At 63.2% G+C, this 56,428-nt stretch carries 50 protein-coding genes (1 of these 50 only partly in view); 21 read left to right on the top strand and 29 right to left on the bottom strand.

Annotated elements, in window-relative coordinates; translation table 11 throughout:
- Positions 1–477 carry the 5' portion of a YqgE/AlgH family protein gene (locus HWE17_RS00725; protein ID WP_035822086.1) on the bottom strand. 126 nt of this gene lie to the left of the window's left edge, so only the first 477 of its 603 coding nucleotides appear in the window; it begins with the start codon at positions 475–477; the stop codon falls past the left edge of the window.
- Positions 478–863: 386 nt separating this feature from the next.
- On the opposite strand from HWE17_RS00725, the gene HWE17_RS00720 reads away from it, so the two are divergent.
- Positions 864–2,327, top strand: a complete 1,464-nt coding sequence (locus tag HWE17_RS00720; protein ID WP_176387416.1) for a deoxyribodipyrimidine photo-lyase — start codon at positions 864–866, stop codon at positions 2,325–2,327.
- Here HWE17_RS00720 and HWE17_RS00715 read toward each other — a convergent pair.
- The 7 genes from HWE17_RS00715 to HWE17_RS00685 form a co-directional block, all read right to left on the bottom strand.
- Entirely contained in the window at positions 2,320–2,949 is a 630-nt protein-coding gene (locus tag HWE17_RS00715) for a hypothetical protein (RefSeq protein ID WP_176387415.1), read from the bottom strand. The genes HWE17_RS00720 and HWE17_RS00715 overlap by 8 nt on opposite strands.
- 29 nt (positions 2,950–2,978) lie before the next feature.
- Positions 2,979–8,270: an Hpt domain-containing protein gene (locus tag HWE17_RS00710; protein ID WP_176387414.1), complete on the bottom strand. Its 5,292-nt coding sequence runs from the start codon at positions 8,268–8,270 to the stop codon at positions 2,979–2,981.
- Positions 8,271–8,310: 40 nt separating this feature from the next.
- The gene (locus HWE17_RS00705; protein WP_176387413.1) at positions 8,311–10,548 is read right to left on the bottom strand and encodes a methyl-accepting chemotaxis protein; all 2,238 of its coding nucleotides are present in this window, start codon (positions 10,546–10,548) and stop codon (positions 8,311–8,313) included.
- Positions 10,548–11,189, bottom strand: a complete 642-nt coding sequence (locus tag HWE17_RS00700) for a chemotaxis protein CheW (RefSeq protein WP_176387412.1) — start codon at positions 11,187–11,189, stop codon at positions 10,548–10,550. Before HWE17_RS00700 ends, HWE17_RS00705 begins: the two co-directional genes overlap by 1 nt.
- A 2-nt stretch (positions 11,190–11,191) precedes the next feature.
- Complete coding sequence (locus HWE17_RS00695; RefSeq protein ID WP_035822096.1) at positions 11,192–11,557, bottom strand: PleD family two-component system response regulator; 366 nt, start codon at positions 11,555–11,557, stop codon at positions 11,192–11,194.
- A 34-nt stretch (positions 11,558–11,591) separates the two neighbouring features.
- Entirely contained in the window at positions 11,592–12,014 is a 423-nt protein-coding gene (locus tag HWE17_RS00690) for a response regulator (RefSeq protein WP_099401580.1), read from the bottom strand.
- 84 nt (positions 12,015–12,098) lie between these two features.
- Positions 12,099–12,251: a rubredoxin gene (locus HWE17_RS00685; RefSeq protein WP_010401308.1), complete on the bottom strand. Its 153-nt coding sequence runs from the start codon at positions 12,249–12,251 to the stop codon at positions 12,099–12,101.
- 96 nt (positions 12,252–12,347) lie between these two features.
- Between HWE17_RS00685 and HWE17_RS00680 the strand changes: the two genes are divergently transcribed.
- Positions 12,348–13,205: a hydroxymethylpyrimidine/phosphomethylpyrimidine kinase gene (locus tag HWE17_RS00680; RefSeq protein ID WP_035822099.1), complete on the top strand. Its 858-nt coding sequence runs from the start codon at positions 12,348–12,350 to the stop codon at positions 13,203–13,205.
- A 59-nt stretch (positions 13,206–13,264) separates the two neighbouring features.
- A complete protein-coding gene (gene hemL, locus HWE17_RS00675; protein ID WP_176387411.1) occupies positions 13,265–14,554 on the top strand; it encodes a glutamate-1-semialdehyde 2,1-aminomutase in 1,290 nt (429 codons plus the stop codon).
- Between the two features lie 5 nt (positions 14,555–14,559).
- On the opposite strand, the gene HWE17_RS00670 is transcribed toward hemL, so the two are convergent.
- The gene (locus HWE17_RS00670) at positions 14,560–15,252 is read right to left on the bottom strand and encodes an HAD family phosphatase (protein ID WP_176387410.1); all 693 of its coding nucleotides are present in this window, start codon (positions 15,250–15,252) and stop codon (positions 14,560–14,562) included.
- Positions 15,253–15,716: 464 nt separating this feature from the next.
- On the opposite strand from HWE17_RS00670, the gene HWE17_RS00665 reads away from it, so the two are divergent.
- From HWE17_RS00665 to HWE17_RS00635, 7 genes are all read left to right on the top strand, one after another.
- On the top strand, positions 15,717–16,595 hold the full coding sequence (locus tag HWE17_RS00665) for an AraC family transcriptional regulator (protein ID WP_176387409.1): 879 nt from the start codon (positions 15,717–15,719) through the stop codon (positions 16,593–16,595).
- A gap of 85 nt (positions 16,596–16,680) precedes the next feature.
- On the top strand, positions 16,681–17,598 hold the full coding sequence (locus tag HWE17_RS00660) for an ABC transporter substrate-binding protein (RefSeq protein WP_176387408.1): 918 nt from the start codon (positions 16,681–16,683) through the stop codon (positions 17,596–17,598).
- A 73-nt stretch (positions 17,599–17,671) separates the two neighbouring features.
- Positions 17,672–19,168 carry a sugar ABC transporter ATP-binding protein gene (locus tag HWE17_RS00655; protein ID WP_176387407.1) on the top strand — a complete coding sequence of 499 codons (1,497 nt, stop codon included), beginning with the start codon at positions 17,672–17,674 and terminating at the stop codon, positions 19,166–19,168.
- 58 nt (positions 19,169–19,226) lie between these two features.
- Positions 19,227–20,153, top strand: a complete 927-nt coding sequence (locus HWE17_RS00650; RefSeq protein ID WP_255206078.1) for an ABC transporter permease — start codon at positions 19,227–19,229, stop codon at positions 20,151–20,153.
- 36 nt (positions 20,154–20,189) lie between these two features.
- Positions 20,190–21,281 carry an alcohol dehydrogenase catalytic domain-containing protein gene (locus tag HWE17_RS00645; protein WP_176387405.1) on the top strand — a complete coding sequence of 364 codons (1,092 nt, stop codon included), beginning with the start codon at positions 20,190–20,192 and terminating at the stop codon, positions 21,279–21,281.
- A gap of 13 nt (positions 21,282–21,294) precedes the next feature.
- Positions 21,295–22,845, top strand: coding sequence for an FGGY-family carbohydrate kinase (locus HWE17_RS00640; RefSeq protein WP_176387404.1), 1,551 nt, complete (start codon positions 21,295–21,297; stop codon positions 22,843–22,845).
- Between the two features lie 2 nt (positions 22,846–22,847).
- Positions 22,848–23,585, top strand: coding sequence for an SDR family oxidoreductase (locus tag HWE17_RS00635; protein ID WP_176387403.1), 738 nt, complete (start codon positions 22,848–22,850; stop codon positions 23,583–23,585).
- 11 nt (positions 23,586–23,596) lie between these two features.
- On the opposite strand, the gene HWE17_RS00630 is transcribed toward HWE17_RS00635, so the two are convergent.
- Positions 23,597–24,325 carry an HAD family phosphatase gene (locus HWE17_RS00630; protein ID WP_176387402.1) on the bottom strand — a complete coding sequence of 243 codons (729 nt, stop codon included), beginning with the start codon at positions 24,323–24,325 and terminating at the stop codon, positions 23,597–23,599.
- Between HWE17_RS00630 and HWE17_RS00625 the strand changes: the two genes are divergently transcribed.
- The gene (locus HWE17_RS00625; protein ID WP_176387401.1) at positions 24,324–24,542 is read left to right on the top strand and encodes a hypothetical protein; all 219 of its coding nucleotides are present in this window, start codon (positions 24,324–24,326) and stop codon (positions 24,540–24,542) included. The two genes, HWE17_RS00630 and HWE17_RS00625, sit on opposite strands and share 2 nt — an antisense overlap.
- A 70-nt stretch (positions 24,543–24,612) precedes the next feature.
- Here HWE17_RS00625 and corA read toward each other — a convergent pair whose 3' ends face one another.
- The 8 genes from corA to mpl form a co-directional block, all read right to left on the bottom strand.
- Positions 24,613–25,578 carry a magnesium/cobalt transporter CorA gene (gene corA / locus HWE17_RS00620; protein WP_034746658.1) on the bottom strand — a complete coding sequence of 322 codons (966 nt, stop codon included), beginning with the start codon at positions 25,576–25,578 and terminating at the stop codon, positions 24,613–24,615.
- A 222-nt stretch (positions 25,579–25,800) separates the two neighbouring features.
- A complete protein-coding gene (mtgA, locus tag HWE17_RS00615; RefSeq protein WP_176387616.1) occupies positions 25,801–26,475 on the bottom strand; it encodes a monofunctional biosynthetic peptidoglycan transglycosylase in 675 nt (224 codons plus the stop codon).
- Positions 26,476–26,528: 53 nt separating this feature from the next.
- Positions 26,529–27,356, bottom strand: a complete 828-nt coding sequence (gene aroE, locus HWE17_RS00610; protein WP_176387400.1) for a shikimate dehydrogenase — start codon at positions 27,354–27,356, stop codon at positions 26,529–26,531.
- Positions 27,357–27,367: 11 nt separating this feature from the next.
- Positions 27,368–28,225 carry an energy transducer TonB gene (locus HWE17_RS00605; RefSeq protein ID WP_034746649.1) on the bottom strand — a complete coding sequence of 286 codons (858 nt, stop codon included), beginning with the start codon at positions 28,223–28,225 and terminating at the stop codon, positions 27,368–27,370.
- Between the two features lie 138 nt (positions 28,226–28,363).
- Positions 28,364–30,451, bottom strand: a complete 2,088-nt coding sequence (locus HWE17_RS00600; protein ID WP_176387399.1) for a ribonuclease catalytic domain-containing protein — start codon at positions 30,449–30,451, stop codon at positions 28,364–28,366.
- Between the two features lie 2 nt (positions 30,452–30,453).
- On the bottom strand, positions 30,454–31,068 hold the full coding sequence (locus HWE17_RS00595) for a chorismate lyase (RefSeq protein ID WP_035822111.1): 615 nt from the start codon (positions 31,066–31,068) through the stop codon (positions 30,454–30,456).
- A complete protein-coding gene (locus tag HWE17_RS00590) occupies positions 31,065–31,649 on the bottom strand; it encodes a YqiA/YcfP family alpha/beta fold hydrolase (protein ID WP_176387398.1) in 585 nt (194 codons plus the stop codon). The genes HWE17_RS00595 and HWE17_RS00590 overlap by 4 nt, the downstream gene beginning before the upstream one ends.
- A complete protein-coding gene (gene mpl / locus HWE17_RS00585) occupies positions 31,646–33,022 on the bottom strand; it encodes a UDP-N-acetylmuramate:L-alanyl-gamma-D-glutamyl-meso-diaminopimelate ligase (protein ID WP_176387397.1) in 1,377 nt (458 codons plus the stop codon). The genes HWE17_RS00590 and mpl overlap by 4 nt, the downstream gene beginning before the upstream one ends.
- Before the next feature lie 115 nt (positions 33,023–33,137).
- Here mpl and HWE17_RS00580 point away from each other — a divergent pair, with 115 nt between their 5' ends.
- The 8 genes from HWE17_RS00580 (at position 33,138) to HWE17_RS00545 (ending at position 40,099) form a co-directional block, all read left to right on the top strand.
- On the top strand, positions 33,138–33,776 hold the full coding sequence (locus HWE17_RS00580) for a hypothetical protein (RefSeq protein WP_035822115.1): 639 nt from the start codon (positions 33,138–33,140) through the stop codon (positions 33,774–33,776).
- Positions 33,777–33,795: 19 nt separating this feature from the next.
- Positions 33,796–34,350 carry a TlpA disulfide reductase family protein gene (locus HWE17_RS00575; RefSeq protein ID WP_176387396.1) on the top strand — a complete coding sequence of 185 codons (555 nt, stop codon included), beginning with the start codon at positions 33,796–33,798 and terminating at the stop codon, positions 34,348–34,350.
- A gap of 82 nt (positions 34,351–34,432) precedes the next feature.
- Positions 34,433–34,870: a type II 3-dehydroquinate dehydratase gene (aroQ, locus tag HWE17_RS00570; RefSeq protein ID WP_034746628.1), complete on the top strand. Its 438-nt coding sequence runs from the start codon at positions 34,433–34,435 to the stop codon at positions 34,868–34,870.
- A 91-nt stretch (positions 34,871–34,961) separates the two neighbouring features.
- Positions 34,962–35,426: an acetyl-CoA carboxylase biotin carboxyl carrier protein gene (gene accB / locus HWE17_RS00565; RefSeq protein ID WP_046684231.1), complete on the top strand. Its 465-nt coding sequence runs from the start codon at positions 34,962–34,964 to the stop codon at positions 35,424–35,426.
- 101 nt (positions 35,427–35,527) lie between these two features.
- Positions 35,528–36,943 (top strand): acetyl-CoA carboxylase biotin carboxylase subunit, encoded by a 1,416-nt coding sequence (gene accC / locus HWE17_RS00560; RefSeq protein ID WP_034746622.1) that lies wholly within the window; start codon positions 35,528–35,530, stop codon positions 36,941–36,943.
- Complete coding sequence (prmA, locus tag HWE17_RS00555; RefSeq protein WP_176387395.1) at positions 36,940–37,884, top strand: 50S ribosomal protein L11 methyltransferase; 945 nt, start codon at positions 36,940–36,942, stop codon at positions 37,882–37,884. The genes accC and prmA overlap by 4 nt, the downstream gene beginning before the upstream one ends.
- An 8-nt stretch (positions 37,885–37,892) precedes the next feature.
- Complete coding sequence (locus tag HWE17_RS00550; RefSeq protein WP_176387394.1) at positions 37,893–39,149, top strand: DUF3426 domain-containing protein; 1,257 nt, start codon at positions 37,893–37,895, stop codon at positions 39,147–39,149.
- 11 nt (positions 39,150–39,160) lie between these two features.
- A complete protein-coding gene (locus HWE17_RS00545; RefSeq protein ID WP_176387393.1) occupies positions 39,161–40,099 on the top strand; it encodes a carbohydrate kinase family protein in 939 nt (312 codons plus the stop codon).
- Positions 40,100–40,218: 119 nt separating this feature from the next.
- Here HWE17_RS00545 and HWE17_RS00540 read toward each other — a convergent pair whose 3' ends face one another.
- Positions 40,219–40,752, bottom strand: coding sequence for a YggT family protein (locus HWE17_RS00540; protein WP_035822131.1), 534 nt, complete (start codon positions 40,750–40,752; stop codon positions 40,219–40,221).
- A gap of 253 nt (positions 40,753–41,005) precedes the next feature.
- Between HWE17_RS00540 and HWE17_RS00535 the strand changes: the two genes are divergently transcribed.
- Positions 41,006–41,863: a hypothetical protein gene (locus tag HWE17_RS00535; RefSeq protein WP_176387392.1), complete on the top strand. Its 858-nt coding sequence runs from the start codon at positions 41,006–41,008 to the stop codon at positions 41,861–41,863.
- 847 nt (positions 41,864–42,710) lie between these two features.
- On the opposite strand, the gene HWE17_RS00530 is transcribed toward HWE17_RS00535, so the two are convergent.
- The 6 genes from HWE17_RS00530 to HWE17_RS00505 all read right to left on the bottom strand — a co-directional run bounded on the left by HWE17_RS00530 (position 42,711) and on the right by HWE17_RS00505 (position 50,192).
- Entirely contained in the window at positions 42,711–43,862 is a 1,152-nt protein-coding gene (locus HWE17_RS00530; RefSeq protein ID WP_034746600.1) for a ribonucleotide-diphosphate reductase subunit beta, read from the bottom strand.
- A 118-nt stretch (positions 43,863–43,980) separates the two neighbouring features.
- On the bottom strand, positions 43,981–46,944 hold the full coding sequence (locus HWE17_RS00525; protein ID WP_176387391.1) for a ribonucleoside-diphosphate reductase subunit alpha: 2,964 nt from the start codon (positions 46,942–46,944) through the stop codon (positions 43,981–43,983).
- A gap of 392 nt (positions 46,945–47,336) precedes the next feature.
- A complete protein-coding gene (gene ampD / locus HWE17_RS00520; RefSeq protein ID WP_035822135.1) occupies positions 47,337–47,948 on the bottom strand; it encodes a 1,6-anhydro-N-acetylmuramyl-L-alanine amidase AmpD in 612 nt (203 codons plus the stop codon).
- Positions 47,926–49,011, bottom strand: a complete 1,086-nt coding sequence (locus HWE17_RS00515; RefSeq protein WP_176387390.1) for a sigma 54-interacting transcriptional regulator — start codon at positions 49,009–49,011, stop codon at positions 47,926–47,928. Before HWE17_RS00515 ends, ampD begins: the two co-directional genes overlap by 23 nt.
- 120 nt (positions 49,012–49,131) lie before the next feature.
- The gene (locus HWE17_RS00510; protein ID WP_035822137.1) at positions 49,132–49,392 is read right to left on the bottom strand and encodes a PP0621 family protein; all 261 of its coding nucleotides are present in this window, start codon (positions 49,390–49,392) and stop codon (positions 49,132–49,134) included.
- The gene (locus tag HWE17_RS00505; protein WP_176387389.1) at positions 49,389–50,192 is read right to left on the bottom strand and encodes an inner membrane protein YpjD; all 804 of its coding nucleotides are present in this window, start codon (positions 50,190–50,192) and stop codon (positions 49,389–49,391) included. The genes HWE17_RS00510 and HWE17_RS00505 overlap by 4 nt, the downstream gene beginning before the upstream one ends.
- A 326-nt stretch (positions 50,193–50,518) precedes the next feature.
- On the opposite strand from HWE17_RS00505, the gene HWE17_RS00500 reads away from it, so the two are divergent.
- Entirely contained in the window at positions 50,519–51,058 is a 540-nt protein-coding gene (locus HWE17_RS00500) for a hypothetical protein (protein ID WP_035822144.1), read from the top strand.
- A gap of 68 nt (positions 51,059–51,126) precedes the next feature.
- On the opposite strand, the gene HWE17_RS00495 is transcribed toward HWE17_RS00500, so the two are convergent.
- The 4 genes from HWE17_RS00495 to HWE17_RS00480 all read right to left on the bottom strand — a co-directional run bounded on the left by HWE17_RS00495 (position 51,127) and on the right by HWE17_RS00480 (position 56,334).
- Positions 51,127–52,050, bottom strand: a complete 924-nt coding sequence (locus tag HWE17_RS00495; RefSeq protein ID WP_099401804.1) for an ABC transporter substrate-binding protein — start codon at positions 52,048–52,050, stop codon at positions 51,127–51,129.
- Positions 52,051–52,251: 201 nt separating this feature from the next.
- Positions 52,252–54,765 (bottom strand): TonB-dependent receptor, encoded by a 2,514-nt coding sequence (locus tag HWE17_RS00490; protein ID WP_176387388.1) that lies wholly within the window; start codon positions 54,763–54,765, stop codon positions 52,252–52,254.
- 80 nt (positions 54,766–54,845) lie between these two features.
- On the bottom strand, positions 54,846–55,814 hold the full coding sequence (locus HWE17_RS00485; protein ID WP_176387387.1) for a FecR domain-containing protein: 969 nt from the start codon (positions 55,812–55,814) through the stop codon (positions 54,846–54,848).
- Complete coding sequence (locus HWE17_RS00480; RefSeq protein ID WP_176387386.1) at positions 55,804–56,334, bottom strand: sigma-70 family RNA polymerase sigma factor; 531 nt, start codon at positions 56,332–56,334, stop codon at positions 55,804–55,806. The genes HWE17_RS00485 and HWE17_RS00480 overlap by 11 nt, the downstream gene beginning before the upstream one ends.
- Positions 56,335–56,428 lie beyond the last annotated feature (94 nt).

Raw genomic sequence — 56,428 nt, 5'->3', positions numbered from 1 at the left:
GCCGTTGCGGCCGATTTCGTCTTCCAGCTGGCCCGGACTCCAGCCCGAATAGCCGATCGAGACCAGCATGCGCTCGGGGCCATCGCCCTTGGCGACGGCTTCGAGCACGTCGATCGACGTGGTAAACGCGATTTCATCGGTCACCGTCAGCGACGAGGAATAGCGCGCGCCCGGCGTATGCAGCACGAAGCCGCGGTCGTCCTGCACCGGGCCGCCGAACATGATCGGTTCATTGATGATGGGCGTGTCGCTGCCGGCCGCCAGTTTCAGGTCGATGCGGTCGAACAGCACTTCCATGGTCATGTCGGTGGGTTTGTTGATCACGACGCCGAGCACGCCGTTTTCATTGTGTTCACACACGTAGACGACCGTGCCGCCGAAGATCGGGTCTTGCATGGCCGGCATCGCAATGAGGAAATGGTTGGCCAGATTCAGGGTGGAGGAACCGGTCGCGGCCGGTTCTCCCACACCCTGCATCAAACGATGTCCTGGTAGAGTCTGGTCGATTTTACTCTTTTTCATACGCGATGCTCTCTCTGTGGGCTTGCTGGCAAGTCTCGCTTACCCCGCTATCGTACGCCTGGCACAAGCTGCCGCAAATCTTAGGCGGCGCGCACCGTGGTGCCAGGCGTTATTCTTGTTATGTTATAAATTAATGATCCATTTGCCATGCTTGCCGGCGCATTTCAATGCCAATTGTAAAATTGATTGCAAAATCGCTGTCGCACATAAAGCACCATGAACATACCCGGTAGTTTACACTGAATTGCCGCCGCAGCGACGCCAAAGGCGCGACGCGAGCGGCCATAAATCCCTGTTGGCGGCAAAAAATCGCCTATCTTTGACCCTGAACACGCGAAATAATGACAATCAAGACTTCCCTGGTGTGGTTCCGGCGCGATCTGCGCGCATTTGACCATGCTGCACTGCATCACGCCCTGCGCCAGAGCCAGGCCGTGCATTGCGTCTTCGTCTACGACACGGCCATCCTGGCAACCCTGCCGCGCCGCGACCGGCGCGTCGACTTCATCCATGCCAGCGTGGCCGAGCTGGCCAGTGAGCTGCGCCAGCTGGGCGGCGACCTGATCGTGCTGCACGCGGACGCGGCCGAGGCCATCCCGCGCCTGGCCACCGAATTGAATGCCGACGCCGTCTTTGCCAACCACGACTACGAGCCGCAAGCGATCACGCGCGACGCCATGGTGGCCGCGGCGCTCACGCGCGACGCGCGCCTGTGGTTCAGCTTCAAGGACCAGGTGATCTTTGAAAAGGATGAGGTGCTGACGCTGTCGGCCAAGCCGTATACCGTCTACACGCCGTATAAAAATGCCTGGCTGAAGAAAATGCGCGCCGAACCCGGCTGCCTGGCGCCGTTCGACATCGAACCGCATGCGGCCAGCCTGGCGCCGCCGCGCACTGGCACGCCGGCGCCCCTGCCCACTTTGGGTGAGCTGGGTTTCGAGGCCAGCAACCTGGCCGAACTGGCCATCCCCACCGGCATGTCGGGCGCCAGTCAACTGTTCGAGGATTTTTTGCCGCGCGTGGCCCGCTATGACGTGGCGCGCGATTTCCCCGCTCTGAAGGGACCATCGTACCTGTCCATGCATCTGCGCTTCGGCACCGTGTCGCTGCGCTACCTGGTGCGCACCATCGTCGACCTGATGGACCGGGGCGGTGGCGGCGATGGCGCGCCCGTGTGGCTGGCGGAACTGATCTGGCGCGATTTCTACGCCATGATTTTGTACCAGAACCCGCACGTGGAAGGCGGCGCCTTCAAACCGGCCTACGACGCCATCGCCTGGGAAACGGGGCTTGAGGCCGATGCCGCGTTTGCCGCCTGGTGCGAGGGACGCACCGGCTATCCGCTGGTGGACGCGGCCATGGCGCAGCTGAACCAGACGGGCTATATGCACAACCGCCTGCGCATGGTCACGGCCTGCTTTTTGATCAAGGACCTGGGTATCGACTGGCGCCGCGGCGAAGCGTATTTCGCGCTGCACCTCAATGACTTCGACCTGGCATCGAACAACGGCGGCTGGCAATGGGCATCGTCCTCCGGCTGCGACGCCCAGCCTTACTTCCGCATCTTCAATCCCGTCACGCAGTCGGAAAAATTCGATGCCAGCGGGCGCTTCATCCGCCGCTATCTGCCGCAACTGAAGGCGCTGGGCGACAAGGAAATCCACGCGCCCTGGCTGGTGCCACGCATGCTGCTCGAGCAAAAAAACATCGTGCTGGGACGCGATTATCCGGAACCGCTGGTGCAGCACGACGAGGCGCGCAAGGAGACCCTGGAACGTTATGCAGTGGTCAAAGTGCTCAAGTAGGGCCGCCGGCTTCCGGTGTGGTGAACGGCGTCCAGACCGACCGCCAGGCGCCATGCGGCAGTTTCGCCTGCATGGAAAGGGATAGTGCACCCGTCCCCAGTGGCTCACCCGGCTGCCATTGCTGGTTTTCCAAACTCAGTGCCCGCGCCCTTCCCACGTCGACATTGATCATGTCCTTGGTGTCATAGCCGATTTCCAATATCGGGTGCAGCACGCTCCCCATACCGGTCAGATACAAGGTATCGACATGGACATCGGGCTTGTCGAATCGTTCGTACTGCCTTGTCGCGGCGGATTTGAAACCCTTGCCCGTGGCGATGGCAATGGTGGCCGGGCCATCGCATCCCAGCAGCGCGGCGAGTGCCCAATAGTCATGGTCGGCAATGAGCAGCCTGGCCAGGCAGCGTTCTATCCATGCCGGCTCATCGGCCCTGAACGCATTCCAGTAGGGCTTCAGCGAGTTCTGGAGATAGCCCACCTCGTGCAGCGCCCCGACAAGGTTGATTTGCCTGTCGATGGCGTCGACATCCTGCGACAGATGGGCTGCGGCCGCGGCGACCGCATGCTCACCATTGACGATGGCTTTGTCTTCGAGTTTTTTCAGTTTGACGTGAAGGCTCATTATTTTCCTGGTTTGGCGATGTCGGCCTGTTATGGTAGCCGAGATGTTTCGGAACCGTCACGCGTTTGCAAGCGCCGCACCTCCGCCAGCAATTCGTCCTCCTGGAACGGCTTGCCGAAATACGCATTCACGCCCAGCTCGAAGGCATGGGCGCGGTGCTTGTCGGCGCTGCGCGAGGTGATCATGATGACGGGGATGGCGCGCGTCTTGTCATCGCTGCGCACATTGCGCGTCAAATCAAAGCCATCCATGCGCGGCATTTCCACGTCCACCAGCAGCAGGGCCGGCATGGCGGCAGGTTCCAGCGCATGCAACTGCTCCAGCGCATCGACGCCATCCTTGGCCAGCAGCACCTGGTAGCCTTCGCGCTCGAACAGGCGCTGCATCACGCGGCGCACCGTCAGCGAATCGTCGACCACCATCACGCGCACGGCAGGCGCTTCCAGCGCGCTGGAAGCGGCATGCTGCGCGCTGCTGGCCAGCGCATACTGCGACAACAGTTCCGGATGATGCTCCAGGTGCTGCGCCAGCGCCACCGGATTCAGAATCAGCACGATGTCGCCCGTGCCCAGCACCGTGGCGCCGGCGATGCCCGGCATGCGCGCCAGCTGCGGGCCCACGTGCTTGACCACGACTTCGCGGTTGCCCACCACGTCATCGACCTGCAAGGCCAGCCTGTCATTGCCATTGCGTAGCAGGAGCACGGGCGCATAGCGCTGCGTGGCCTGCGCCGCCGGCGTCTCGCCCAGCATGGCCGACAGGTGGTGCAGCGCCAGCGACTGCCCGTGCGACTCGATGCGCCCGGCCGCCCGCACCTGCTCCAGCTGCTCGCCTTTCAGGTGCAGCACCTGCTCCACCAGCACCGATGGCAGGGCATACGTCTTGCCGCTGGCCGCCAGCAGCACCACCTGCGTGACGGCCAGGGTCAGCGGCAAGTGGATGGTGAAGCGCATGCCCAGGCCAGCCTGCGTCTGCGTTTCCACTCTTCCGCCCAGGGCCAGCGCTTCGGAGCGCACGATGTCCATGCCGAAACCGCGCCCGGCCAGTTCCGTCAGGCTGTCGGCGGTGGAAAAACCGGGCGTAAAAATCAGCTCGGCCGCCTGCGCGTCCGTCAATGGCGCGTCCGTCGCCACCAGGCCGGCGCCGTGCGCCTTGGCGCGGATGCGTTCCAGGTCCAGCCCCGCGCCATCGTCGGAAAAGGCGATCGCCACTTCATTGCCCTGCTGGCTGACCTGCACCAGCAGCTCGCCCGTCTCGCTCTTGCCTACGGCCAGGCGCGCGTCGCGCGGCTCCACGCCGTGCACGATGGCGTTGCGCAGCAGGTGCTCGAACGGCGCGGCCATGCGTTCAAGCACGCTGCGGTCGATTTCCACGCCACCGCCGCGGATGTCGAGGTTGACGCGCTTGTCGACTTCCTTGGCGCTTTGCCGCGCCACGCGGAACAGGCGTTCGGCGATGCTGGCAAACGGCACCATGCGAATCTGCATCAGGTCGCGCTGCAGCTCGCGCGTCAGGCGCGCCTGCAGCACCAGGTCGTCCGTCACCGCATCAACGCTGTGACTGAGGTTTTCGTGGAACGAGGCCACGTCGTTGACGCTTTCGGCCATCATGCGCGTGAGTTCCTGCAGGCGCGTAAAACGGTCGAATTCGAGCGGATCGAAATCGCGCTCGCTGCCGACGGCCATGCGCGAGGCGATCTGCGATTCGGCCTGCATTTCCACTTCGCGCAGCTGGCGCCGCAAGCGGGCCAGGTTGTCGGAAAATTCGGATAGCGAAGCACCGAGCACGCCGACTTCATTTTCCATTTTGGAGCGCGTGATCGACACTTCGCCGGCCTGGTTCACCAGGCGGTCGAGGATATCGGCGCGCACGCGCACCAGGGCCGCCTTCGGTTCGGCGGCCGGCGTGTCTTCCATGCCCGGCAAGGGCAGCAAGGGCTGCTGCAGCTGCTCGAACAGGTGCAGCGCATGATCGTAATGGGCCAGCAATTCCTCGAAGGCCTGCGGCGTGGCGGTGCCCGCGTGCAGCATGTTTTCGATATGCGTCTCGATTTCATGCGCATGCTGGCCCAGGCGCATGGCGCCGGCCATGCGCGCGCTGCCCTTGACCGTATGCAGGGTGCGCAACAGCATCTGCGCCTGGCCGCTGTCGTGCGGCTGCTGCTGCCAGCTGCGCAGCGCCTCGCCGATCCGCGGCAGCAGGTCAGCCCCCTCTTCCAGGAAGACGGACAATAAATCGAGGTCGAGTTCATCGCTGATGCCGGCGCTCGCCGCCAGCAGCGCGGCCGCATCGGCCGGCATGATGGCGGGCGCCGGCGCTTCCGGCGCCGCATGCTCCAATGGCGGCGCGTGTTCAAAACCGGCGTCGAACAGATCGTCGCCAATGCCGGTGTCCGGTGCCGGCACCGCGGCAGCCTCCGGCTGCAGCGCGTCGGCGACGATGCTCGCATACGTCGATTCAAACAGGGTCTCGAGCTGCTGCAGCGGGACTTCGGCCTGCGGCTCGGCAGGCTGCGCCGGCGCGCCGACGATGCTGGCGTAAGCGGCCGCAAACAGGGCGTCGAGCCGCTCTTCCTGGCTCTCGCCGGGCGGCGCCGTCAAGGCGCGCCACAGGGTGTTGAGCGCTTCGATCATGTCCGGCTGCGTGGGTGCCAGGTCGCCCAGCGCGAACGCCTGCAGCATTTGCCCGATGCGCTGCGTGGCCTGTTCCAGCATGTCGTGCTGTTCCGCGCGCAGGCCAGCCAGCGGCGGCACCACCGTTTCAATCACCGTTTCGAGCGCATGCGCCAGGTCGCGCAGCGACTGAAAACCGACCGTGCCCGACGTCCCCGCCAGGGTATGCACGGCTTGCAGCGCCTCCGCGCTGACGGCGCGCTCCTCATGGCGCCATTCGCCGAAGTCGCGCGTGAGCACGCGCAACAATTCATCCGTCTCGGCCAGGTAAATGTTGTACAAGGGAAGGCTGATGCGCAGTTCGCCCACGTGCTTGAGGTGGTCGTCCGGCGCTTCGTGCAGCGTGGGCGCCGTGGCCAGGGGAAGTCCGATCACATTGCCATTGCTGGCCACGGGCGCGGCCGATGCCGATGCCGAGCGAGGCTTGCGCAGTTCGAACGGCCCGCCTTCGCGCACGCGCTCGGCCGCCATCAGCAGCATGCCGGCCTCGCGCTGGCGCCCCGCGCCACCTTCCAGTTCGGCCACCCATTCGCTGAGCTGGTACCAGCCGTAATTGAGCAAGGTAAACAAGTCGTCGCTGACGGGGCGCGATTCGGCCAGCCAGGTATTCATGACGCGTTCGATGGCGCCGGCCGCTTCGGCAAACTGCGCCAGGCCGATCATGCGGCTGCTGCCTTTCAGGGTGTGGAACGAGCGGCGCAGCATGGCCAGGTGGTCGCCGCTGGCGGCCTGCTCGCGCGGCAGGGCCAGGGTGGTGTCGATAAAGGCCAGCACTTCGCGCGCTTCGGCAATGAAAATGTCGAGCATCTCCGCATCAACATCGATCACGGCCGGCGCGGCATCCATGCCGGCTGGCGCGGCGGGCGCCAGGGCCTGGTCGAGCAAGGGTACCGGTACGGCGCCGGCGGCGGCGACTTTTTCAAATGGCAGGGCGCGGAAGGTGCCGGCGGCCGCGTCGAAATGGAAACGCCCGCTGGCCGCCTGCGCGTTGCGGCCCAGCATATCGACAAAAAAGCCCAGCGCGCTGACATTTTGCGCGATCTCGTCGAGCGCCTCGGCATGGGCTTCCGCATTGGCGTCGCCGCCGGCCAGCTGCCGCACGGCCGCATCGACGTGCAGCACGGCGGCGCGCGCGTCTTCCTGTCCCAGCCCGGCCAGCTGCTGCTGCAACTGCTCCAGCACGGGCGCGACGCCGTCGAGGGTTGCCGTCCCCGCGCCCGCCGCATCCGCGTAATACGCATTGAGCACCTTTTCCACCTGGCGCAGGCCCGTCTTCATGTTCTCGGCCAGCGCGGCCACCGTCTGGCCCTGTTCGATCTGGCGCGACAGCTCGCCCGCCGTGACGGGCGGCGGCGCTTCGCCAGCCAGCAGCGCCTGCAGGCGTGCGGCGATGGTTTCCGCATTGCCGGCGAAATCGTCGGGCAGGCGGCGCAGCTGCTCCAGTCCCGTGTCGGCAAACAGCAGCGCCATGCCGATTTCATTTTCCAGGGCCACGCTGCGTCCGCTGGCCACGGCTTGCCGCGCCACGGCCGCGCATTCGCGCAGCAGGCTGGCCAGGGCCGGCTGCTTCAGGGACTCCGCATGTGCCGCCACTTCTTGCAGCGACGCTTCAAACTCGGCGCCCAAGGCTGGATCGAGGTCGGCTTGCGCCAGGCGGCTCCAGCTGGCGCGCGCCTGCGTCAGCGCAGTGCGGGCGCCTTGCAAGGCTGCCTGGTCGACCTGGCCGTAGCGCCGCGCTTCCACGTCGGCGGGCAGCATGCCTTCCAGCGCGAAGGCGGCACGCAGCTGGCGTGCCTCCGGTGTCGGCTCGGGTGCCGCGGCGATGAAGAACAGGGCGTCGCGCAGCATCGCTTCGGGCAGGCTGGCCGTGCCCTGCGCCAGGCGGCGCAACTGCAGATTGATCAGGCCAAACAGCTGCTTGACGTTGCGCGTGCCCATGCCCTCGCCGCTGGCCGCCAGCCCGGCAAACGCCTGCATGGCGAACCAGAAAGTGCGCGCCGGCGCTTCCTGCTGCGCATCGGCCACCAGAGTCAAGGTGGCGTGCAAATCGCCCGCATGCTGGCGCCGCGTTGCCTCATCCTGCGCCTTCAGGAAGGGCAGCAACGACTTTTCAAAGCGTCCGCGCCAGGCCGGATAATCGGCTGCCGGGGGTGCCTCCGCCAGCGCGATGGCATGCCCTTCCAGCATCGACGCTGGCGGGAAAAACAGGTCGGCCGGGTGGATGCGCTCGGCCCCCAGCATGCTTTGCAGGTCGCGGTAGTAGGGGAACAAACGCACCGGCTGCGGCGGCGTGCCGGCCACCAGGTCTTCCAGGTATTCGCTCAAGGCCTGATACAGTTCGGCGACGACTTGCGCATGGTCCAGCGTGTATTCGAGGCTGCCGTCGCGAAAGCGCGCCAGCGCCTGTTCCGCGCCGTCCGTCAACAGGCTGGCGCCGGCCACGTCCACCATCACCAGCGCGCCATGCGCCTGGTGCAAATGCGAGCGCGCATGCTGCAGGGCCGTGGCGCGTTCCTCGCGCTCGCGGCCACCCGCTTCGAACAGGGCCGTTTTCGAGCGGCCCAGCGCTTCGCGGATTTCCACCATCACCCACGACAAAGGCTCGCTGTCGAACGGCTTGGACTGCTGTGGACTATCTGGTGTGCTCATGCATGCCTCGGTAAGGAAATCGCCTGGACTGGCGCGGCGTTCAGGCGGCGACGCGGAAGCGCGACACCGAATTTTTCAGTTCCTGCGCCAGCATCGACAGTTTATGGATCGATTGCGCCGTTTGCTGCGTGCCATCCTGGGTCTGCTCCGTCACGCTCAGGATATGCTGGATATTCAAAGCCACGCCGCTGGCCGAACCGGCCTGCGTGCCGGTGGCGAACGAGATGCCCTGGATCAGTTCGGCCAGGTGTTTCGATACCTGGCTGATGTCGTTCAAGGCCGCGCCGGCCGCGTCGGACAGGCGCGCGCCCTCGACCACGCCCTGCGTGGACGTTTCCATCGCCCGTGTCGCATCCTGGGTATCGGCCTGGATGGTGCGTACCAGTGCGCCGATCTGCTTGGCGGCGGCGGCCGAGCGTTCGGCCAGGCGCTGCACTTCCTCGGCCACGACGGAAAAACCGCGTCCCGCCTCGCCGGCCGATGCGGCCTGGATGGCGGCGTTCAGCGCCAGCACATTCGTCTGCTCGGTGATGTCGGAAATGAGCTCGGTGATTTCGCCGATTTCCTGCGACGATTCGCCCAGGCGCTTGATGCGCTTGGAGGTATCCTGGATCTGCTCGCGGATTTCATGCATGCCCTTGATGGCGTTTTCCACCGCCGTCGAACCCTGCTGCGCCGCCGCCACCGACTGGCGCGCCACGTCGGCCGAAACGCTGGCCGACTTCGACACGTCGGTAATCGCATTGGCCATCTTGACGACGGTGGCGCTGACGCCCTGGATTTCGCGCGACTGCTGCTGCGATGCGATCAGCAGTTTGCTGGAGATGCTTTGCGCCTGCGTCGAGGCGCGGTTCACCTGTTCCGCCGTTGCCGTCACCCTGCCCACCAGGCCGCGCAATTCCTCGACCGTGTAGTTGACGGAATCGGCGATGGCGCCCGTGATGTCTTCCGACACGGTGGCCTGCACCGTCAGGTCGCCATCGGCCACCTTCTGCAATTCGTTCATCAGGCGCAGGATGGCCGCCTGGTTCTGCTCATTCCTGGCCTTCGCCTCTTCCTCTTTTTCCTGCGACTGCAGGCGCCGGATTTCCGCTTCCTGGCGCCGCCGCTCGGCGTCGCGCGTGCGGTTGACGGAGTCCTGCAGCAGCACCCTGCCGATACCGGCCGCCGCGATCAGGGTCAGCAACACGCCGCCGACCATCATCCAGAAGGCGATGCCCAGGGTTTCCTGGTTCACGTGATACATCTGCTGCAGCAGGGTCAAGCGCTGGCGCAGGTCTTCGTTCTCGTTGAAGATCAGCTGTTCGGCGCTTTTCGCCGCACTGAATTTATCGAGCCGGTCGAGTATCGACGACACCAGCTTCTGGTAATTGTCAAAACTGGCTTTCAGCGCCACCAGCCGGTCGCGCAGTTCGGCGTCGCGCGTGGGCGCCAGTTGCAGCGTCACGCTGCCATTGAGCAGGCCTTCGACGGCGGCGCGGAAATACGTCGTGTCGCGCCCCAGCGAAAACGCCGTTTCCGAGCTGATGCTGCCGGACGACAGGAACTCGCTGGCGCTGCGGCTCATGCGCTGGCTCAGCATCATCAGCCGGCCGATGACGGCCAGGTCGCGCGCATTGCCGCCGCGCTGCACCTTCAAGGCCGCGATTTCCTCGGTCTGCGCCAGCAGCGCCGGCGACAGCCCATTCAATTGCTGCAAGGTCTTGTCGAATTCGCCCAACTCCGGCTTCAGACGCAGGATGGTGCTGGCCGCGCGGTCGCTGCTGGCCCACTTCTTGCGCGCGTCGGCCACCGCCGCCAGCAGGGCGGAACGCGACTCGCCGATATCGCGGCCGTGATACGTCCCGCCGCGCAGCATCAGGCGGAAATCCTGGCTCAGTTCATTGCGGCTTTCCTCGAGCTGGCGGAAGGCTTCCGGATTGCCTTGCACGGCGTTCGGCGCGGCCTTGCCGATGCGCTGCGAATGCATCAGCGCATCGCTGGCCAGTTGCGTCTGCGCCGAGGCGATATTGCTGCTGCGCGTGTTCAGTCCGACGAACAGCAGGCTGGCGGCCAGGCTCAGGGCCATCAGCGTCGACAGGATGCTCAGCTGCTTTTGCAGTGGAAAATGGCCGATCAGCGGCAGCTTCCAGTCCCCGGCCGGCGCGCTGGCCAGCGACTTGCGCCGTCCCAGCGCGTCGCGCAAACGCAGCGGCAGGTCGGCCGCCGATGCCGGCGCGTCCGGCGCATGCTGCGCTTCGGGCATGCCGGCCGCCAGGATGGGAGAATGGGCGCCCATCAGCAAAGATCCTTGTGGACGGCGAGGCCGCCAAAGCCGGCATCGAGGAAGCGTGCCGATTGCGCCAGCTGCGCCAGGTCCAGGCGCAGCCACTCTTGCCCTTCGCTGTCGCGCAGCGCCTGCGCGGCCCACGATGGCAGCACACCCGGCGCCACATCGTGAACTGGCACCGATTGCATGGCGCGCAACTGGCGCAAACCGAGCACGCGTTCGACCAGCAATGCGCAATTGAGGCCCAGGCGGGGAGAAAAGGTGATGATGCGGCAGTGATTGCCCGGCACGCAGGCCGGTTCGCCCATGTAGCGGGCCAGGTCGACGACACCCGTCAGGCGGCCGCGCATGGCCGCCAGGCCCAGGTACCAGTCCTGCGCCAGCGGCACGCCCTGGATCTGCACGCCGGTGGCGATGACGATTTCACCGAGCTGCGTCAGGTCGAGCAGGCAAGGCCGGCCACCGAGCATCACGCCCAGTTCCTTGCGCGCCGCCAGCGCGCCGCTGCGCGCGGCCTGTATCCGCTCGATCAATTGCAGCTGATACTGACGCAAGCGCCCCTGCCGCGCGCCCGCCTCGAAGACGGACATGGCGGCAGCGGCAGGCGGAAAAGCCGCGGTGGACACGCCGTGACCTGGCATCGTGTGCATGCTCAGGAAATCGCGGCGATCTTGGCCAGCAGATCGGCTTCGACCACCGGCTTGACCAGGTAATCGCGCGCGCCCTGACGCAAGCCCCAGATGCGGTCCGTTTCCTGGCTCTTGCTGGAGCAGATAATCACCGGCACGTCCTGCAGTTCGGGATCGCGGGCGATGGCGCGCGTGATCTGGAAGCCATTCGCACCGGGCATCACCACGTCCATCAGGATCAGGTCGGGCCTGGCCTGCTTCAGTTGCGCCAGCGCGTCGGCGCCGTCCTGCGCCGTCAACACGGCATAACCGGCACGCACCAGCATCTCGCTCAGGTAGTAGCGCTCTGTCGGCGAGTCATCGACGATCAGAATTGTGTGTATGGCCATCTGCTTCCTTGCTGCGTTGTCAATCAATAAATCACTACTCAAAATGCCCGGCCAGGTGCAGCCGCACGGCCTCCAGCAGCGCCTCGCGCGCCAGCGGCTTGGCCAGGCAGGCGCTGGCGCCCGCCATGGCGCCACGCGCGCGGTCGAACAAGCCTTCCTTCGACGACAGCATCAGCACCGGCGTGGCGTGGAAAGCCGCGCTGGCCTTGATCAGCGCACAGGTGCGGTAGCCGTCCAGGCGCGGCATCACGATGTCGCACACGATCAGCGCCGGCTGGCAGTCGGCGATCATGGCCAGGGCCGCGAAGCCGTTTTCCGCCACCACCACGCGATAACCGGCCTCGCCGAGTATCTTCGCGGCCGCGCTGCGTATCGTCGCGCTGTCGTCGATGACGAGGATCGTGGCGCTGGCACCCACGGCATCGGACGGCGCCGCGGGCAAAAAAGGACGCGTCATGTGATTATTCGACAATCTTTCATACGATAGCACAGGCAGCCGCGATACCTGCGTGCGGCAGCGGCATCCCGTGGAACTGATTGATTACAGCGCCACCATCTCGAAATCATCCTTGCGCGCACCGCATTCAGGGCAGGTCCAGTTCATCGGAACATCGGCCCAACGCGTGCCGGGAGCGATGTCTTCGTCGGGCAGACCGGCCGCTTCATCATAAACCCAGCCGCAAATAAGACACATCCACGTTTGGAATTGCTGCGTTGTTTCGTTGCTACTCACGTTCTGCCACCCTTCAATCAAGTAAAATGCTGAATTAGGTATCTTAATCTACCCGCCGTGCAAAACCAAACTTCTCCCCTCATATTAAGCTTCGGCGTGTCCGATCCGGTCGGCGCGATCGGCATCCAGGCCGATCTGGCCACCTTTTCAGCCTTCGGCTGCCATGGCCTGTCCGTCACCACGGGCCTCTTGATCAGCGATACGGCGCGCGTGGAAGACGTGCAGGCGGTCGACCCGGACTGGGTTTCCGACCAGGCGCGCGTGCTGCTGGAAGACATGTCCGTGGCCGCCATCAAGATCGGCGCGCTGGGCAGCGTGGAAAACGTCACGGCCATCGCCGAAATCGTCTCCGACTATCCGAACGTGCCACTGATCCTCGATCCCTTCATTTCGGCGCTGCCGGAACAGGGCATGGACGATGAAGACATCCTGACGGCCGTGCGCCAGCTGCTGATTCCGCAAACGACCCTGCTGGTGCTCTCGCCGGTGGAACTGGAGCGCCTGGCCGAGACCTGGCGCGACGCCGATCCGGACGACACCCTGCAAAACGACGTCGACTACCTGGTGGCGCTGGGCTGCGAATACGTGCTCGTCACCGGCATGCCGGCCGACGCCAGCAAGTCTGGCACGGGCGAAGGCAAGCTGCGCGCCAATACCCTGTTCGGCGAGGACGGCGTGGTGCGCCACGACGAATGGCAGCACCTGCCCGGCATCTTCAACGGCGCCGGCAGCACCCTGTCGGCCGCGGCCACCGCTCTGCTGGCCCTGGCGGAAAACGAAGACGACGTGCCGCAGGTGGTCGTGGCGGCGCAGGAATTCACGGCTGGCGCGCTGGCCCACGCGCAGCGCCACGGCATGGGCAAGCTGGTGCCGAACCGGCTGTTCCGGCAGCAGCGCCAGCGCGGCGCCCAATAATTCTGTAGCAGACCAGACAGACGACACAGACAACGATCCACTTTCAAGGCACGATTATCATGACGACGACTTCACAGAACGACATCCTGTTTGCCCGCGCACAAAAAACCACGCCAGGCGGCGTCAATTCGCCCGTGCGCGCCTTCCGCTCCGTCGGTGGCACGCCGCGCTTCATCACGCGCGCCGAAGGCCCCTACTTCTGGGACGCGGATGGCAAGCGCTATATCGACTACATCGGCTCCTGGGGCCCGGCCATCGTCGGCCACGCCCACCCGGACGTGGTGAAAGCGGTGCAGGATGCGGCCGCGCTGGGCCTGTCGTTCGGCGCGCCGACGGAAGGCGAAGTGCTGATGGCCGAGGAAATCACGCGCCTGGTGCCGTCGATCGAGCAGGTGCGCCTGGTGTCGTCGGGCACGGAAGCGACCATGAGCGCCCTGCGCCTCGCGCGCGGCGCCACGGGACGCGACAAGATCGTCAAGTTCGAAGGCTGCTACCACGGCCACGCCGATTCGCTGCTGGTGAAAGCGGGCAGCGGCCTGCTCACCTTCGGCAACCCGACGTCGGCCGGCGTGCCGGAAGACTTCGTGAAACACACCCTGGTGCTCGACTATAACAACGTGGAACAGCTGAAAGACGCCTTCGACAGCTTCGGCGCGGACATCGCCTGCGTCATCGTCGAACCGGTGGCCGGCAACATGAACCTGGTGAAAGCCACGCTGGAGTTCCTGCAGGCGATGCGCGAGCTGTGCACGCAGCACGGCGCCCTGCTCATTTTCGATGAAGTCATGTGCGGCTTGCGCGTGGCTCTGGGCGGCGCGCAGGCGCTGTACGGCATCAAGCCCGATCTCACGGCCCTGGGCAAGGTGATCGGCGGCGGCATGCCGGTGGCGGCCTTCGGCGGCAGCGCGGCGCTGATGCACAACATGGCGCCGCTGGGCGCCGTCTACCAGGCCGGCACCTTGTCGGGCAACCCGGTCGCCGTGGCTGCCGGCATGGCCACCTTGAAACTGATCCAGCAGCCGGGCTTCTACGAGCAGCTGGGCGCCACGGCCAAGCGCCTGGCCGAAGGCCTGACCGCCGCCGCCAAAGAGGCCGGCGTGGTCTTCTGCGCCGACTACATCGGCGGCATGTTCGGCATCTATTTCAGCGCCACGCCGCCGACCAGCTACGCGGAAATGATGGCGGGCGACCGCAGCAAGTTCAACGCCTTCTTCCACGCCATGCTGGACGAAGGCGTGTACTTCGCGCCCGCCGCCTTCGAAGCGGGCTTCGTCTCGGCACAGCACGATGATGCCGTCATCGACGCCACCATCGCCGCCGCGCGCAAGGTGTTTGCCAAACTGGCATAAGCGTTTTACACGGCCGCGGTGTCCATCACCGCGGCCACCAGCGCCGGCAGCCTGGCCATGTCATTGAACACAAGAAGCGCGCCGGCCGCCTTCAGGCGCGCTTCCTGGCCGGCGGCGACATGCCCGCCGCCGATGAATCCCAATACCGTCATGCCCGCCGCCACGGCGGCCGTCACACCCGTGACGCTGTCTTCCAGCACCAGGCACTGGCCCGGCGGCACGCCAAACGAGGCGGCTGCCGCCAGATAGACGCCAGGATGCGGCTTGGCATGGCCTACCAGGTCCGGCGTAAACACCCGTCCGCCAAATAACGGTGCCATGCCGGTCCGCTCCAGTGCCGACCGCACGCGCGCGCCAGTATTATTCGACGCCACCGCTTTCGGCATATTGATGGCCGCCAGCGCCCGCAGCACGCCGGGCACGGCCCGCTGCAGCCGGTCGCAATCGGTTTCGACGCCCTGGCGGATCGCTGCGCAGACATCCGGCGCCGGCGGCGCGAGACCCAGTTCGAGGAACACGCCGGTCAGCAGCGTCTCGAAGTTCTGTCCTTGACGCGGCTGGATCAGGGCGACCAGCGGCGTATCGGCGGGCACGTACGGGCGCAGCTGCTTGAGCAGAGAAAACAAGGTCACGCTTTCGCTGTCGACCAGGACGCCATCACAATCGCTGATCAGGTGCGTCAAATAAACATCAGACATACGGTACTCGCATGGCGCTCTCCGGCATGGGTATTCGTGAAGGGACGCCGGCCCGGTCGCGGCCAGCCTGTCCAGCATACAAGCGGCGCGGGGGCGGGCGCTACGTCAAAGACCCTGTTTTATCGATACTATTTTGTGCAATTGCTATCTTTTTCCGCCAGCGTATTGCTCAGCAACATTTGACGCAATGCACAAAATTTGACTACGCCTCCTCTGATGCAAGGAAAATGCAAAAAAAGTATCGGTATACCCACATGGAATGAGTGGCCCCGCCGGGTTCGCCTGCATAGAATGGAACCATAAATCAAAAACACGCCCGGCCGGCAACAGGGTCGAAGCGCACGGTAACCCAGCAGGAGACACGTCATGCCACGCATCCGCCTCGCCCCGTTTACGCTTTGCCGCCACCGCGCTGTTTCTCTTTTTCCCGCCGTCACCGGCTAAGCGGCGCGAGGGAGCACATCATGAAACCCGATCTCGAAGTCGTCCGCGTGCCCGCCGATGAATCGTTTACAGCCTGGTCGCACGGCTACCCCTACCGCACCGTGCGCTGGCACTTTCATCCCGAATATGAAATCCAGCTGATCACCGACACCAGCGGCAAGTACTTCGTCGGCGACTATATCGGCGATTTCGAGCCGGGCAACCTGGTCATGTCCGGCCCCAACCTGCCGCATAACTGGGTCAGCGAGCTGCCCGATAACCAGCCCGTGCCACAGCGTTGCCTGATCCTGCAATTCACGGCCGAATTCATGGCCAAGGCCATCGCCGCCTTCCCGGAATTGCAGCCGGTCGTGACCCTGCTGGACGAATCGCGCAGCGGCCTGCTGTTTACGCCGGAGGCCGGCGCCGCCGCCCGGCCCCTGATGCAGGCCTTGCTGGAAGCGCGCGGCTGCCGCCGGGTCATGCTGTTCCTGTCGCTGCTGGACCTGCTGCTGCACGACAGCGAACGCCGCAAGCTGTCCAGCCCCAGCTACCTGCCCGATCCGCACAGCTATATGGCCTCGAAGATCAACCTGGCGCTGGCCTACATCGGCAAGAACCTGTCGACCGACTTGCGCGAATCGGAACTGGCGGAACTGATCGGACAAAACGTCAGCTCCTTCTCGCGCTCGTTCAGCAAGCACACGGGAATTTCCTTTGTGCAATATGTGAACTTGCTGCGCATCAAGCTGTCCTGCGAAATGCTCAGCAACAGCGCCTTGAGCATCACGGACATCTGCTATCAGGTGGGCTTTAACAATCTGTCCAATTTCAACCGCCAGTTCCTCGCGCACAAGGGCATTTCACCGTCTAAATTCCGCCGCTACGACGGCCTCAAAACGGCGGCCCCAGGCACCTGACTCCCTTTTTCACGCTTCATGCCCCGGCAGCAGGCAAGGCAAGGCTGCCACGACACCCAAAATCCATACTAAAAACCAGGAGACGATGATGTTGAAAAGAAAATTGCTGGCCCTGTCCACGACCGCCCTGTGCACCGCCAGCCTGTCCGTGAGCGCCAGCGCCGCGCCGCTGAAGATCGGCATGTCCTTCCAGGAACTCAACAATCCGTATTTCATCACCATGAAAAAGGCGCTGGAAGAGGCGGCCGCCAGCATCGGCGCCACGGTGGTGATCACCGATGCGCGCCACGACGTGGCCAAGCAGACCAGCGACGTGGAAGACATGATCCAGAAAAAGATCGACATCCTGCTGCTCAACCCCACCGATTCGGTCGGCATCCAGTCGGCCGTCAAGTCGGCCAAGGCGGCCGGCGTGATCGTCGTCGCCGTCGATGCGAATGCCAACGGCCCCGTCGATTCCTTCGTCGGCTCGAAAAATTTCAATGCGGGCCAGCTGGCCTGCACCTACCTGGCCAAGAGTCTGGATGGCAAGGGCGACGTGGCGATCCTCGACGGCATCCCCGTCGTGCCCATCCTGGAGCGGGTGCGCGGCTGCAAGGATGCGCTGGCAGCCTTTCCTGGCATCAAGATCGTCAGCACCCAGAACGGCAAGCAGGAACGCGACCAGGCCTTGACGGTCACGGAAAACATCCTGCAGGCGCAGCCCAAGCTGAAAGGCATTTTCAGCGTCAACGATGGCGGCGCCATGGGCGCGCTGTCGGCCATCGAAGCGAGCGGCAAGGACGTGAAACTGACCAGTGTGGACGGCGCGCCGGAAGCCATCAAGGCCATGCTCAAGCCCAATTCCAGGTTCATCGCCACGGCCGCCCAGTACCCGCGCGACCAGGTGCGCCTGGCGCTGGCCATCGCCATGGCAAAGAAATGGGGCGCCAACGTGCCGGCGCAAGTGCCGGTCGACGTCAAGCTGGTGGACAAGGCAGGCGCCAAGTCCTTCAGCTGGTAAGGGCAGCGGCCACCGTGCCTGCCCACTCCCGCGGCCTGGCTGCGGGAGCTTCACCGTTACTCCGGATCCCATCATGCAGACGATCTTGCAGCTACAAAACATCACCAAGGGTTTCCCCGGCGTGAAAGCCTTGAACGACATTAACCTGAGCATCCGCCAGGGCGAAATCCACGCCCTGCTCGGTGAAAATGGCGCCGGCAAGTCAACCCTGATGAAAATTCTCAGCGGCATCTACCGGCCCGACGCGGGCAACATCGTGGTCGATGGCCAGCCCTGCGATTTTCACAGCTACAACGACGCCATCGCCGCCGGCATCGCCATCATCTTCCAGGAGTTTTCCCTGGTGCCCTACCTGAATGCGGTGGAAAACATCTTCCTGGGACGCGAGCGGACGAATGCCCTGGGCTTGCTGTCGAAAAAAGCCATGCGGCAGGAAGCGGCAGCCATCTTCGCGCGCCTGAACATCGCCATCGACCTGTCGGCCGAAGTCAGCCAGCTCAGCATCGCCCAGCAGCAGTTCGTGGAAATCGGCAAGGCCCTTTCGCTCAATGCCCGCATCCTGATCCTCGACGAACCGACGGCCACGCTGACACCCAGCGAAGCGGGGCATTTGTTTGCCATCATGCGCGAACTGCGCCAGCAAGGCGTGGCGATGATCTTCATTTCGCATCACATGGAAGAGATCTTCGACGTGTGCGACCGCATCACCGTGCTGCGCGATGGCCAGTACGTGGGCATGACGGACGTGGCCGCCACCGATATCGGCCAGCTGGTGGAAATGATGGTCGGGCGCAAGCTGGAAGCGAACTTCCCCGCCAAACCGGCGCGCCCCGCCTCGCCCGCCATCGTGCTCGACGCCCGCGACGTGCGCCTGAGCAAGAATGGCCCCGCCAACAGCTTCCAGCTGCAGCAGGGCGAAATCCTCGGCTTTGCCGGCCTGGTCGGTTCCGGCCGCACGGAACTGGCGCTGGCCGTGATGGGCGCCCACCCGGCCTGGCACAAGGAGATCCGCATCCATGGCAAGCGCGCCAGCCTGCGCGATCCGGCCGATGCCTTGCGCCACGGCATAGGCCTGTTGCCGGAAAGCCGCAAGACCGAAGGGCTGATCCTCGATTTCGACATCACGGAAAACATGTCCATCAATAACCTGGGGAAATACACGGGTGCGGGCCTGGTACGCCGCCCAGCCGAGCTGGCCGCCACGCGGGCCATGATGGCCAAGGTGGGCGTCAAGGCACCCGGCCCCGGCACGCGCGTGGGCACCCTGAGCGGCGGCAACCAGCAGAAAGTGGTGATCGCCCGCTGGCTCAACCATCACTGCAAGATCCTCATCTTCGACGAGCCCACGCGCGGCATCGACGTGGGCGCCAAGGCGGAAATCTACCGCCTGATGCGCGCCCTCACCAGCGATGGCTATTCCATCATTTTGATTTCATCGGAACTGCCGGAAATCACCGGCATGTGCGACCGGGTCGCCGTGTTCAAGCAGGGCGCCATCGTGGCCATGCTGGAAGGCACGTCCATTCACTCCAGCGAGGTAATGCGCCATGCAACAGCCGGTCAACACTGAATCCCGCGCGGCGCCACGCCGCGCCGCCCCTCCCCTGCCAGCCAGGCGCCTGTGGGCCATGCTGAAACAGTCGCCCGCCTTCCTGCCGCTGCTGGGCCTGCTGCTGGTGTCGGCCGCGATGGCGGCCACCACCGACCATTTCTTTTCCAGCGATAATCTGGTCAATATCGCGCGGCAAGTGTCGATCAACGCCATCATCGCCGTCGGCATGACGTGCGCCATCCTCAGCGGCGGCATCGACCTGTCCGTCGGCTCCGTCATGGCGCTGACGGGCACTTTGACGGCGGGCCTGATGGTGGCGGGCCTGCCGCCCGGGCTGGCCATCGCGGCCGGCCTGGCCGTGGGCATCGCCTTTGGCGTGGGCAATGGCTTCTTTGTCGCCTACGCCAGGATGCCGCCGATTATCGTCACCCTGGCCACCATGGGCATCGCCCGGGGACTGGCCCTGCTGTACACGGGCGGCTACCCGATCAACGACTTGCCGGACTGGTTCGAATTCTTTGGCCGCGGCAATGTGCTGGGCGTGCAGACGCCGATCCTGGCCATGCTGCTGGTCTTCCTCGTCGCCTATGTGCTGCTCGACCATACGCCGCTGGGCCGCTATATCTACGCCATCGGCGGCAACGAGGAAGCGACGCGCCTGAGCGGCGTGCGCGTGGCGCGCTACAAGCTGCTGGTGTATGCCATCAGCGGCGGCACGGCCGCCATCGCGGGCCTGGTGCTGACCTCGCGCCTGATGAGCGGCCAGCCGAACGCCGGCATCGGCTTCGAGCTGGACGCGATTGCCGCCGTCGTCATGGGCGGCACGGCCATCACGGGCGGGCGCGGTTCCATCGTCGGCACCCTGATCGGCGCCGTCATGCTCGGCGTGCTGAATAACGGCCTGAACATGATGGGCGTTTCGCCCTACCTGCAAAACATCATCAAGGGCGTGATCATCCTGCTCGCTATTTACATCAGCCGCAACAGCAGCAAGCGCGCCTGACCACCGTCTGACCACCTTTACCACCTGGAGCCTGCCATGAAGTACACCGAAGTCGAGATGCAAGCCGTCGTTTGCCACGGTCCGAAAGATTACCGCCTGCAAAAGATCAGCCGCCCCAAGCCGCGCCTGAACGAGTTGCTGATCCGCATCGCCGCCTGCGGCATCTGCGCCAGCGACTGCAAATGCCACTCGGGCGCCGCCATGTTCTGGGGCGGCGACGGCCAGCCGTCGTGGGTCAAGCCGCCCGTGATCCCCGGCCATGAATTCTTCGGCTACGTGGTCGAGGCGGGAGAGCACGGCGAGGAACACTTTGGCGTGAAGGTGGGCGACCGCATCATTGCCGAGCAGATCGTGCCTTGCGGCAAGTGCCGCTTTTGCAAATCGGGCAAATATTGGATGTGCGAAGTGCACAATATCTTCGGCTTCCAGCGCGAAGTGGCCGATGGCGGCATGGCCGAATACATGCGCATCCCGCCCACCGCCCTCGTGCATAAAATTCCCGAGAGCATTTCGCTGGAAGACGCGGCCATCATCGAGCCGATGGCGTGCGCCATCCACACGGTCAACCGCGCCGAAGTACAGCTCGACGACGTGGTGGTGATCGCCGGCGCCGGGCCGCTGGGGCTGATGATGACGCAGATCGCCGCCCTGAAGACGCCGAAAAAGCTGGTGGTGATCGACATGGTGCCGGAGCGCCTGGCGCTGGCGCGCGAATATGGCGCCCACGTCACCATCAATCCCGCCACCGACGATGCGCTGGCCATCATCCACGGCTTGACGGACGGCTACGGCTGCGACGTGTATATCGAGACGACGGGCGTGCCGGCCGGCGTGACGCAGGGCTTGAATGTGATCCGCAAGCTGGGCCGCTTCGTCGAATTCAGCGTCTTCGGCAAGGAAACCAGCGCCGACTGGTCCATCATCGGCGACCGCAAGGAACTCGACGTGCGCGGCGCCCACCTGGGACCGTATTGCTACCCGGTCGCCATCGACCTGCTCGAGCGCGGACTGGTCACGTCGAAAGGCATCGTCACGCACGACTTTCCGCTGGAAGACTGGGAGCAGGCGTTCGCGCTGGCCAACTCGCTCGATTCCATCAAGGTATTGCTGAAGCCAGCGCAACATTAACGGGGAAACCGGCATGGATTACGTCATCGGTGTCGATATCGGCACGCAAAGCACCAAGGCCCTGCTCGTCACCAGCGGCGGCGCCATCGTGGCCCAGCATGCACAGGGCTACCAGGTCGACACGCCGCGTCCCCTGTGGGCCGAGCAGTGGCCGGCCGTGTGGTACGACGCCGTCGTGAGCTGCGTGCGGCAGGTGCTGCATGCCAGCGGCGTGCCGGCGCAGAACGTCAAGGCCATCTGCGTGAGCAGCCTGTATGGCGGCTCCGGCATTCCCGTCGATGCCACCATGCAGCCGCTGCACCCGTGCCTGATCTGGATGGACCGGCGCGCCACCGACGAGGTGGAATGGGTCAATCAGCACGTCGATCTGGAACGGCTGTACGCGACGACAGGCAACGGCGTCGACAGCTATTACGGCTATACCAAGATGCTGTGGCTCAAGCGCCACCGCGCCGAGGTGTGGGACCGCACGCACTACTTCCTGCCGCCGAACAGCTACATCAACTATCTGCTGACGGGGGAAGTGGCCGTCGACCATAGCTCGGCCGGCAATATCGGCGGCGTGTACGACCTGGCCGCGCGCAGCTGGTCGGCCCCCATGCTGGAGGAACTCGGCATCCCCGCGCGCATGATGCCGCAGCGCCTGGTCGACTCGTCCGAGGTGGTGGGCGCCCTGCTGCCGCTGGCGGCACAGCAGCTCGGTTTGCTGGCCGGCACGCCCGTCATCGCGGGCGGGGTCGACGCGGCCGTGGCCACCTTCGCCGCCGGCGCCAGCCGCGCGGGCCAGCATGTGGCGATGATCGGTACGAGCATGTGCTGGGGCTATATCCACCAGCAAGTCGATGCGCGCCACGGCCTGATCAGCATGCCGCACGTGTTCAACAGCCAGTCCGACCTGTATGTGTTTGGCGGCGCCATCACGGCCGGCGCCTCCGTCAGCTGGTTCCGCGACGAGTTTTGCCAGACCGACGTGGAGGCGGCCAGACGGCTGGGCCATGCCGATGCGCACCAGCTGATGGAAGAGCAGGCGCAAGCCGTACCGCCCGGCGCCGATGGCGTGCTGTTCCTGCCCTATCTGATGGGCGAGCGCAGCCCCATCTGGGACGCCAGGGCCAGCGGCGCCTTCCTGGGCCTGAGCCTGTACCACAGCCGCGCCCATCTGTACCGCGCCGTGCTTGAAGGCGTGAGCTTTGCCCTGCAACACAATATCGAGGCGGGCGCCAGGGGCACCGGCACGGTCGCGCTCGACGACAAGCTGATCGTCGTCGGCGGCGCCGCGCACTCGCCCCTGTGGATGCAGATCATTGCCGACATCACGGGCTATCCCGTCTACACCATCGCGGAAAACGTCGAGGCGGCGCTGGGCGCGGCCTTGCTGGCGGCGCTCGGTGCCGGCCTGGTCAGCAAGGATGCGGCCCAGCGGGGCTGGGTCACCCTGGTGCCGCGCAGCAAGCCACAAGCGGACGCCAGCGAGGTGTACCGCCGCACCTTTTCCCTGTACCGCGATGCCTATCCCGCCTTGCGGCCCCTGATGCACCGTATCAACCACGCCAACCCAAACTGAGGATGACCATGCTATTCGATTTCCGCCACAAAAAATTCATCGTCACGGGCGCTTCCAGCGGCATCGGCCTCGTCACGGCGCGCATGCTGAGCGCGGCCGGCGCGCGCGTCATTGCCATCGGACAAAACGCCGAACGGCTGGCCGCGCTGGCAGACGAAACCGGTTGCGAACCGCTGCAGCTCGACATCAGCGACAGCGATGCCATGGCGGCCACGCTGGCGCCGCTGCGCAACATCGATGGTCTCGTCAATTGCTCCGGCATCTCGCAACTGGGGCCCAGCCTGGAAGTCGATGCGGCCAGCTTTGACCGCGTGATGGTGGTCAATGCGCGCAGCGCGGCCATGATGGCGCGCCATGTGGCGCAGGGCATGCTGCGCGAAGGACACAAGGGCAGCATCGTGAACGTTTCGAGCCAGGCGGCGCTGGTGGCGCTTGAGCATCACTTGGCGTACTGCGCCTCGAAGGCGGCCATGGATGCGATCACCCGCAGCCTGTGCCTGGAACTGGGACCGCACGGCATCCGCGTCAACAGCGTCAACCCGACCGTGACCCTGACGCCGATGGCGGAACGGGACTGGAGCGACCCGGCGAAAAGCGGCCCCATGCTGGCCGCCATCCCGCTGCGCCGTTTCGCCACCCCGGAAGAGGTAGCCAGCCCCATTTTGTTCCTGCTCAGCGACGCCGCCGCCATGATCAGCGGCGTCAGCCTGCCGATCGATGGCGGCTATACCTGCCGCTAAATCACTTGCAATTAAGCGACTTGCGGCTCGGCGGCCGGCTGCAGCAGGGCCGCCACCAGCGCCGGCAAACTGGCCATGTCGCTGAACACGACATGCGCGCCGGCCGCCTTCAGGCGTGCTTCCTGGCCGGGCGCGATATGTCCGCCGCCGATGAAGCCCAGGACCGTCATGCCCGCCGCCACGGCGGCCGTCACGCCCGTGACGCTGTCTTCCAGCACCAGGCACTGGCTTGGCGGCACGCCGAAAGCGGCCGCCGCCGCCAGGTAGACGCCCGGATGCGGCTTGGCATGGCCGACCAGGTCGGGCGTAAATACGCGCTTGTCGAACAGCGGCGCCATGCTCGTCCGCTCAAGCGCCGACAGCACGCGCGCGCTGACGCTGTTCGAGGCGACGGCCTTGGGCAGGGGAATGGCGGCCAGCGCCTGCGCCACGCCGGGCACGGCGCGCAGCTGCGCATCGCAGGCCGCGTCGACGGCGTTGCCGATGGCCATGATGTCATCAGCCGGCAATTGCGGCAGGCCCAGTTCCTTGTAGATATCCTGCATCAGCGGCACCAGGCGCTGGCCCAGGCGCGGCTCGATCAAGCCTTGCAGGGTGACGCCCTCGGGCAGGTTTTGCAGGCGCGGCCCCAGCAATTCCAGCAGCGCTTGCAGGGCCACGGCTTCGCTGTCGATCAGCACGCCATCGCAGTCGCTGATCAGATGGGTAAAGCGCGGTGGTGTGGTGGCGGTATCAGGCATGGACTCTCCAGAAGACAACGGTGACGGGAAATGCGGCGGCCAGCCAGCCAAGGCCGGCATCGTAACGATCATAGGTGGAACAGGCGGACGCCACCACGCAGAAAACGTCTCGATGACGATACTTTTCTGCGCAGCAGGCGGCAGGCATCAATCGGCAATGAGCAATGAGCAATGGGCAATCACGCAATACCAATTCAATACCACACAATACCAGTGATTATCGCCGATTTTTGAATTCGCTGCGTTCGTCTTGACACCGGGACGCGGAAGCGTCCCGGCGATGCGGCTTATTTCAGCCAGCCGCGGTGGCGGAAGTACAGGAAGGGCGCGATGGCGCTGGTGATCATCAAGCCCCAGGCCCATGGATAGCCGAACGACCATTCCAGTTCCGGCATCAGCTTGAAGTTCATGCCGTACACACTGGCGATCAGGGTCGGCGGCAGGAAGGCCACACTGGCCACCGAGAAGATCTTGATGATCTTGTTCTGGTTGATGTTGATGAAACCGACGGTGGCATCCATCAGGAAGTTGATCTTGTCGAACAGGAAAGAGGTGTGACCGTCCAGCGATTCGATGTCGCGCAAAATCTGCCGCGCTTCCTCGAACTGCTCGGAATTGAGCAAGCGGCCGCGCATCAGGAAGCTCACGGCGCGGCGCGTATCCATCATGTTGCGGCGGATACGGCCATTCAAATCTTCCTCGTGGGCAATCGCGTTCAGCGCTTCGGCCGCGTGCGCATCGGTAAATTCCTTTTGCAGCACGCGCGTGCTGACTTCTTCCAGGTTCTGGTAGATGCCTTCGAGCACGTCGGCCGAATACTCGGCATCGGTGGCGTACAGGTCGAGCAGCACATCCATGTAGTCGGCAATCGAGCCGGGCCGCGAACGGGCGCGCATGCGCACCAGGCGGAACACGGGCAAGTCGTCCGTATGCATGGAAAACAAAATCTTGCGGGCAAGAATGAAGGCCACCGTGATGACGCGCGACGGGCCGTCGTCCTCTTCACGCAGGAAGTCCGTGCGCAGGTGCAAGTCGCCGTTTTCCGCTTCGTAATAGCGGGCCGACGCTTCGATATCCTTGACTTCGTCTTCGCCCGGCAGGGTGACGTTGTAGATGGCCTTGACCCAGGCCCGTTCATCATCGGTAGGGTCGGTCAGGTCGACCCACACCGGTTCGGCATTTTCGAGGTCTGCGCGGCTGTCGATCGGCACCTGGTTGAGCCGGCCATTCTGTAATACAAAGACATTGATCATGCGCGCTCTCAGCCGGATGTGGGGTTATCGTGATGTGCTGGCGCTGGCGCCAAAAATGAAAACAGCGCAAGTGTACCCGCAAAGGCCTTTTCACGACCACCCCCGGCACGGCTTTTTCACGGAAAAAGTGCGGCGTTGCACCAAGCGGGGCCGATTAAGATGCTGCGTCGCAATAGTGCCAATCAGGCAGCTTTAATTTTATGCAAAGAAAGCCCGCTGCACTCAAGGCAATTCCGCCGCCCCCATGCGGCGCAGGATCACGCCCGTGCGCCGGTTCAGGTAGCCCGTATCGCGGTGACGGTCATAAAAGCGGGGATTCGGCAGCATCACGGCCAGTTTCGCCGCCTGTCCCGCGCTCAGGCCCGCCGCGCTGACCTTGTAATAGTGGCGCGCGGCCGCTTCGGCGCCAAAGGTGCCCGTGCCAAACTCCACCACATTCAAATAAATCTCGAAAATGCGCTCCTTTTCCATCAGGTTTTCCAGCATGTACGTAATGATCAGTTCCTGACCCTTGCGCACATAGCTGCGCGAACCGGACAGGAACAGATTCTTCGCCAACTGCTGCGTGATGGTGGAGCCGCCCGCCACGACCTTCTGCTTCTTGCTGTTTTTTTCATACGCCTTTTGCAAGGCTTCCCAGTCCACGCCTTCGTGCTCGGAGAAATTCGCGTCTTCCGAGGCGATGATGGCCCGTTTCAGATTGTTCGAGATGCGGTTGTACGGCACCCACGTCTGCTTGATGGTGGCATTGGGATTCTTGTCCTGCAAGACGGACAATTGTTCCCGCATGAAGGCCGTGCTGGACGGGTTATGGTCGACCCACCACCAGATTTGCAGGAAGAAATACAGTTGCACGACGATAAACGCCAATATGGGGACAATGAACAGCCACTTGATCCAGCCATAGCGGCTGCCGCTGCCCCCCTTGCGCTGGCCCTTCTTGGCGGCGCTCACAGGGCACTGCGCAATTGCGCCAGCAAGTCCTGCGTCTGCGGCCGCACGCCGCGCCACACGTAAAACGCTTCGGCCGCCTGCTCCACCAGCATGCCCAGGCCGTCGCGCACCTGCGCGCCATGCTGCGCGGCAAAGTCCATGAAGACGGTGGGCTGGGCGCCGTACATCATGTCCAGCGCCAGCGTATGGCTGCCGAAGAAACCGGGCGGCACGGGCGGCAAGTCGCCCGCCAGGCTGGCCGAGGTGGCATTGATGACGATATCGAAGACGCCATCGGGCTGCGCGAAACCGCCGGCGCGCAGCTGGCCGGGGTGCGCCAGCGCGTCGGCAAACTGCGCCACCAGCGCCTCGGCCGTGGCCACGGTGCGGTTGGCAATGAAGATTTCCTGCGGTCCCTGTTCCAGCAAGGGCAGCACGACGCCGCGCGCGGCGCCGCCCGCTCCCAGCAGCAAGACGCGCTTGCCGGCGATGGCCACGCCCGCGTTGCGCACGATGTCCGCCACCAGGCCCGCGCCATCGGTATTGTCGCCAAGAATGGTGTCGCCACCGAAACGCAGGGTATTGACGGCACCGGCGGCCCTCGCCCGCGGCGTCAGCTCGCTGGCCAGCGCGCACGCGTCCAGTTTGAAGGGCACCGTCACGTTCGCGCCCTTGCCACCCTCGGCGGCGAACGTGCGGGCCGCCAGGGCAAAGCCGTCGAGCGGCGCCAGCCGGCGCTCATAGACCAACGCTTGCCCTGTCTGCAGGGCAAACGCGGCGTGGATCAATGGGGACTTGCTGTGGGCGATGGGATTGCCGAAGACACAATATTGATCGTGATTCATTGCTTGCTTGTTCAATTGCTGCCGCCAGTCAGGTTAGCTTCCATTTTTTCTTCGCGCGTAAATTTGAAGCGGGTGATGACGACCCACAGGTCATCCTTGTCACTCGACAACATGTTCGGTGGGAAACGGCCAAACGGCGCCGCGCGGCGCACGATGGCCAGGGCCGCCGCATCGAGTGCCGGATTGCCCGAGCTTTTTTCCACGCGGGCGCCGCCCTCTTTCTGGTAAATCGTGCCGTCCTGGAAGATGGGAATATAGACGACCAGTTCGCCATACATCTTGCGGCCATTCTTTTGCGGGAAATTCAGGGTACCGATTTCCTCGATGCGCTTTTGCAGGGTCTTGTAATACATGGCATAGCCGACCTCCTGCGTGCTGGGCGTAATGAAGGTCTTGCGCGGACGTTTATTCTGGTCTTCCACGGTCTGGCTGATTTCGGCCGCCATGCGCGCGATGGCCTTGCTGCTTTCCATCAAGTCCGAGCCGGTGGCCAGGGGATTGGGCTTGTCCTTTTCCGTGACGGGCGCGGCGCTGTAAGGCGTCGGCCTGGCCGCCTGCGTCAGCAGTTCCTGCTGCTTCTGCTCCAGCTCGGCAATGCGCCGGGCGCTGGCCTTGACGCTGTCGCCCTCTTCCACCTTGCGCATGTCGGGCAAGGGCGACTTGGCGCGGCCCTTGTCGGCCTGTCCGCCACCATCGAGGTTGGCTTGCGCCAGGGCATCGGCCTTCAACGGCTTGTTCGCATGCTTGGCGTTGACCAGGATCACTTCCAGGCCAGGATCGGTGGCGACGGCCCGCTGCGGGGCCGGGGCGACAAAATGCATCGCCAGCAAGGCGCCGTGGGCCAGCAGCGATACCGCCACGGCTATCATCAGGAAACGATTCTCTCGGAAAGACTTCACGCGCAACCCAGTTCGCAACAAGCACACCATACAAGATGGCTGAATTCTACGTCAAAGGGCGGTGCCGGCAACAGTTTTCAGCACCGCCTTGATGGCGTGAGGAATGCCTTACTTGACCTCGGGCTCGCTGACCACGTCTTCGCTGGCCAGTTCCGCCACTTCCGCCTCGGCGTCGCCGACCTGGTTGGCCGCTTCCGGCGCGGCTTCCGCTGCCACGTCGCCTTCATCGGCGCCTTCGTCGCCAGACTCTTCCTCATAGTCCAGCTCGGCATCGGCCGCCGCATCGGGCACGGCGGCAATTTCCAGCAGGCGCGCTTCGATGCTCAGGTCGACTTCATCCCAGCGCAGCAAGTCCAGTTTCACCTGGGCACCGCGCGCCACCGATGGCATGCCCGGCAGCTTGATGACCAGCGGAATGTCGACCAGGCGCAGGATCTCGTCTTTCAGCACGACGGCGTCGACCTGGCGCGCGTTTTCCTGGTGCAGCCAGCGCAAGCACCAGTAGCGTTCCATGTTCGACTGGAAATCGCCATACGCGGCATACGCGGCGTCGAACGCCGAGACGATGGCGAACAGATTCGCGTCGCGCGGCTTGAACGGGGCCACCAGCGGCGCCGTCACGCCATGCTCGGCGCAAGCGATGATTTGCCACTGGTTGACCAGGTCCGTGTAGCGGCGCAAAGGCGAAGTGCTCCACGCGTATTGATCCACGCCCAGGCCCTGGTGCGGCGCCGCATGGGTAACCATGCGCACCTGCATCTTTGCCGCCCAGCTATTGCCGCTGCCGCCGCCCTGGCTGCGGTAGATGCCTGGCACGCCATGGTCGTGCAGCATCTTGCCCCACGTGCTGTTGGCAAAAATCATCAGTTCGGCGACGATCTTGTCGAGCGGCGCGCCACGCTTGCGGCGCGCCACGGTGACGATGTCGTTTTCCACATAGAAATTGAAATCGACACGGTTATTCTGTTCCGGCTTCAGGCCAAACGCTTCGCGTTTCTTCATGCGGCCCTGTTCCAGTTGCTGCGCCCATTGCCACAGCACGGCAAAATCGGCCTTGTGCGGATACTCGCCCTCACCGCTGGCCAGGGTTTCCTCATTGACCAGATCGTCTAACTGGTTATGCCGCAAATTGCTGGCAATCGGCACCAGCTCGGCGCGCGTCTGCGTGCTGACCACGGCCCAGTCCGCTTTCGGATCCAAGGTCGCGTACAGCGACAGGGCCGGGCACGTCGTGCCTTCCGCCAGGGTAAACGCGTTGACGATTTCGTCGGGCAGCATGGTGATCTTGTCGCCAGGCATGTAGACGGTCGACATGCGCTGGCGCGCCATCTTGTCGATCACGTCTTCCGGACGGATGCCCAGGCCCGGCGCGGCGATGTGAATACCCACTTTCACGGTGCCATCGGGCAAGGGTTGCACGGAGAAGGCATCGTCGATCTCGGTCGTGGTTACGTCGTCGATCGAGAAGGCGGCCACGTCGGCCAGCGGCAGCTTGGCCGTCACGGAAGGCACGGGCACGTTCGGGAAACCGGCGCCTTTCGGGAAATTTTCGAAAAGGAATTTCGACAGGTGCAAGTCTTTCGGCGAAGCAATACCGCCGACGGCCAGCATCAGGCGCGGCGGCGTCGTGTGCAATTCCGTGCACGCCGCTTCCAGCGCCTTGTATTCAATCGTGTTCTTGTCCGGCTTGAACAGCAGTTGCAGCACCATGGGCTGCATCGAGGCGGGCAAGCGGTTCTGCTTCAGCTCTTCCACATAGCCTGCCTGCACCAGCGCCTGCTGCTTTTTCTTTTCGATGCCGGCCAGGGCCGCCTTCAGCGAGGCTTCCGGCGCCGCCTTGTAGCGGCCACGGCCCTTCTTGTAAAAATACACGGGCGCCGAATGCAGGGCCAGGATCAGGCCGGCCGCTTCCGGTGGCAACGGTGCATGGCCGAAATACTCGGCGCCCAGCTCGGCAAAGCCGAACTCGTCTTCGCCCGCCACTTCCCACAGGAAATCGAGGTCGATCTCGGCGGCAACGGCCTTGGCTTGCTCGAGCAACTCGGCCGGGGCCGGCTTTTCGTACTGCAGCAGCACATCCTTGACCTTGACCTTGGTGCGCTTGCCGCTGGCCATTTCGACCTGGTAGGCTTCACCCGCTTGCGACAGGACCGTGCCGACCTTGAAATCGCCGGATTCTTCAAAAAATAGATTCATTGTTATGCTTTGTTTATTAATGTGTCGGTTGCAACGGTGCGAGTGACGGACGTCAACTCCAGCACCGCCGGCAAAAATACTTCGGTTACCAGCAGCAAGCCCTGGTGACGCTGATACAGGCAGCGGCGGGCAAAAAACAGCGCCTGCTCGTCGGCGCGCCGCCCTTCCCATGCCAGCGCCGCCTGCGCCCGCTGTACCAGCGGGTGCCCGGCGCGCAAGCGGGCAAATTCCAATGCACCGCGGCGTACCATGCGGTCGCCAAACAGGGTCGTGCCCAGCGAACGTTCGCCCAGCGCGGAAAACAAAGGCCAGTCCGTGGCCGTCGCCTGCATGGGCACGACGGTATGGCCAAACACGGCCGGCTTGTCATCACAACGCAACAGCACCTCGCGTTCCCACACCCGGCCCGCGCGGTGCAAACCAATGATGGCAGCCTCGTCGCTCAAGCAACGTGCCGTTTCCTGATGCAAACATTGCACGCGAAACGCCTGGCTATGCGCTTTCAGCTTGGCCGTCAGCGAACCGCCGCCCGTGAGCCAATGGCGCAAGGCCGCCGGCGCATTGACGGCATTCACGTGCGCATGCCATTGCGCCTGCCGCAGCGAACCCGGCCTCACTTGGCCGCGTCCGCATCGATGCCGCAAAAGGCCAGCACGGGCGCCAGATAATCGGCAAATTCGCTGATGCCATGGTCGCTGCCATCGATGACCAACTGCCGCGCCCCCTGATAATGCGCCACCATGTCGCGGTAGTCGAGCACTTCATCGCCCGTGGCGGCAATCAGGAAATAGCGTTGCGGCTCAGTAATTGTCTCTACGGCAAACGTGCGCAGCTCATCGATGTATTCACGCTTGAACTCGAATGGCTTGTCCGAATGAAACTCCGTCGTCACGCCCACATGCTGTTCCAGGTCGATCAAGGGCACGATGGCGGGGTTGAGCAAGACGGCGCAGCAACCGAGCTGCTCGGCCAGCCAGGTGGCGTAATAGCCGCCGAGGGACGAGCCGATTATCGTCAGCTCGGCCGGCGCCACATCCTTGACCAATGACAAGGCTAACTCAATGGCCAGCTTGGGCGAAGCCGGCAATTGCGGGCATAGCCACTGTGCTTCGCGGCCCAGTGCCTGCATCTGCGCGGCCAGCAGGCGCGACTTCATCGACAGGGGCGACGAGCGGAATCCATGCAGGTACAGAATCATCGGCCCAGGGCCTCCAGCAATTTCTGGTGCACGCCGCCAAAGCCGCCGTTGCTCATGACCACGATCTGGTCGCCGGGACGGGCGCTGGCCGCCACGGCCGCCACCAGGGTGTCGATGTCTTCGTAGGCGCTGGCAATCTTGCCCAGCGGCGCCAGCGCGTCGCCCAGGCTCCAGCCCAGCGCTTGCTGGCTGCCGAAACCGAAGACCAGGTCGGCATCCTTGAGGCTGCCTGGCAGCGCATCTTTCATGGCGCCCAGTTTCATGGTGTTCGAGCGCGGTTCCAGCACGGCCAGGATGCGGCCGCTGCCGCCTATCTTCTGGCGCAGGCCGCCCACGGTGGTGGCAATGGCCGTCGGATGGTGCGCGAAATCGTCGTACACGGTGATGGCGTTGACCACGCCGCGCACTTCCATGCGGCGCTTGACGCTCTCGAAGCTGGCCAGCGAGGCGCACGCCTGGGCAATCGGCACGCCCACGTGGCGCGCGGCGGCAATGGCCGCCAGCGCATTGCTGCGGTTGTGCTTGCCCGTGAGCGCCCACGCCACGTGGCCTTCCTGCTGGCCATTGAAGAACACGTCGAAGCTGCCATCGGCCTGCTCTTGCAGTTGCCAGTTAGCATCTTGACCAAAACTTTCCTTTTCACTCCAGCAACCGCGCGCCAGTACGCGCTGCAGCGATGCTTCGTCGCCGTTGAAGACGAGACGGCCGATGCCGGGCACCGTGCGCACCAGATGGTGGAATTGCGTCTCGATCGCGTGCAGATCGGGGAAGATGTCGGCGTGATCATATTCCAGGTTATTCATGATGGCCGTCTTCGCGTGGTAATGCACGAACTTGCTGCGCTTGTCGAAGAAGGCCGTGTCGTATTCATCGGCTTCGATGACGAAGAAGTCCGACTCGGCGCTCTTGCCGTCGATCTTGCCGCTGAGGCGGGCGGAAATGCCAAAGTTCATCGGCACGCCGCCGATCAGGAAGCCCGGCGCGTAGCCCGCGTCTTCGAGTATCCAGGCCAGCATGGCTGATGTTGTCGTCTTGCCATGCGTGCCGGCCACGGCCAGTACCCACCGATTGCGCAAGATGTGTTCGCCGATCCACTGCGGGCCGGACACGTATGGCAAGCTGCGGTTGAGGATTTCTTCCACCAGCGGGTTGCCGCGCGAGACCACATTGCCAATCACATACAAATCCGGGTTCAGCTTGGTTTGTTCCGGATCAAAGCCCTGGATCAGTTCGATTCCCTGCGATTCCAGCTGGGTGCTCATCGGCGGATACACGTTGGCATCGCAACCGGTGACTTTATGGCCGGCTTCCTTGGCCAGGACAGCCAGGCCGCCCATGAAGGTACCGCAAATGCCGAGAATATGAATATGCATGTGATCAGTGCGAAAGGCGCACGCTTAAGTAAGTAAGACGGTGAGATAAAAAACAGCAAGTGCAGGATTTTACCTGACGCCATGACTTTTTCCGCTTCGGAGTATCATCTCGCTCATGACGAACGATGCATTTGACGATAGCGCGCAGTTGCGCCTGGAAATCGCCGCCGCTGCCGCGCGCCTCGTGGCGCAGGATGGCGCCGACTATGGCAGCGCCAAGCGCAAGGCGGCGCGGCAAGTCCTCGGCGACGCGCCGAACCGGCCCAATATACTTCCCGACAACGACATGATCGAAGAGCAGGTGCGACAATACAATGCCCTGTTCCTGGCCGACAGCCAACCGGCCCGGCTGTTCCAGCTGCGCACGATCGCGCTGCAGGTGATGGAAGCGTTGCAACAATTTCATCCTCTGCTCAGCGGCCCCGTGCTCAATGGCACGGCCGGCCCCCACGACGAGATCTATCTGCAGCTGTTTGCCGAGAGCGCCAAGGATATCCACATCTTCCTGCTGAATAAAAATGTCGTGCTCGATATGTCGGAAAGCCCGCATTTCAAGGGAGCGCGTTATGATGCGGTCGAGACAGCCAGTTTCTTGTGGAAAAACGAAGGCGTGCACGCGGCCATGTACGAGCTCGACGATATGCGCGGCGCGTTGAAAGCCAAGGCGGATGGCAAGGTGCTGCGCACCGACATCGCCGGGCTGCGCAGCCTGCTGGCCGCCAGCCTCGCCGATGGCGTGCCGGCTGCCGACTAACATTGATATAGATAAAGTTATGACAAAAAAGAATTGGATCGCCTGCGCCATCGTGGCGCTGATGTTTGCCGGCATGGGCGCTTACGTCGGTTTGAGCAAGGAAAAAGCGAAGGAAGCGGGACCGCAGACGAGCACCATCGCACCAGGCGCGACCGGCCCCGTCAACGAGCTGTATGCGCTGTCCCTGCCGGACGCGGCGGGCGCCACGCAAGCCTTGTCGCAATGGAAAGGCAAGAATTTGCTGGTCAATTTCTGGGCGCCGTGGTGCCCGCCGTGCGTTGAAGAAATGCCGGAGTTATCCGAAGTGCAAGGCCACTATGCGGGGAAAAACCTGCAGGTGATCGGTATCGGCATCGATTCGGCCAGCAATATTGCCACTTTTGCCAGCAAGGTCAAGATCGCCTATCCCGTGTATGTGTCCGGCATGAGCGGTACCGACCTGTCGCGTCATTTTGGCAATGCCACGGGCGGTTTGCCCTTTACGGTGCTGATCGGCGCCGATGGCGAAGTCAAAAAGACCTATCTGGGCCGCTTGAAATTTGATCAGTTGCGCGCCGATCTGGATAAATTGTAAATTCGGAGCGTGCTTTTTTCTCTTGCCAATGCGTATCTTTGGCGGCAAAATGCGGAACTTTCGCTAAAACGGTCTTCCATACATGGCAAAAAACCTCCTTCTGCTCAACGGTCCCAACCTGAATTTGCTGGGAACGCGCGAGCCTGAGGTCTACGGCGCCAGCACCTTGGCCGATATCGAGCAGGCAGCAATGGCGCAAGCCATGGCGGCCGGCGCCGACCTGGTCTGCTTTCAAAGCAACCATGAAGGCGCGCTGATCGACCGCATCCATGCCGCGCGAGCGGAAGGGATCGATGCCATCGTCATCAATCCGGGCGGCCTGACCCATACCAGCGTTGCCTTGCGCGATGCGCTGGCCGGGGTCGCCATCCCGTTCGTGGAAGTCCATATCTCGAATATTTATCAACGCGAAACGTTTCGACATCACTCATTTCTCAGCGCGATCGCGCAGGGGACGATCTGCGGCCTGGGTATCGATGGATATCGGTTTGCCATCGACTTTGCGCTTAAAAAACGTTAATCTACGCGATCTGCACGCATTTAGCGCGGCGATAGGTTCTTGGACATCACCGCATCACTCATAAAACAAACTACATTCCTAGGGGTTTTACATGGATCTACGAAAACTCAAGACCTTGATCGACCTGGTCGCCGAATCGGATATCGCAGAGCTGGAAGTTACCGAAGGCGAAAGCAAGGTTCGCATCGTCAAATCGTCGGCCATGCCGCAAAACCAGATGGTCATGATGCAGCCGCAAGGCATGCAAGCCCAGTACCAGCCAGCCGCGCCAGCCGCCGCCCCCGCTGCGGCAGCCGCCGTCGTGGTCGCCGCCGAGCCAACGGGCTATGTGGTCAAGTCGCCGATGGTCGGTACCTTCTACCGCTCCTCCGCTCCTGGCAGCGCCGCCTATGTTGAAGTGGGCTCTACCGTCAAGGAAGGTGATACCCTGTGCATCATCGAAGCGATGAAGCTCCTGAATGAAATCGACTCCGATAAAGCCGGTGTCGTGACCCAGATCCTGGTCGAAAACGGCCAACCGGTCGAATTCGGTCAACCCTTGTTTGTGATCGGCTAAAACCCAGTCCACACGGCCGGCAACGGCCGTTTGCAGTTTTAGCCCCTCACACTTGTTGTTTCGCCGGCTCGCCGGCTCTCACAGACATACGCGAACCTACCATGTTTGAAAAAATCCTGATTGCCAACCGTGGTGAAATTGCCCTCCGTATTCAGCGCGCCTGCCGCGAAATGGGCATTAAAACGGTTGTAGTCCACTCCGAAGCCGACAAGGACGCGAAATACGTCAAGCTGGCCGACGAATCCGTTTGTATCGGCCCGGCACAGTCGTCCCTGAGCTACCTGAACATGCCCGCCATCATCAGCGCCGCTGAAGTGACGGATGCGCAAGCGATTCACCCAGGCTATGGCTTCCTGTCGGAAAATGCCGACTTCGCCGAACGCGTCGAGAAATCGGGCTTCGTCTTCATCGGCCCCCGCTCCGAATCGATCCGTTTGATGGGCGACAAAGTGTCGGCCAAACAAACCATGATCAAGGCCGGCGTACCGTGCGTACCCGGCTCGGAAGGCGCGTTGCCGGACGATCCGAAAGCGATCGTGCAAATTGCCCGCAAGATCGGCTACCCGGTCATCATCAAGGCCGCCGGTGGCGGTGGCGGACGCGGCATGCGCGTGGTGCACACGGAAGCGGCCCTGATCAACGCCGTGGCGATGACCAAGACGGAAGCCGGCACGGCTTTCGGCAACCCTGAAGTGTATATGGAGAAGTACCTGGAAAATCCACGCCACGTGGAAATCCAGATCCTCGCCGACGAACACAAGAACGCCGTCTGGCTGGGCGAGCGCGACTGCTCCATGCAGCGCCGCCACCAGAAAGTGATCGAAGAAGCACCAGCGCCGGGCATCCCGCGCAAACTGATCGAGAAAATTGGCGACCGTTGCGCCGAAGCTTGCCGCAAGATCGGCTACCGCGGCGCCGGCACGTTTGAATTCCTGTACGAAAACGGCGAGTTCTATTTCATTGAAATGAATACCCGCGTGCAAGTGGAGCATCCCGTCACCGAGATGATCACCGGCATCGACATCGTGCAAGAGCAGATCCGCATCGCCGCCGGCGAAAAACTGCGTTTCCGCCAGCGCGACGTCTTGCTGTCGGGCCACGCCATCGAGTGCCGCATCAACGCCGAAGATCCGTTCAAGTTCACGCCATCGCCAGGCAAGATCGTGTCGTGGCATGCACCGGGCGGCCCAGGCATCCGCGTCGACTCGCACGCCTACGCCGGCTACTACGTGCCGCCGCACTACGACTCGATGATCGGCAAAGTGATCGCTTACGGCGCCACGCGCGAGCAAGCGATCCGCCGCATGCAGATCGCCCTGTCCGAAATGGTGGTCGAAGGCATCAACACGAATATCGCCCTGCACCGCGAACTGATGATCGACGCGCGCTTCATCGAAGGCGGCACCAACATTCACTATCTGGAACAGAAACTGGCCGACATGCCGGATCTGGGCAAGAACCTGAATGGCGGCAGCCCCAGCATCGCCAAGAAATCCGAAATCAAGGCGGGCGCATGAGCTGGACGGAAATCGTCATCGAAATCGCCCGTGACAACGCCGAGGCCATGTCCGACGCGTTGATGGAAGCGGGCGCCCTGTCGGTGTCGGTGGAAGACGCCGATGAAGGCACGGATGCCGAGCAGCCCCTGTTTGGCGAGCCCGGCATGGAACCGAAGGAAGCGGCGTGGGAACGCAGCCGCGTGGTGGCGCTGACGGACGTCGACGCCGACCAGGCCGCCATCGTGGCCGCCGCCGCCCAGGCGGTCGGCATGACGGAAGTGCCTGCCTTCACCATGCGCCCCGTGGAAGAGCAGGACTGGGTGCGCCTGACGCAGTCGCAATTCGCACCGATTCACATCGGCAAGAATATCTGGGTCGTGCCCAGCTGGCACGAGGCACCGGATCCTGACGGCCTGATCCTGGAACTGGACCCTGGCCTGGCCTTCGGTACGGGCAGCCATCCGACCACGCGTCTGTGCATGGAATGGCTGGAAGCGAACCCCGCTCCAGGCAAGACCGTGCTCGACTACGGTTGCGGTTCCGGCATCCTGGCCATGGTGGCCAAGAAGCTGGGCGCGCAAACGGTGGCCGGCGTCGACATCGACCCGCAAGCGATCGAATCGGCGCGCGACAATGCCGAACGCAACCAGTGCGACATCGAATATTTCTTGCCAGACACGTTTGCCACCTCGGCACACGCCACGGCCAAGTTTGACATCGTCGTCGCCAACATCCTGTCAAGCCCATTGAAGCTGATGGCGCCGATGCTGTCGGGCCGTGTCGCCGACGGCGGCGCGCTGATCCTGTCCGGCGTGCTGGCACGCCAGGCGGAAGAAGTGGCCGCTGCCTACGCACCGTTCATCCAACTGGGCGTGTGGGCCGAGCAAGACGGCTGGGTGGCCCTGCATGGCCGCCTGGGCAGCACGCAAGCGCCTGCGCCCCGCGCGGAAGGTGCATAAGCACAGCAATGGCCCTCGCCACCAAATGCCCCCATTGCAACACGATATTTCGGGTCGCTGCTGACCAGTTGAAGTTACGTGGGGGCATCGTGCGCTGTGGCACGTGCAGGGAAGTGTTTGACGGCAATGCCGCGCTGGTCGATCCAGCCGCGGCATCGCCGTTTTTAACCTCCGCTCCCGGCACTGCCGCCCCGCTGCCGACCGATTATCCGCTTGACGCCAGCCTGCCGTCCGCCACGGACGACGAACCCATTTATTCCCTCGACTTCGACACCTCATTCGACCCGTTCGGCATCCTGCCGGAAACGGCGCAGCTCAAGGACGATGAAGACGATGGCGAGCACATCGAACTGGACCTCGACGTGGCCCTGCCCGAAGAGGCGCCTGCCGCCGCACCGCTCGACATACCGCTCGATAGACCTGAACCTGAAGCAACACCGGTAGAAGCACCGGAAGCACTGCTCGAACCACCGTTGCCCCAGCCGATGGCGCCCTTCAAGCGCCGCCAGGTCGATGACGCGCCCGCCTTCGCCACGTATCTGCGCGACAGCCGCCGCGAACCGAATCTGGAAACTGGCGCCGCACCGGCGCTGCCCGCGGCCGAAAAAGTCAGCCTGGACAAGCCTGCGCCCGCACGCCGGGAACCGACGCTGGCCGACCATTCCTTTACGCCGCTGCCCGCCGCCCCAATCGCGCCGGAAGCAGCCGAAGAGCAGGAAGAACCCGTCCAGCCGCCAGCCGACGACGAGCCGGCCTTTGTGACCCTGGGCCGGCGCCGCGAACAGAGCGGCAAGGCCCTGCGCGTCGCCATGGGCGCCGGCTCGGTGGTGCTGCTGCTTTTGTTGTTCCTGCAAGTAATGACCACCTTCCGCAATCCGCTGGCGGCGCAATTTCCGCAGTGGAAGCCGACCCTGGTCACGCTGTGCAAGCTCAGCGGCTGCCAGGTCGACTTGCCGGCGCAGATCGAGGCGCTGGCCATCGAGCAAGGCGAGTTGCAGACCATCAAGGAGCACACCTTTTCCTATGTCTCGCTGCTGCGCAACCAGAGCCGCAGCGTGCAAGCCTGGCCCAGCATCGAACTGATCCTCAACGACGCCAACGACAAGCCCGTCTTGCGCCGCGTGATCGCGCCGCGCGACTATCTGCCGGCCACGATCGACGTGAGCAAGGGCTTTGCGCCGCGCTCGGAACAAACCATCAAACTGTACTTTGCATTAGACCAGCTCACGGCGTCTGGCTACCATATCGCCATCTTTTACCCTTAACCGACACTATCATGACCAAAACATCGCTGATCTGCGGCTCGCTTGCCACCGACACCATCATGCAATTCCCTGGCCGCTTCGGCGAATCCCTGCTGGCCGACCAGTTGCACAAGGTAAACGTGTCTTTCCTCGTGCCTACCATGCGCACGGAGTTCGGCGGCTGCTCGGGCAACATCGCCTACAGCCTGAAAATGCTGGGCGGCGACCCGCGCATCGTCGGCGTCATGGGGCAAGACAGCGCCGCCTACCTGGAGCGCCTGCAAAAGCTGGGCATTTCCACCGCCAACATCCTGATCAAGGCCGACAGCTACAACGCGCAGTGCTTCGTCACGGCCGACGCGGACAACAACCAGATCAATGCCTTCCACCCGGGCGCCATGTCGTTTGCGCATGAAAACCCGATCGCCAATGCCGGCCCGGCCAAGGTCGCCATCATTTCGCCGGACGGCGATCAGGGCATGCTCAAGCACGCCGCCGACCTGGCCGAACTGGGCATCCCCTTCATGTTCGATCCGGGCCAGCAGTTGCCACGTTTCAATGGCGAACAGTTGATCGACTTCATCAACAAAGCCACGTATGTGTCGGCCAACGATTATGAAATGGAAATGTTGATGGAACGCACGGGATTGACCCTGCCGGACATCGCCAGCCGCCTGGAAGCGCTGATCGTCACGCGTGGCGAAAAAGGGTCGGAAATCTATACGGACGGCAAGCGCATCGACATTCCTGTCGTGGCCGCCAAGGAAGTGCTGGACCCGACCGGTTGCGGCGACGCCTACCGTGCCGGCTTGCTGTTCGGCATCACCAACGACCTGGGCTGGGAAACCAGCGGCCGTCTGGCCAGCCTGCTGGGCGCCATCAAGATTGCCACCCAGGGCGCGCAAAACCATGTGTTTACGCCAGAGAGCATCGCCGATCAGTTCGAAGCGGCGTTTGCTTACCGCTATTAATATGTAGGTCGTAGGTCGGATTAGCGGGGCGCAGCCACGCGTAATCCGACAACATCATTGGCATGGCGGGTAACGTCGGGTTACGCTACGCTAACCCGACCTACGCCACCACATCACCATCATCGCAGCACAATAATCATCCCCACCAGCACTTGCGCAATCTGCAGCAGGATCAAAGCCACCAGCAAAGACAAATCCAGGCTGCCGACCAGCGGCACCACCTTGCGGATCGGACGCAGCAGCGGCTCGTTCAGGGCGCGTACAAACGGCGCCAGCGGCGCATGCGGGTTGACCCAGCTGAAGATGGCTTCGATGATCAGCAAGGCCATGAAACCGTAGAGTATCCATTGCAGGAAGCGTTGCAGCGACTTGAGCAGCACCACTTCGACGGGAGCGCCGGTAATAAACAGCACCGAGCTGGCCAGCAGAACGATCAGGAAGGCGCCGATCAGGCTGGCCCAGTCATACCCGCCCACGCCCGGCACCACGCGGCGCAGGGGGCGCACCAGCCAGTCGGACAATTGAAACGTGAATTGTGCCACCGACGAGGGCGGCCGCACGCGCACCGCCTGCATCCAGAAGCGCAGCAGCAACACGCCGCCCAGCAAGGTGGCGATGGTATCAACGATCAATGTAAGGATAACGATCAGCACGACTAATTCTCCAAAAAAAAACCGCTGTGTGATTGAGTCACACAGCGGCGTGTTGCCTCATCCAGGCACCCGTATCGCAGGAATTACGATGGGCGGGTGCTGGTTGGGAATGGCCAGGCTGCAGCCGGTGCCAACACGGTTTTTGCTACAGGTGCGATAGGCGCCGATGGCTTGGCGACAGGAGCTGCCTTCTTCGGTGCGGCCTTTTTAGGCGCGGCCTTCTTGGCGGCTGGCTTGGCTGCCACGGCGGCTGGTGCCGCTGGAGCTGCTGCCGGCGCTGCTGCTGGTGCGGCTGCCACGACTGGCGCTGCGGCTGGCTTGGCGGCAGGTTTCGCTGCTGCTTTCGCTGCCGGCTTCGCTGCTGGCTTGGCTGCAGCTTTTGCTGCTGGCTTCGCTACTACCTTGGCCGCTGGCTTGGCTGCAGGTTTTGCTGCAACCTTGGCGGCAGGTTTCGCTGCTGCTTTGGCTGCCGGCTTGGCTGCTGGCTTCGCTGCTGCCTTGGCTGCCGGCTTGGCTGCTGCCTTTGCTGCCGGCTTCGCTGCTACCTTGGCGGCTGGCTTGGCTGCTGCTTTGGCTGCTGGCTTCGCTGCTACCTTGGCGGCTGGCTTGGCTGCCGCTTTTGCGGCTGGCTTCGCTGCTGCCTTGGCGGCTGGCTTCGCTGCAGCTTTTGCTGCTGGCTTGGCGACGACTTTTTTCGCTGCTGGCTTGGCTGCTGCTTTGGCGGCCGGTTTCGCTGCTGCCTTGGCTGCAGGTTTCGCTGCGGCTTTTTTCACTGCTGGCTTGGCTGCAGCTTTTGCTGCTGGCTTGGCTGCAGCTTTTGCTGCTGGCTTCGCTGCTGCTTTGGCGGCTGGTTTTGCTGCGGCTTTTGCTGCTGGCTTGGCGGCCGGTTTGGCTGCGGCTTTTTTCGCGACAGGCTTGGCTGCTGCCTTGGCGGCAGGTTTCGCTGCGGCTTTCGCTGCTGGCTTGGCTGCCGGTTTCGCTGCTGCCTTGGCCGCTGGTTTCGCTGCGGCTTTCGCTACTGGCTTGGCAGCCACTTTTGCTGCAGGCTTGGCTGCGGCTTTGGCGGCTGGTTTTGCTGCTGGTTTCGCTGCGGCCTTGGCAGCTGGTTTAGCGACTGGTTTAGCGGCAACCGTCTTCGCTGCGGCTGCCGGCTTCTTCGCGGCAGGAGCAGCCTTGGCGGCTGGTTTCTTTACTTCTGATTTCTTAGCGGCTGTTGCCATTTGTCTCTCCTTCATCTGAGATGAGAAATTTAAGCTACAAGATTTAAACCCGTCCGACCCACCACAGGGATAGGCCAGGCGAATTATTCATCGGCACAAACGGTCGTTTGCGCTAATGAATTCGGCACCAGCTGAACTGCTGCAACTCCTCACGTTTGCAGCACTTCAGCCATCGTCGGTGCCACCCTGCTTTATCTCGCAGCTGGTGGCAAAGTCTGAATTCGGTCATTCGTTTTCGATGCCGTGCGTTTTTTCGCTCCTCGCATCGCGCTCGCCACAACACCGATGCGTCAAATAAAAAACCGCCATGCCTGAAAAAATTCGGGCACGGCGGCAGACGAAAACGGTGTGGTTTTGTGCATATCCGTGTAAATCTGTATCCCTGTTTTGCGAGGTTTTTTCGCTACCGCGCTGGTTAAAAAACCCCGCATTCTAACGCTCGCATTTGCAATCTCATAAAGTACACGAAAACCTTGTCAATGCGCAACCGGCACGACACGTTTTCGCCCGCTTTTTTGCACGATACGCGTGCTATCGCACAATCGCGCGGCAAATGCCGCCGCCAGCGTCTCCGGAAATGATTTTTTGGGTTCGTGATGCGGCCATTCGCGGCAGCCGAAAATCGTGGCGCAAGCGTCGTCGCATGACCCGATGATGGACGCATTTTTCTGCCGCCATGCACGCGAAAAAAAAGCGCCGTCACGATGACGGCGCTTCTTGTCGTTGACTGAAAAAGGTTTACTCCCAGTTCAGCGCACCACCCGTTTGGTACTCGGTCACGCGCGTCTCGAAGAAGTTGCGTTCCTTCTTCATGTCGATCATTTCGCTCATCCACGGGAATGGATTTTCTTCCTGGGCGAACAGCGGCTCGATGCCGATCTGCTGCGCGCGGCGGTTGGCGATGAAGCGCAAATAGCCCTTGAACATCGGCGCGTTCAGACCCAGCACGCCGCGCGGCATGGTGTCTTCCGCGTATGCGTATTCCAGTTCCACGGCCTGCATGAACAATACTTTAATCTCTTCGCGGAATTCGGCAGTCCACAGCTGCGGGTTTTCCATCTTGATCGTGTTGATCAAGTCGATGCCGAAGTTGCAGTGCATCGATTCGTCGCGCAGGATGTACTGATACTGCTCGGCCGCGCCCATCATCTTGTTCTGGCGGCCCAGCGCCAGGATCTGCGTGAAGCCGACGTAGAAGAACAGGCCCTCCATCAGGCAGGCAAACACGATCAGGGATTTCAACAGCTTCTGGTCGTTTTCCACCGTGCCGGTGACGAACGCCGGGTCGGTCAGCGTGTTGATGAACGGGATCAGGAATTCATCCTTGTCGCGGATAGACTTGACTTCGTTGTAGGCGTTGAAGATCTCGCCTTCGTCCAGGCCCAGCGATTCGACGATGTACTGGTAGGCGTGCGTGTGGATCGCTTCCTCGAACGCCTGGCGCAGCAGGTACTGGCGGCATTCCGGCGCCGTAATGTGGCGGTAGGTGCCCAGCACGATGTTGTTGGCGGCCAGCGAGTCGGCCGTCACGAAGAAGCCCAGGTTGCGCTTGACCAGGCGGCGCTCGTCGTCCGTCAGGCCGTTCGGGTTTTTCCACAGCTCGATATCGCGCTGCATGTTCACTTCCTGCGGCATCCAGTGGTTGGCGCAACCGGCCAGGTATTTGTCCCACGCCCATTTGTACTTGAACGGCACCAGCTGGTTGACGTCCGTCTTGCCGTTGATGATGCGCTTGTCGTCGGCATTCACGCGGCGCGCCACTTGCTCGGCGTTCGCTTCGGACGGCTCGGCACCTGCCGGCAGGTTCAATTCGGTATTACCCAGTGGCGCTTGCTGCGCCGGACGCGGCACAGCTGCCGACGTGGTTTCATCATCCCATGACAACGACATATTCTTCTTCCTTTCCATGCCGGCGAGCCGGCGATCCGCAACAGGCCCGTTGAATCGGACAATACGGACATTGACAACATTGAATCAGCCCAGAAGTACTGGGCTGACAACTAAAATCTTACTGGCAGGCTTCGCACTCTTCAAAGCCGTCATCACCCGGACGCAGGTAGCAGGCTTCGCCATCGGCGTCGTCCGCTGCCGCTGCCGTCACTGGCGCCACGGCCACCGCTGCTGCAGCTACCACTGCTGCCTGGGCGCTGGTTTGTGCACTTTGGGCGCTGGCCGACATGCCGCCATCGACTGCCACGGCGTTCAGGGCGCCCGTCTTGGAGGTCGATTTCTCCATGTGGGTAGCGGCGATGGTACGCAGGTAGTAGGTGGTTTTCAGGCCACGCAGCCATGCCAGCTTGTAGGTCTCGTCGAGTTTCTTGCCCGATGCGCCAGCCATGTAGATGTTCAGCGACTGGGCCTGGTCGATCCACTTCTGGCGACGCGAAGCCGCTTCCACCAGCCAGCTTGGCGACACTTCAAAGGCGGTGGCGTAGATATCGCGCAGGTCTTGCGGGATGCGGTCGATCTTCACCAGCGAGCCGTCGAAGTACTTCAGGTCGGAGATCATGACTTCATCCCACAGATCGCGCGCCTTCAGGTCGCGCACCAGGTAGCCGTTGATCTCGGTGAATTCGCCCGACAGGTTCGATTTCACGTACAGGTTCTGGAACGTCGGCTCGATACAGGCCGACACGCCGATGATGTTCGAAATCGTCGCCGTCGGGGCGATCGCCACACAGTTCGAGTTACGCATGCCGAACTTGGCGATGCGTTCGCGCACCGGGGTCCAGTCCATGGCCGACGAGGAATCGACTTCCAGGTAGCCGCCGCGCTCTTCGGCCAGCAGTTTCACCGAGTCTTGCGGCAGGATGCCGCGGTCCCACAGCGAACCGGCATACGATTCATAGCGGCCGCGCTCTTCGGCCAGTTCCGTCGACGCCAGGTAGGCGTAGTAGCAGACGGCTTCCATCGAGGTGTCGGCGAACGACACGGCGGCGTCCGAGGCGAACGGGATGCGCATCATGTGCAGGCAATCCTGGAAGCCCATCACGCCCATGCCGACCGGACGGTGGCGCATGTTCGAATTGCGCGCCTTGTCGACGGCGTAGTAATTGATGTCGATGACGTTGTCGAGCATGCGCATGGCGGTGCGCACGGTCTTGGCCAGCTTGACGTGATCGAGCTTGCCTTCCTTCATGTGCGCCGGCATGTTGACGGAACCGAGGTTGCAGACGGCGATTTCGTCAGGGCCCGTGTTCAGCGTGATTTCCGTGCACAGGTTCGAGCTGTGGACGACGCCGACGTGCGACTGCGGGCTGCGGATGTTGCAAGGATCCTTGAACGTGATCCATGGGTGGCCCGTTTCAAACAGCATCGACAGCATCTTGCGCCACAGGTCCAGCGCGGCGATCTTTTTGAAGACGCGGATTTCGCCGGCGGCGGCCTTGGCTTCGTAGCCCAGGTAAGCCTGCTCAAAGGCCTTGCCGACCTTGTCGTGCAGGTCTGGCGTGTCCGATGGCGAGAACAGGGTCCAGTCGCCTTTTTCCATGACGCGCTTCATGAACATGTCGGGAATCCAGTTCGCCGTGTTCATGTCGTGCGTGCGGCGGCGGTCGTCGCCCGTGTTCTTGCGCAGGTCGAGGAATTCCTCGATGTCCATGTGCCAGGTTTCCAGGTAGGCGCAGACGGCGCCCTTGCGCTTGCCGCCCTGGTTGACTGCCACGGCCGTGTCGTTGACCACTTTCAGGAACGGCACCACGCCTTGCGACTTGCCGTTGGTGCCCTTGATGTGGGCGCCCAGGGCGCGCACTGGCGTCCAGTCGTTGCCCAGGCCGCCGGCGAACTTGGCCAGCAATGCGTTGTCCTTGATGGCGTCGTAGATGCCTTCCAGGTCATCCGAGACGGTGCTCAGGTAGCACGACGACAGCTGCGAGCGCAGGGTGCCCGAGTTGAACAGGGTCGGGGTCGAGCTCATGAAGTCGAACGAGGACAGCAGGCTGTAGAACTCGATGGCGCGCGCTTCGCGGTCCGCTTCGTTCAGCGCCAGGCCCATGGCCACGCGCATGTAGAACGCCTGCGGCATTTCGATGCGCACGTCCTGGATGTGCAGGAAGTAGCGGTCGTACAGGGTTTGCAGGCCGATGTAGCCGAACTGCAAGTCGCGGTCGGCCACGATGGCTTTGGCCAGGCGCTCCAGGTCGAAACTGGCGAGTACCGGGTTCAGCAGCTCGGCGGCGATACCCTTGGCGATGTATTGCGGGAAATACGTCAGGTATTCGGCGGCAGCGGCCGCTTGCGGCACTTCCTTACCGAACACTTCCTTGCGCACCGTGTGCAGCAGGATGCGGGCCGTGACCTGACTGTAGGCCGGGTCTTTTTCCATCAGCGCGCGCGCCGCCAGGATGGCCGATTTGTGCAGCTCTTCGACGGGCACGCCGTCGTACAGGTTTTTCACCGTTTCCGCCAGGATGGCGTCGGCATCGACGTGCTTTTCCAGGCCGGCGCAGGCGGCGTTGATCAGGTCGCGCACTTCCTGCATGTCCAGCAGGCGGCGCACGCCGTTGTCGGTGACGTTCAGCTGGGGCGCGGTCACTTGCGCGGAAGCGCCCAGCGCTTCCTTCTGCAGGCGGCGCTCTTCCATGTGCTTGGCGCGGTACAGCACGTAGGCACGCGCCACGTCGTGCTCGCCCGAACGCATCAGCGACAGTTCCACCTGGTCTTGCACGTCTTCGATATGGAAGGTGCCGCCGCCCGGATGGCGGCGCACCAGCGCGGCGACGACGCCGTCGGTCAGCTGTTCCACCAGTTCGCGGATGCGTGCCGAGGCTGCACCCTGGCCGCCGTTAACGGCCAAAAACGCCTTGGTCATGGCGATGGCGATCTTCGAAGGCTCAAATGCCACCACCGCGCCGTTGCGGCGGATGATGCGATAGTCGCCCAATGCCGCGCCCGTGCTCGCCACGCTGTTGGCCGCGCCTGGCGCTGGCGATACTGGCGTTGGATGGATGGAAATATCTTGTGGTGATTGCATTGAAGCTCCCGTTGTCAGCTAAAGTCAGCCTGCAGTTTTGCTGCCGCGTGTGTTGTTGAATAGAACGCCCGATGGTCAGGGTTTCCTCAGGTATTTGTTGCTAAATAGTAAATTAATAATGCATAAAACAGTGTCAGAATCCATCTCGCCACACCGCACTGCCCGGCTGGCGCGAAACACGATCAAGGGTGGTGAACCGCCAGTTCCAGTGCTTTATCAGCAATCCGGGTAGCTTTGACAATAATTCTGAAAACGTCTGTGATGGCACTACATATAGTCTTTACGTCCAACTTCTGCACTAATTGTAGTGCCCATCGAAGGGCGATGCAATAGTTTTCCGGCATCCGTCGGCGTAATTTTTTGTATTTTCATATACGATTTCGGTTGACTTTTCAGGGTATGGATGGAAAGCCCAATCCCCGCGAAGTAAGCGCTAACGCAGGCTGCCCGCGCAAGGTTTCCAGCCAGCACTCTTGGTAAAAAGACCAGTCGAAAAATGGCCCCGGATCCGTCTTCCTCCCCGGCGCGATATGCTCGTGGCCGCGCACCTGCGACAAGCCGTAGCGCGCCACCAGCGCCGCCGTCAGCGCCGCCAGCACATGGTATTGGCGCCGCTGGAAGGGTACATCGTCCGCGCCTTCCATTTCGATACCGATGGAATAGCCATTGCACTGCGGGCGTCCTTCGAAGGTGGAAGCGCCCGCATGCCAGGCACGTTGATCAGCAGAAACATATTGCAGCAGCGCACCATCGCGCCGCACAAAAAAGTGCGCCGACACCTGCAAGCCACGCAGGTCGGCGAAAGAAGGATCGGCATTATAATCTACCCGGCCCGTAAACAAGTCCGACACATGCGGCCCGCCGAAGTGGCCGCCCGGCAAGCTGATGTTATGGATCACCAGCAAGTCGACTTGCACCCCGTCCGGGCGCGCGTCGTGGTGCGGCGAGTCGTAGCGCAGCGCGCCATCGCACCAGCCGTCTTCATCTATCGTCCATGCGCGCATCAAGTAGGCTTTCCTGTATCGTCAATTTCTGCATGCGGTAACGCAACTGGCGCACGCTCAGGCCCAGCTGGCGCGCCGCCCGTGCGCGGTGGTAGCGCGCCTGCACCAGCGCCAGCATGATCATGTCGCGCTCGGCCTGGCGCAAATACACGTCCAGCGGCAGGACGGGGGCCACGCCATGCGCCGCCATGCCGGGCAGGCACAGTTGCCGTTCCGGCAAGGCCGGCAGTGCCGGCGCCGCCTGCAAGGGCATGCTGCCAGCAACGGACGGCAAGGCCAGTCCGTCAAGCGCGATCACGCCGCCGTCGGCAAAGGCCAGTGCCCGCTCCAGCACGTTTTCCAGTTCGCGCACATTGCCGGGAAACGCATACGCGGCCAAGGCCGCCAGCACCGGCGGCGCCAGGCTCACTGTCCGGCGTGGCGACAGGCGCGCGAGGATCACCTCACATAATACCTGCAGATCGCCGCGCCGCTCGCGCAGCGGCGGCAGCGCCAGCTCGATCACATGCAGACGGTAAAACAGGTCCTGGCGAAACGTGCCGGCGGCCACGCCGCGCGCCAGGCCATGCTGGCTGGCGCACAGAATGCGCACGTCGACGGCTTCGTCGCTGCTGCCGCCCAGCTTGCGCACACGGCGCTCCTGCAGCACGCGCAGCAGTTTTACCTGCATGGCCAGCGGCAGGTCGTCGACTTCGTCAAGCAGCAAGCTGCCGCCATGGGCCGCCTGGAACAAACCCTGGCGCTCGTGCAGCGCACCCGTATAGGCGCCCGGCCGGCAACCGAAGAATTCCGCTTCCATCAGCGCTTCGGGAATGGCGCCGCAATTGACGGCGATAAACGGGAAGCTGGCGCGCGCGCCCTGGGCATGGATGGCGCGCGCCGCCAGTTCCTTGCCCGTGCCCGATTCGCCACGGATGGCCACAGGCGCGCCACAGCGGGCGATGCGGCCGATCTGCGCGCGCAGCGCCTGCATTGGCAGCGAATTGCCGCTCAGTTGCGGCGCCGGCGGCATGCCGGCGACAGGATGCTGGCTGGGACTGGGACGGGGGCTTGGACTTGACATGGGGAGCGCGCCTTTCCGCAATGGCGGCGACGAAGCGCCTCATGCAGATGCTACGCCGGACGGATGCCGGACGACGTTACGATACGGCTGAGCAACGCGCGCGAACCTGCCGGCCTGCCCTTACACCGTGGCGTGCGCGTGGCTGCAGTAATCGTGGCCCTTGGCCTGCACGTTTTCCGAGGCTGGGTAATACACGCCGCAATGGGCGCAGCACAGCATCAGCTCGGCATCCGGCAATTCCTGCGGCCGCGCGGGCGACGCATACGGATTGGGCTGCTGTTGCTGCTGCGCGCGAGCCCGCTGCTGCATGCCACGGATCTTGCTGCGGATAGCAAACAGCACCAGGAACACCAGCGCCAGCCAGAATAAAACACGTGTCATGCGAATCCTCGGTGTAAAACCACTTCCAGTACAAAACGGCTGCCGACATAGGCCAGCAGCAAGGTGGCGAAACCGGCCAGGGTAAAGCTCAGAGCCGTCTTGCCGCGCCAGCCGCGAAAGCGGCGCCCTGCCAGCAGCGAGGCAAACAGCAGCCACGACAGCATGGTAAACACGGATTTGTGATCCCAGTTCAAGGCCTTGCCAAACAGTTGTTCGGAAAATACGATGCCCGACAGCACGGTCAGGCTGAGCAAAACAAAACCCAGGCCGATCATGCGGAACAGCAGCTTTTCCATCGTCAGCAGGGCTGGCAGCTGGTCCAGCGCCGTGCCGATGAAACCGCGGCTTTCGCTGCGCGTATGCAAGCGCGATTCCTGCAGCGCCATCAGCACGGCGTGAAAGGCGGCAATCGTCAGGGTGCTGTAGGCGAGCACGGCCACGGCAATATGCCAGCCGAAGACGGCCGACTTGCCTTCCATGTTGACCTGGCTGCCCGGAAAGGCCCAGGCCAGGCCGATGGCGAGGACGGCGCTGGGCATGACCATGCGGCGCAGTCCATCCAGGCTGAAATTGCGGTTCTCTATCCAGTAGGCGCCCACCGACACCCACAGCGCGGCCGACAGCATGGCGGAAAAACCGAAGCGCAAGGTGCCCGGCGCCATCAGGTCGAACCACAGGGTGGCGGCGTGCGCCAGCCAGGCGACGCCGGTCAGGCCGGCAATGAGCCGGGCACGGGAAGAAGGAAGTACCGCGCACGCCGCGTACAACAGGGCGGCGATGAAAAAGAAATAGATCTGCATAGTTTAAGTTTACACCATAGCCGGCAAGCGCGATTCAGGCGACAGCCCGGGTGACAGGCACGACGCCGCCATCCAATGCCGCAAGCCTGCCATGATATCGCGCCTGAGGCATGACGGGGTGGCGCACCCTCAAGATTTCGGCAATCTTTCCTGCGGCGCACGGTCGCCGCGCCGCAGGCGCGTTGCCATCCCGATGAGCCAGTCCTATAATTATGTCCACATAGCAATATTTATCCACCCTTACGCCACCGCCCCTCGCCATGTCTTTTCGAAAATTGTCCTGGACCTGCCTCCTGCTGGCCGCCTGCACTCTATTAAGCGGCTGCATGAAAGACGCGCCTTCCCAATCCACGTACGAGGAATACTTCCGTACGTCCATCCAGAGCTATGACCTGTACAAGGAATACTTCGACATCGCGAAGCTGGAAAAGCTGAATGGCTGGAAAGAAAACGAACAGTACGAAATCAAGGGCTCGGCCGTGCTGCGCGCCAAGGTGGGCTACCTGGAATTGCTGGCCGACGTGGCCAACAAGCTCGAGGCGGAGGCGAAGACGGATGGCTCCGTGGGCATGACCATGGGCCTGGGCCTGATGGCGCGCAGCATGGGCGGCGAAAACAAGGTTTTCCGCGAATTCTGGGTACAGCAGCAGGAAAAGAAGGCGATCCCCGCGCCCCTGCTGGCACGCCAGGCGGCGATGACGGCCGAGCGTTTCGAGAACCTGCTGCAGTGGTCTGACCAGATCGTGCAAGACAATTACGGCGCCATCATCAACCGCCAGCTCAAGAAAGGCGATGAGCTGACCCGCATCTACACGCTGAGCTTCCGCCAGACCGAGAAGGGCTGGATGGGTTTTAACGCCCGCTAAGGCCACTCCTCCATCAAAAAACCTCCGCGCCATCGCTGGTCCGGAGGTTTTTTTCATGGCGGCCTGATTTACTTCACGTTCAGGCTCTTTTTCGCCTGTTCCAGCAAGTCCGTCTTGACCCAGTCCTTGGCCACGGGCGGCTTCGTCATGCGGCCCACGCCCGTTTTCACCATCACGTCGGTGGTGATCTGGATATGCTCGGGCGAGATGTCATATGAATACGGCGAATTGCTGATCGCGTCGTCGAAGTCATCCTTCGTGATCTGGCCGCGGAACACCACTTCACGCACATACTTTTCCGCCGTCGCCTTGTTGTCGATAAAGGTCTTGGTGGCTTCGACGAAGCAGCGCATGAATTTTTCCGCCACGGGACGGCGTTCCTTGTAAAACTTTTCCGTCATCACCATGGTCCGCACGGGTTCGCCGATCGGCGTGTCGTACGGCTTGATGACTTCGGTGCCGAAGCCCTTGTTGATGGCCTGCGACGATTGCGGCTCCGACTGCATCATGGCGTCGATATTCTTGCCCATCAGCGCCTGGTTCAAGTCGGCGTAGGCGAGGAACACCAGTTGCACGTCCTTGCCCTTGGTTTCGGAATACGTCAGGCCCGCTTGCGACAGCTCGGCCAGCAGCAACACTTCCTGGATGCCGCCGCGCGTCACGCCCACGCGCTTGCCCTTGAGTTCCTTGACGCTGGTAATTTTTTGCCCCGCACCCGCCACCAGGCGCGCGCCGCCCTTGGCAAAACCGGCCACCACGTAGATCGGGGCACCGCCGGCGCGGCCGGAAATGGCCGCTTCGGACGCCGTCGCGCCCACGTCCAGCTCGCCCGCGATAATCGCCTGCATCACGTCGAGGCCCTTGGCGAAGATATGCTCTTCGACCTTGATGCCGCACTTGGGCGCGATTTCCTTGATGTACGATACGGCGCCGTAATGGGCGAATTTCAAATTACCCAGGCGCACGACCTCCTGCGCCTGCACGGCGCCCATGCCGAAGGCCAGCACGAGGGCGGCGGCGATACCGCTCTTCAAGCTCACTTTGTTCAAAGTTGATTTTTTCTGCATCGGGTTCTCCTGTGGTGGTTGGTGTGTGCCCGCAAGGGCACGCGAAACACTGCTTTTATTATCAGGAGATAGTACCGCGTGTTGGAGCCAGGGCAACATTTTTTTGCCCTGGCCAGCCCATCCTGCTTAAAACGTGGCGCGCAGGGTCAGGCTCGCATTGCGTGGCGCGCCATACCAGTTGCCGCCCCCCGTGTAGCCCGTCTTTTCATAGTAGCGCTTGTCGAAGACGTTATTGACGTTCAGGGCCAGCGACCAGCGGGGATCGATGCGGTACTGCGCCAGAGCGCTCCAGACGGCATAGCCGCCCTGCGTAAACTGAAAGTCCTGCTCGCCGCCATCGCGCGTGACCACCGTGCCGCTCGTGTAGTTGGCGCTCTGGATGGCGACATTGCCGCCCACCTTCCAGGCCGACCAGGCGCCAGGCAAGGTGTACGCCGTCGACAGCTTGAACAGATGCTTGGGCGTGATGCTGCTGAAAGGCAAGCCCGTGCTGTCATTCTTGCTGTGGTTAAAGGTATAGCCGGCGGCGGCCTGCAAGCCGGGCAAGAGTTCGCCGCCCACTTCCATATCCACGCCGCGGCTGGTCACCTTGCCCTGCGGCAAATAGCAGCAATTGCCAGCATACAGGTCGGTTTCTTCCGGATAGCCAGGGTCAAGCACGGCCTCGCCACTGCGTTCGACATGGAACAGGCTGAAGGTGGCATTCAGTCGGCCCTCAAGCAATTCGCCCTTGAGGCCGCCTTCATAGCTCTTGCCCGTGATGGGCTTGAGCGAGGTGCCCGGCACTGGCCCCGCCTTGTACAGCGCCTGCGGCTTGAAGATGGCGGAATAGCTGGCATACGCCGACCACTGTGGATTGAGGTCGTAAATGATGCCGCCATACGGCGTCAGCTTGGTCGGCTCGCTGAAGCGGCTGTCCGAATCGGGCGACCAGCTTCCCGTGTCGCCGTCCAGGGATGCCACGTATTGCTTGAACTTGTAGCGGGCCAGGCGCGCGCCCAGCACCACGTGCAACTGGTCGCTGGGATGCAGGCGCACGGTGCCGTAAGCGCCATATTGTTCCTGCTCCCATGGATGGAAACGGTACCAGACAGGGCCATTATCGCCACCCGCCCAGGGCGTGGCATCGGGATCGAAGGGATTGGCCGGCGTGATGCCCGCCCCCGTCTGCCGGGCCGAATCCCAGTAGCTCGTGACCTTCTGCCGGTCGGCCCCCAGCAGCAACTCATGCGTGCGTCCCAGCAGCTTGAAATTGCCCGTCAGGTTCAGGTCCAGCACATTCTGGTGATTCCAGGCATTGTTACGCGTGCCGGCCCACACGACGCCGTCGCTGCCGCCGGGCTGCACGGCGCCAGTGGTAAACGTGCCGCGCCCCTTGGCGCTCTGCTCGACATGGCTGGCATTCAATTTCAGCTTCCAGCCAGTGGCAAAACGGTGTTCAAGCTGGGCAAACAGTTCCGTGACCTCATTGTCGACATAGCCCCAAGGCTGGCTCAGGTTGGTCGAGCGCGGCAAGTGCACATCTGCGCCGTCCGCATAGCGGGGCAAGCCGGAACCACTGCCAGTCGTATCGCGCTTGCCATGCGAACCGCCCACGGTCAATAGCGATCCCGTGGGCAGGTCCGCTTCCAGCACACCATACACGAGTGCCTTTTCCGTGCGGAAGTGGCGCATGAAGGAGCCATCATTTTCATACATGGCCACCACCCGCCCGCGCAGCCGCCCGTCGTCAGTGAGCGGGCCCGTGGCGTCGATGTCGGCGCGATAATTGCTCCAGCTGCCCGCCGACAAGCCGGCCGTCAGCTGCCGGTGCTCGAGCGGTTTCTTGCGCGCCAGGTTGATGATGCCGCCGGGATCGCCGGCACCGGCCAGCAGGCCAGACGCGCCGCGCATCACCTCGACCCGGTCGTACATCGCCATGTCCTGGATTGCCGTCGCGGTGTAGCTGCCGATATTGAAGGGCGCGCCGCCATCGATCTGCATGCTGTTGATCTGGAAGCCCCGTGAGTAGAAATTGTAGGCGTGGCCGTTTACGCGCTGCAAAGTGATGCCCGGCGTCAGCGCCATGGCGCCGCCGATATCCTTAACGTCCTGGTCATCGAGCTGCTGGCGCGTCACCACCGACACCGACTGGGGAATCTCGCGGAACGACTGGTCCGTCTTCGACGCGATGCTGGTGACGCGGCTCGTGTACGAGCCCGTTCCTTCCGTGCTGCCATCGGCGGCGCGGCGCGCGCGCACGCGGATCGCGGCCAGGGTTTGTTCGCCGGCGGCGCCGGCGGCGCTGGCAGCGGTGGCTGCGGTGGCGGGCAGCGCTTTTTGCAAGGTGTAGCTGCCGTCGCTGCGGCCGGTGATTTCCAGGCCGCTGCCGGCCAGCAGGCGCGCAAGCGCTGCGCGCGGGGTATAGCTGCCGCTCAGCGCGGGACTGCTCAGCCCCGCCGTCAGGGCTGGATCGAAGGACAGGGCGATGCCCGCTTCGACGGCCACGGTGGAGAGATTGCGGCCCAGGGGGCCGGCCGGCAGTTCAATGCTGCGCGCGGCGGGCGCGTCGAGCGACACCGCATGGGCCGGTGCAGCCATGGCCAGCATGGCAAGGTGGACGGAGAGAAAAACGATGGAACGGAGGGGGGCGGCGGGCATGACGTTTCCTTTACATGGCAATGGGATCTTCCTCCCCTTGCCAGCCCGGCGCGAAAAAAGTGTCAGGTTTCTTCAACTATTTATTCTGGCGCATCCAGGGTGACCCAGTAGCCGCCAAGACGCGTGCGCGCCGCCACCGGATAGGTCGACACCAGCATCACCAGCGCCGCATCCGTGTCCGTGATGGGAAAGGCGCCCGAGACGCGCACATTGGCCACGCGGGGATCGCAGCGCACGATGCCCGGCCGGTAACGCCCCAGTTCCAGCGCAAAATCGTGCAAACGCATGGCGTCGGCCAGCAGCATGCCGCGCCGCCACGCCAGCGCGCCGGCGTCCAGCGCAGCTGGTTCGCCGATGGCCGCCGCCGTGAAAGCTACCTGCCGCCCCGCAGGAATAATGTGCTGCGCACCGCTGCGCGCCAGCACGCGCACGCGGCTTTCCCGCACGGCCAGCGCCGTCTGGCCGTCTTCCTGGCGCACGGAAAACACCGTACCCAGCGCTTCGAGGCGGCCTTCGGCGGTGGCGACGAAGAAGGGGCGGCGCTGCGCATCGCGGGCGGTGTGCACGGCGATTTCACCGCGCCGCAGGGTCAGCAGGCGCTGCGCGCCATCGAATTGCACGTCCAGGGTGGTGGCCGTGTTGAGGCTGATGCGGCTGCCATCGGCCAGCACGATGTCGCGCCGCTCGCCCGTCGCCGTCTGGTAGTCATGGCGCCAGCCCTGCTGCTCCATCAGCAGCCAGGCGCCGGGCACCACGGCCAGCAAGGCCGCCAGTTTCAGCAGCGCGGCGCGGCGCGCCAAGGTTCGCGATGCGCGGGACCGGTCCAGCGCCGGCATGGCCAGCTCCGGCGGCAGGCCACCCAGCTTGCCCAGCAGCGCCTCGGCACGCTGCCAGGCGCGCGCATGTTCCGGGTCGCTCGCGCGCCAGCGTTCGCATTCGCGCCGCTGCTGCGCGCTGGCCGCGCCCGAGTGCAGTTGCATCAGCCAGTCAGCCGCCTGTTCGAGCACGCGCGGATCGATGGGAACGCGGGCGCCCAAGCTAGTCGCCATCGAGCCGCAGGCACGCCAGGAACGCCTGCTTCATATAGCGCTTCACGCTGGCCAGCGACACGTCCAGCCGCGCGGCGATGGCGTCATACGTCAACCCTTCCAGCTGCGACAGCAGAAAGGCGCGCCGCACGGCGGCCGGCAGGGAATCGAGCATGGCGTCGACCTGGTGCAGGGTTTCCAGGATCAGCAATTGGTCTTCGCATGAAGGCGCTTGCGCTTCGGGCAGCAGGGCGATGGCGTCAAGATAGGCGCGTTCGAGCGCCTGGCGCTGGTACCAGTTGATCAGGATACCGCGCGCCACCGTCGTCAGGTAGGCGCGCGGCTGGCTGATGGCGCCGAGGTCGCGCCGCGCCAGGATGCGGATGAAGGTGTCGTGCGCCAGGTCGGCCGCGTCGGCGGCATTGCCCAGCTTGTAGCGCAACCAGCCATGCAGCCAGCCGTGGTGCTGCTGGTACAGCGCCTGGGCGGCATGCGTGGGAGAAGAGTGGTCTTGCTGTAGGGCGAAGTCGGCGGCCGACATGGGCATCCTTTCCTGTCAGGCGCCTGGCACCAATGCAAATAAGAATTATTCTCATTTTAGCCGAAACAACAACGCCGGCGCAATGCCTGGCCGC

The organism is Janthinobacterium sp. BJB401 (genome assembly GCF_013372745.1).
Taxonomy (GTDB): Bacteria; Pseudomonadota; Gammaproteobacteria; order Burkholderiales; family Burkholderiaceae_D; genus Janthinobacterium; species Janthinobacterium rivuli.
The sequence above is the reverse complement of the archived record's forward strand: the minus strand, read 5'-3'. Positions and strand labels throughout refer to the sequence as shown.

What these genes read in the sequence shown, in the direction of transcription:
- HWE17_RS00720 (WP_176387416.1), top strand. Translation starts at nt 864, where the DNA reads ATGACAATCAAGACTTCCCTGGTGTGGTTCCGGCGCGATCTGCGCGCA.
- HWE17_RS00715 (WP_176387415.1), bottom strand. Translation starts at nt 2,949, where the DNA reads ATGAGCCTTCACGTCAAACTGAAAAAACTCGAAGACAAAGCCATCGTC.
- HWE17_RS00710 (WP_176387414.1), bottom strand. Translation starts at nt 8,270, where the DNA reads ATGAGCACACCAGATAGTCCACAGCAGTCCAAGCCGTTCGACAGCGAG.
- HWE17_RS00705 (WP_176387413.1), bottom strand. Translation starts at nt 10,548, where the DNA reads ATGGGCGCCCATTCTCCCATCCTGGCGGCCGGCATGCCCGAAGCGCAG.
- HWE17_RS00700 (WP_176387412.1), bottom strand. Translation starts at nt 11,189, where the DNA reads ATGCACACGATGCCAGGTCACGGCGTGTCCACCGCGGCTTTTCCGCCT.
- HWE17_RS00695 (WP_035822096.1), bottom strand. Translation starts at nt 11,557, where the DNA reads ATGGCCATACACACAATTCTGATCGTCGATGACTCGCCGACAGAGCGC.
- HWE17_RS00690 (WP_099401580.1), bottom strand. Translation starts at nt 12,014, where the DNA reads ATGACGCGTCCTTTTTTGCCCGCGGCGCCGTCCGATGCCGTGGGTGCC.
- HWE17_RS00685 (WP_010401308.1), bottom strand. Translation starts at nt 12,251, where the DNA reads ATGTGTCTTATTTGCGGCTGGGTTTATGATGAAGCGGCCGGTCTGCCC.
- hemL (WP_176387411.1), top strand. Translation starts at nt 13,265, where the DNA reads ATGACGACGACTTCACAGAACGACATCCTGTTTGCCCGCGCACAAAAA.
- HWE17_RS00670 (WP_176387410.1), bottom strand. Translation starts at nt 15,252, where the DNA reads ATGTCTGATGTTTATTTGACGCACCTGATCAGCGATTGTGATGGCGTC.
- HWE17_RS00665 (WP_176387409.1), top strand. Translation starts at nt 15,717, where the DNA reads ATGAAACCCGATCTCGAAGTCGTCCGCGTGCCCGCCGATGAATCGTTT.
- HWE17_RS00660 (WP_176387408.1), top strand. Translation starts at nt 16,681, where the DNA reads ATGATGTTGAAAAGAAAATTGCTGGCCCTGTCCACGACCGCCCTGTGC.
- HWE17_RS00655 (WP_176387407.1), top strand. Translation starts at nt 17,672, where the DNA reads ATGCAGACGATCTTGCAGCTACAAAACATCACCAAGGGTTTCCCCGGC.
- HWE17_RS00650 (WP_255206078.1), top strand. Translation starts at nt 19,227, where the DNA reads ATGCTGAAACAGTCGCCCGCCTTCCTGCCGCTGCTGGGCCTGCTGCTG.
- HWE17_RS00645 (WP_176387405.1), top strand. Translation starts at nt 20,190, where the DNA reads ATGAAGTACACCGAAGTCGAGATGCAAGCCGTCGTTTGCCACGGTCCG.
- HWE17_RS00640 (WP_176387404.1), top strand. Translation starts at nt 21,295, where the DNA reads ATGGATTACGTCATCGGTGTCGATATCGGCACGCAAAGCACCAAGGCC.
- HWE17_RS00635 (WP_176387403.1), top strand. Translation starts at nt 22,848, where the DNA reads ATGACCATGCTATTCGATTTCCGCCACAAAAAATTCATCGTCACGGGC.
- HWE17_RS00625 (WP_176387401.1), top strand. Translation starts at nt 24,324, where the DNA reads ATGGACTCTCCAGAAGACAACGGTGACGGGAAATGCGGCGGCCAGCCA.
- HWE17_RS00630 (WP_176387402.1), bottom strand. Translation starts at nt 24,325, where the DNA reads ATGCCTGATACCGCCACCACACCACCGCGCTTTACCCATCTGATCAGC.
- corA (WP_034746658.1), bottom strand. Translation starts at nt 25,578, where the DNA reads ATGATCAATGTCTTTGTATTACAGAATGGCCGGCTCAACCAGGTGCCG.
- aroE (WP_176387400.1), bottom strand. Translation starts at nt 27,356, where the DNA reads ATGAATCACGATCAATATTGTGTCTTCGGCAATCCCATCGCCCACAGC.
- HWE17_RS00605 (WP_034746649.1), bottom strand. Translation starts at nt 28,225, where the DNA reads ATGATAGCCGTGGCGGTATCGCTGCTGGCCCACGGCGCCTTGCTGGCG.
- HWE17_RS00600 (WP_176387399.1), bottom strand. Translation starts at nt 30,451, where the DNA reads ATGAATCTATTTTTTGAAGAATCCGGCGATTTCAAGGTCGGCACGGTC.
- HWE17_RS00590 (WP_176387398.1), bottom strand. Translation starts at nt 31,649, where the DNA reads ATGATTCTGTACCTGCATGGATTCCGCTCGTCGCCCCTGTCGATGAAG.
- mpl (WP_176387397.1), bottom strand. Translation starts at nt 33,022, where the DNA reads ATGCATATTCATATTCTCGGCATTTGCGGTACCTTCATGGGCGGCCTG.
- HWE17_RS00580 (WP_035822115.1), top strand. Translation starts at nt 33,138, where the DNA reads ATGACGAACGATGCATTTGACGATAGCGCGCAGTTGCGCCTGGAAATC.
- HWE17_RS00575 (WP_176387396.1), top strand. Translation starts at nt 33,796, where the DNA reads ATGACAAAAAAGAATTGGATCGCCTGCGCCATCGTGGCGCTGATGTTT.
- aroQ (WP_034746628.1), top strand. Translation starts at nt 34,433, where the DNA reads ATGGCAAAAAACCTCCTTCTGCTCAACGGTCCCAACCTGAATTTGCTG.
- accB (WP_046684231.1), top strand. Translation starts at nt 34,962, where the DNA reads ATGGATCTACGAAAACTCAAGACCTTGATCGACCTGGTCGCCGAATCG.
- accC (WP_034746622.1), top strand. Translation starts at nt 35,528, where the DNA reads ATGTTTGAAAAAATCCTGATTGCCAACCGTGGTGAAATTGCCCTCCGT.
- prmA (WP_176387395.1), top strand. Translation starts at nt 36,940, where the DNA reads ATGAGCTGGACGGAAATCGTCATCGAAATCGCCCGTGACAACGCCGAG.
- HWE17_RS00550 (WP_176387394.1), top strand. Translation starts at nt 37,893, where the DNA reads ATGGCCCTCGCCACCAAATGCCCCCATTGCAACACGATATTTCGGGTC.
- HWE17_RS00545 (WP_176387393.1), top strand. Translation starts at nt 39,161, where the DNA reads ATGACCAAAACATCGCTGATCTGCGGCTCGCTTGCCACCGACACCATC.
- HWE17_RS00530 (WP_034746600.1), bottom strand. Translation starts at nt 43,862, where the DNA reads ATGTCGTTGTCATGGGATGATGAAACCACGTCGGCAGCTGTGCCGCGT.
- HWE17_RS00525 (WP_176387391.1), bottom strand. Translation starts at nt 46,944, where the DNA reads ATGCAATCACCACAAGATATTTCCATCCATCCAACGCCAGTATCGCCA.
- ampD (WP_035822135.1), bottom strand. Translation starts at nt 47,948, where the DNA reads ATGCGCGCATGGACGATAGATGAAGACGGCTGGTGCGATGGCGCGCTG.
- HWE17_RS00515 (WP_176387390.1), bottom strand. Translation starts at nt 49,011, where the DNA reads ATGTCAAGTCCAAGCCCCCGTCCCAGTCCCAGCCAGCATCCTGTCGCC.
- HWE17_RS00510 (WP_035822137.1), bottom strand. Translation starts at nt 49,392, where the DNA reads ATGACACGTGTTTTATTCTGGCTGGCGCTGGTGTTCCTGGTGCTGTTT.
- HWE17_RS00505 (WP_176387389.1), bottom strand. Translation starts at nt 50,192, where the DNA reads ATGCAGATCTATTTCTTTTTCATCGCCGCCCTGTTGTACGCGGCGTGC.
- HWE17_RS00500 (WP_035822144.1), top strand. Translation starts at nt 50,519, where the DNA reads ATGAAAGACGCGCCTTCCCAATCCACGTACGAGGAATACTTCCGTACG.
- HWE17_RS00495 (WP_099401804.1), bottom strand. Translation starts at nt 52,050, where the DNA reads ATGGGCGCCGTGCAGGCGCAGGAGGTCGTGCGCCTGGGTAATTTGAAA.
- HWE17_RS00490 (WP_176387388.1), bottom strand. Translation starts at nt 54,765, where the DNA reads ATGCCCGCCGCCCCCCTCCGTTCCATCGTTTTTCTCTCCGTCCACCTT.
- HWE17_RS00485 (WP_176387387.1), bottom strand. Translation starts at nt 55,814, where the DNA reads ATGGCGACTAGCTTGGGCGCCCGCGTTCCCATCGATCCGCGCGTGCTC.
- HWE17_RS00480 (WP_176387386.1), bottom strand. Translation starts at nt 56,334, where the DNA reads ATGTCGGCCGCCGACTTCGCCCTACAGCAAGACCACTCTTCTCCCACG.